The organism is Sphaerisporangium sp. NPDC005288 (assembly GCF_040607475.1).
Taxonomy (GTDB): Bacteria; Actinomycetota; Actinomycetes; order Streptosporangiales; family Streptosporangiaceae; genus Sphaerisporangium; species Sphaerisporangium rhizosphaerae.
In genome coordinates, this window is record NZ_JBEXGT010000004.1 from 172,242 (window position 1) to 229,526 (window position 57,285).

General features: G+C 71.0%; 49 protein-coding genes, 1 tRNA gene and 2 CRISPR repeat arrays (2 of these 52 running past the window's edge). Of the genes, 19 read left to right on the forward strand and 31 right to left on the reverse strand.

Annotation, left to right across the window (positions count from 1 at the left end):
* From ABZU32_RS05865 to ABZU32_RS05875, 3 genes are all read left to right on the forward strand, one after another.
* Window positions 1–443: the 3' end of a GNAT family N-acetyltransferase gene (locus tag ABZU32_RS05865; RefSeq protein ID WP_354917680.1), read on the forward strand. It extends 2,335 nt beyond the left edge of the window; 443 of the gene's 2,778 nt are visible here — the last part of the coding sequence; its start codon lies beyond the left edge, outside the window; it ends in the stop codon at window positions 441–443.
* A gap of 523 nt (window positions 444–966) precedes the next feature.
* Complete coding sequence (locus tag ABZU32_RS05870) at window positions 967–1,557, forward strand: DUF5998 family protein (RefSeq protein WP_354848421.1); 591 nt, start codon at window positions 967–969, stop codon at window positions 1,555–1,557.
* Window positions 1,558–1,880: 323 nt separating this feature from the next.
* Window positions 1,881–2,684 (forward strand): sulfurtransferase, encoded by an 804-nt coding sequence (locus ABZU32_RS05875; RefSeq protein ID WP_354917683.1) that lies wholly within the window; start codon window positions 1,881–1,883, stop codon window positions 2,682–2,684.
* 62 nt (window positions 2,685–2,746) lie between these two features.
* Here the strand turns inward: ABZU32_RS05875 and ABZU32_RS05880 are convergent, their stop codons facing one another.
* From ABZU32_RS05880 to ABZU32_RS05900, 5 genes are all read right to left on the reverse strand, one after another.
* On the reverse strand, window positions 2,747–5,032 hold the full coding sequence (locus tag ABZU32_RS05880; RefSeq protein WP_354917686.1) for a polysaccharide lyase 8 family protein: 2,286 nt from the start codon (window positions 5,030–5,032) through the stop codon (window positions 2,747–2,749).
* Window positions 5,033–5,240: 208 nt separating this feature from the next.
* Window positions 5,241–7,859, reverse strand: coding sequence for a CHAT domain-containing protein (locus ABZU32_RS05885; RefSeq protein WP_354917689.1), 2,619 nt, complete (start codon window positions 7,857–7,859; stop codon window positions 5,241–5,243).
* Window positions 7,856–8,548: a hypothetical protein gene (locus ABZU32_RS05890; RefSeq protein ID WP_354917692.1), complete on the reverse strand. Its 693-nt coding sequence runs from the start codon at window positions 8,546–8,548 to the stop codon at window positions 7,856–7,858. The genes ABZU32_RS05885 and ABZU32_RS05890 overlap by 4 nt, the downstream gene beginning before the upstream one ends.
* The gene (locus ABZU32_RS05895) at window positions 8,545–9,090 is read right to left on the reverse strand and encodes a sigma-70 family RNA polymerase sigma factor (protein WP_354917695.1); all 546 of its coding nucleotides are present in this window, start codon (window positions 9,088–9,090) and stop codon (window positions 8,545–8,547) included. Before ABZU32_RS05895 ends, ABZU32_RS05890 begins: the two co-directional genes overlap by 4 nt.
* A 43-nt stretch (window positions 9,091–9,133) precedes the next feature.
* Window positions 9,134–10,162: a S8/S53 family peptidase gene (locus tag ABZU32_RS05900; RefSeq protein WP_354917698.1), complete on the reverse strand. Its 1,029-nt coding sequence runs from the start codon at window positions 10,160–10,162 to the stop codon at window positions 9,134–9,136.
* A gap of 203 nt (window positions 10,163–10,365) precedes the next feature.
* On the opposite strand from ABZU32_RS05900, the gene ABZU32_RS05905 reads away from it, so the two are divergent.
* Window positions 10,366–10,860, forward strand: coding sequence for a DUF3145 domain-containing protein (locus ABZU32_RS05905; RefSeq protein WP_354917701.1), 495 nt, complete (start codon window positions 10,366–10,368; stop codon window positions 10,858–10,860).
* A gap of 188 nt (window positions 10,861–11,048) precedes the next feature.
* On the opposite strand, the gene ABZU32_RS05910 is transcribed toward ABZU32_RS05905, so the two are convergent.
* From ABZU32_RS05910 to ABZU32_RS05950, 9 genes are all read right to left on the reverse strand, one after another.
* Window positions 11,049–12,455 (reverse strand): carboxyl transferase domain-containing protein, encoded by a 1,407-nt coding sequence (locus ABZU32_RS05910; RefSeq protein ID WP_354918021.1) that lies wholly within the window; start codon window positions 12,453–12,455, stop codon window positions 11,049–11,051.
* A gap of 33 nt (window positions 12,456–12,488) precedes the next feature.
* Window positions 12,489–13,721, reverse strand: a complete 1,233-nt coding sequence (gene fabF / locus ABZU32_RS05915) for a beta-ketoacyl-ACP synthase II (RefSeq protein ID WP_354848445.1) — start codon at window positions 13,719–13,721, stop codon at window positions 12,489–12,491.
* A gap of 79 nt (window positions 13,722–13,800) precedes the next feature.
* Window positions 13,801–14,040: an acyl carrier protein gene (locus ABZU32_RS05920; protein WP_347632694.1), complete on the reverse strand. Its 240-nt coding sequence runs from the start codon at window positions 14,038–14,040 to the stop codon at window positions 13,801–13,803.
* A gap of 73 nt (window positions 14,041–14,113) precedes the next feature.
* Window positions 14,114–15,061, reverse strand: a complete 948-nt coding sequence (locus ABZU32_RS05925; protein WP_354848785.1) for a beta-ketoacyl-ACP synthase III — start codon at window positions 15,059–15,061, stop codon at window positions 14,114–14,116.
* 5 nt (window positions 15,062–15,066) lie between these two features.
* On the reverse strand, window positions 15,067–16,011 hold the full coding sequence (locus ABZU32_RS05930; protein WP_354917704.1) for an ACP S-malonyltransferase: 945 nt from the start codon (window positions 16,009–16,011) through the stop codon (window positions 15,067–15,069).
* A gap of 117 nt (window positions 16,012–16,128) precedes the next feature.
* A complete protein-coding gene (locus ABZU32_RS05935; RefSeq protein ID WP_354848788.1) occupies window positions 16,129–17,238 on the reverse strand; it encodes a helix-turn-helix domain-containing protein in 1,110 nt (369 codons plus the stop codon).
* Between the two features lie 128 nt (window positions 17,239–17,366).
* Window positions 17,367–17,816, reverse strand: coding sequence for a DUF350 domain-containing protein (locus tag ABZU32_RS05940; RefSeq protein ID WP_354848451.1), 450 nt, complete (start codon window positions 17,814–17,816; stop codon window positions 17,367–17,369).
* A gap of 86 nt (window positions 17,817–17,902) precedes the next feature.
* A complete protein-coding gene (locus ABZU32_RS05945; protein ID WP_354848454.1) occupies window positions 17,903–19,057 on the reverse strand; it encodes a glutathionylspermidine synthase family protein in 1,155 nt (384 codons plus the stop codon).
* Window position 19,058: 1 nt separating this feature from the next.
* Entirely contained in the window at window positions 19,059–19,508 is a 450-nt protein-coding gene (locus ABZU32_RS05950; protein WP_354917707.1) for a hypothetical protein, read from the reverse strand.
* Between the two features lie 167 nt (window positions 19,509–19,675).
* Here ABZU32_RS05950 and ABZU32_RS05955 point away from each other — a divergent pair, with 167 nt between their 5' ends.
* Window positions 19,676–20,707, forward strand: a complete 1,032-nt coding sequence (locus ABZU32_RS05955; protein WP_354917710.1) for a PHP domain-containing protein — start codon at window positions 19,676–19,678, stop codon at window positions 20,705–20,707.
* 147 nt (window positions 20,708–20,854) lie between these two features.
* Complete coding sequence (locus tag ABZU32_RS05960; protein WP_354917713.1) at window positions 20,855–21,529, forward strand: WYL domain-containing protein; 675 nt, start codon at window positions 20,855–20,857, stop codon at window positions 21,527–21,529.
* Between the two features lie 64 nt (window positions 21,530–21,593).
* Here the strand turns inward: ABZU32_RS05960 and aceE are convergent, their stop codons facing one another.
* Window positions 21,594–24,350, reverse strand: a complete 2,757-nt coding sequence (gene aceE / locus ABZU32_RS05965) for a pyruvate dehydrogenase (acetyl-transferring), homodimeric type (protein ID WP_354848466.1) — start codon at window positions 24,348–24,350, stop codon at window positions 21,594–21,596.
* 403 nt (window positions 24,351–24,753) lie between these two features.
* On the opposite strand from aceE, the gene ABZU32_RS05970 reads away from it, so the two are divergent.
* From ABZU32_RS05970 to ABZU32_RS05985, 4 genes are read left to right on the forward strand one after another with little or no spacing between them, the layout of a single operon-like run.
* Entirely contained in the window at window positions 24,754–25,272 is a 519-nt protein-coding gene (locus tag ABZU32_RS05970) for a hypothetical protein (RefSeq protein ID WP_354917716.1), read from the forward strand.
* Window positions 25,272–26,324 carry a peptidoglycan-binding domain-containing protein gene (locus ABZU32_RS05975; RefSeq protein WP_354917719.1) on the forward strand — a complete coding sequence of 351 codons (1,053 nt, stop codon included), beginning with the start codon at window positions 25,272–25,274 and terminating at the stop codon, window positions 26,322–26,324. The genes ABZU32_RS05970 and ABZU32_RS05975 overlap by 1 nt, the downstream gene beginning before the upstream one ends.
* On the forward strand, window positions 26,321–27,271 hold the full coding sequence (locus tag ABZU32_RS05980; RefSeq protein WP_354917722.1) for an ABC transporter ATP-binding protein: 951 nt from the start codon (window positions 26,321–26,323) through the stop codon (window positions 27,269–27,271). The genes ABZU32_RS05975 and ABZU32_RS05980 overlap by 4 nt, the downstream gene beginning before the upstream one ends.
* Window positions 27,268–28,485: an ABC transporter permease gene (locus ABZU32_RS05985; RefSeq protein WP_354917725.1), complete on the forward strand. Its 1,218-nt coding sequence runs from the start codon at window positions 27,268–27,270 to the stop codon at window positions 28,483–28,485. The genes ABZU32_RS05980 and ABZU32_RS05985 overlap by 4 nt, the downstream gene beginning before the upstream one ends.
* A 29-nt stretch (window positions 28,486–28,514) precedes the next feature.
* On the opposite strand, the gene ABZU32_RS05990 is transcribed toward ABZU32_RS05985, so the two are convergent.
* Both ABZU32_RS05990 and ABZU32_RS05995 read right to left on the reverse strand, forming a co-directional pair.
* Window positions 28,515–29,177 (reverse strand): response regulator transcription factor, encoded by a 663-nt coding sequence (locus tag ABZU32_RS05990; protein WP_354917728.1) that lies wholly within the window; start codon window positions 29,175–29,177, stop codon window positions 28,515–28,517.
* Complete coding sequence (locus tag ABZU32_RS05995) at window positions 29,174–30,859, reverse strand: ATP-binding protein (protein ID WP_354917730.1); 1,686 nt, start codon at window positions 30,857–30,859, stop codon at window positions 29,174–29,176. The genes ABZU32_RS05990 and ABZU32_RS05995 overlap by 4 nt, the downstream gene beginning before the upstream one ends.
* 122 nt (window positions 30,860–30,981) lie before the next feature.
* Between ABZU32_RS05995 and ABZU32_RS06000 the strand changes: the two genes are divergently transcribed.
* The 7 genes from ABZU32_RS06000 (at window position 30,982) to ABZU32_RS06030 (ending at window position 34,869) form a co-directional block, all read left to right on the forward strand.
* Window positions 30,982–31,176: a DUF1918 domain-containing protein gene (locus ABZU32_RS06000; RefSeq protein ID WP_354848487.1), complete on the forward strand. Its 195-nt coding sequence runs from the start codon at window positions 30,982–30,984 to the stop codon at window positions 31,174–31,176.
* 10 nt (window positions 31,177–31,186) lie between these two features.
* Window positions 31,187–31,594 (forward strand): secondary thiamine-phosphate synthase enzyme YjbQ, encoded by a 408-nt coding sequence (locus ABZU32_RS06005; RefSeq protein ID WP_354848490.1) that lies wholly within the window; start codon window positions 31,187–31,189, stop codon window positions 31,592–31,594.
* A gap of 135 nt (window positions 31,595–31,729) precedes the next feature.
* Entirely contained in the window at window positions 31,730–32,158 is a 429-nt protein-coding gene (locus ABZU32_RS06010; protein ID WP_354848493.1) for a DUF3052 domain-containing protein, read from the forward strand.
* Between the two features lie 287 nt (window positions 32,159–32,445).
* Window positions 32,446–32,904, forward strand: coding sequence for a peroxiredoxin (locus tag ABZU32_RS06015; protein WP_354848496.1), 459 nt, complete (start codon window positions 32,446–32,448; stop codon window positions 32,902–32,904).
* A gap of 114 nt (window positions 32,905–33,018) precedes the next feature.
* A complete protein-coding gene (locus ABZU32_RS06020) occupies window positions 33,019–33,294 on the forward strand; it encodes a hypothetical protein (protein ID WP_354848499.1) in 276 nt (91 codons plus the stop codon).
* A 389-nt stretch (window positions 33,295–33,683) separates the two neighbouring features.
* A complete protein-coding gene (locus tag ABZU32_RS06025; RefSeq protein WP_354917733.1) occupies window positions 33,684–34,757 on the forward strand; it encodes an ROK family protein in 1,074 nt (357 codons plus the stop codon).
* A 37-nt stretch (window positions 34,758–34,794) separates the two neighbouring features.
* Window positions 34,795–34,869, forward strand: a tRNA-Val gene (locus tag ABZU32_RS06030).
* A gap of 501 nt (window positions 34,870–35,370) precedes the next feature.
* Here the strand turns inward: ABZU32_RS06030 and ABZU32_RS06035 are convergent.
* The 14 genes from ABZU32_RS06035 to ABZU32_RS06100 form a co-directional block, all read right to left on the reverse strand.
* Window positions 35,371–36,537 (reverse strand): tyrosine-type recombinase/integrase, encoded by a 1,167-nt coding sequence (locus tag ABZU32_RS06035; protein WP_354917736.1) that lies wholly within the window; start codon window positions 36,535–36,537, stop codon window positions 35,371–35,373.
* On the reverse strand, window positions 36,534–36,890 hold the full coding sequence (locus ABZU32_RS06040) for a helix-turn-helix domain-containing protein (RefSeq protein WP_354917739.1): 357 nt from the start codon (window positions 36,888–36,890) through the stop codon (window positions 36,534–36,536). Before ABZU32_RS06040 ends, ABZU32_RS06035 begins: the two co-directional genes overlap by 4 nt.
* Window positions 36,862–37,635, reverse strand: a complete 774-nt coding sequence (locus ABZU32_RS06045; RefSeq protein WP_354917742.1) for a DUF2637 domain-containing protein — start codon at window positions 37,633–37,635, stop codon at window positions 36,862–36,864. The genes ABZU32_RS06040 and ABZU32_RS06045 overlap by 29 nt, the downstream gene beginning before the upstream one ends.
* A 205-nt stretch (window positions 37,636–37,840) precedes the next feature.
* Window positions 37,841–39,613 carry a ParB N-terminal domain-containing protein gene (locus tag ABZU32_RS06050; RefSeq protein WP_354917745.1) on the reverse strand — a complete coding sequence of 591 codons (1,773 nt, stop codon included), beginning with the start codon at window positions 39,611–39,613 and terminating at the stop codon, window positions 37,841–37,843.
* Window positions 39,614–39,871: 258 nt separating this feature from the next.
* Window positions 39,872–40,270, reverse strand: a complete 399-nt coding sequence (locus ABZU32_RS06055; RefSeq protein ID WP_354917748.1) for a hypothetical protein — start codon at window positions 40,268–40,270, stop codon at window positions 39,872–39,874.
* Window positions 40,271–41,792: 1,522 nt separating this feature from the next.
* A CRISPR array of direct repeats spans window positions 41,793–45,267; the repeat unit is 17 nt; unit sequence CCGCAATGAGGCCCGGC.
* Between the two features lie 48 nt (window positions 45,268–45,315).
* Window positions 45,316–45,718: direct repeats of the CRISPR family, unit length 17 nt; unit sequence CCGCAATGAGGCCCGGC.
* Between the two features lie 198 nt (window positions 45,719–45,916).
* Entirely contained in the window at window positions 45,917–46,861 is a 945-nt protein-coding gene (locus ABZU32_RS06060; protein ID WP_354917750.1) for a hypothetical protein, read from the reverse strand.
* Window positions 46,858–49,806 (reverse strand): type I-U CRISPR-associated helicase/endonuclease Cas3, encoded by a 2,949-nt coding sequence (gene cas3u / locus ABZU32_RS06065; protein ID WP_354917753.1) that lies wholly within the window; start codon window positions 49,804–49,806, stop codon window positions 46,858–46,860. The genes ABZU32_RS06060 and cas3u overlap by 4 nt, the downstream gene beginning before the upstream one ends.
* On the reverse strand, window positions 49,803–51,194 hold the full coding sequence (gene csb2, locus ABZU32_RS06070) for a type I-U CRISPR-associated protein Csb2 (protein ID WP_354917756.1): 1,392 nt from the start codon (window positions 51,192–51,194) through the stop codon (window positions 49,803–49,805). Before csb2 ends, cas3u begins: the two co-directional genes overlap by 4 nt.
* 4 nt (window positions 51,195–51,198) lie before the next feature.
* Window positions 51,199–52,368, reverse strand: coding sequence for a type I-U CRISPR-associated RAMP protein Csb1/Cas7u (cas7u, locus tag ABZU32_RS06075; protein WP_354917759.1), 1,170 nt, complete (start codon window positions 52,366–52,368; stop codon window positions 51,199–51,201).
* 655 nt (window positions 52,369–53,023) lie between these two features.
* A complete protein-coding gene (locus tag ABZU32_RS06080; protein WP_354917762.1) occupies window positions 53,024–53,458 on the reverse strand; it encodes a helix-turn-helix domain-containing protein in 435 nt (144 codons plus the stop codon).
* 102 nt (window positions 53,459–53,560) lie between these two features.
* Entirely contained in the window at window positions 53,561–54,250 is a 690-nt protein-coding gene (locus ABZU32_RS06085; RefSeq protein WP_354917765.1) for a C40 family peptidase, read from the reverse strand.
* Window positions 54,251–54,562: 312 nt separating this feature from the next.
* Window positions 54,563–55,060: a DUF6545 domain-containing protein gene (locus ABZU32_RS06090; RefSeq protein ID WP_354917768.1), complete on the reverse strand. Its 498-nt coding sequence runs from the start codon at window positions 55,058–55,060 to the stop codon at window positions 54,563–54,565.
* Window positions 55,061–55,118: 58 nt separating this feature from the next.
* Window positions 55,119–55,586 (reverse strand): hypothetical protein, encoded by a 468-nt coding sequence (locus tag ABZU32_RS06095; RefSeq protein WP_354917771.1) that lies wholly within the window; start codon window positions 55,584–55,586, stop codon window positions 55,119–55,121.
* A 213-nt stretch (window positions 55,587–55,799) separates the two neighbouring features.
* On the reverse strand, window positions 55,800–56,231 hold the full coding sequence (locus tag ABZU32_RS06100) for a helix-turn-helix domain-containing protein (protein ID WP_354917774.1): 432 nt from the start codon (window positions 56,229–56,231) through the stop codon (window positions 55,800–55,802).
* Window positions 56,232–56,493: 262 nt separating this feature from the next.
* Between ABZU32_RS06100 and ABZU32_RS06105 the strand changes: the two genes are divergently transcribed.
* Complete coding sequence (locus ABZU32_RS06105) at window positions 56,494–56,817, forward strand: hypothetical protein (protein ID WP_354917777.1); 324 nt, start codon at window positions 56,494–56,496, stop codon at window positions 56,815–56,817.
* Between the two features lie 18 nt (window positions 56,818–56,835).
* Window positions 56,836–57,285 carry the 5' portion of a hypothetical protein gene (locus ABZU32_RS06110; protein ID WP_354917780.1) on the forward strand. 300 nt of this gene lie beyond the right edge of the window, so 450 of the gene's 750 nt are visible here — the first part of the coding sequence; its start codon is at window positions 56,836–56,838; the stop codon falls past the right edge of the window.

The window sequence follows — 57,285 nt, forward strand, 5'->3', positions numbered from 1 at the left end:
CGCGGCTCGGACCGGGGGTGAGACTGTCGGTCCAGCGGATGGCGCCCCAGCCCGCCGTGGCGACCGTGGTCAGGGCCGTGGACGACGCCGACTTTGGCGCCGTCGTGTCCTTCGGGCTCGGCGACATCACGGCCCGGCTGCTCGGCGACGAGGCGTTCCGGCTGGCGCCGCTCACCGCCGAGGACGCCGCGGCGCTGGTGCGGTCGGTCCGCGCCGCGCCGCTGCTGTTCGGGCGCCACGGGTACCCGCCCGTGGCGGTCGGCGCGCTGGAGGACCTGCTGATCCGGGTGGGACGGCTGGCCGACGAGCTGCCGGGAGTGGTGCGGCTGGTGCTGGACCCGGTGCTGGTGGGGGAGTCGGGGGTCAGCGTGGTCGGCGCCCGCGCCCTGCTGCGGGGCGGCGTCGGCCCGCGCCCGGACCGGGGCCCGCGCCGTCTCCGATGAGCCGGACACCTCCGGCGAAGGGGGCCGGCTGGACGGCTCGCCGGCCCCGGCCGCCCCGCCCCGCATCGCCTGAGGAGTGATGGCCACCGCCCGTCGTCGCCCGAGGAAGCCCTCCATCGCCGAGGAAGCCCCCTTCGCCTGGGGAAGCCGCCGCCCGCCCGCCGTCGCTTGAGGGAGCCGACGCCGCCTGCCGTCCCTTGGGCAAGCCGTCGTCGCTCGCCGTCGCCGGGGCTCGCCCGCCCGACCGCCCGCCGTCGTCTGGAGGCGCGGCGCCGTCGGCCCTCGTCCGGGGGCGCGGTTCCGCCGGCCGTCGCGCTGTTCGTTTCACGACCGGACGCCGCGCGAGCCACGCTCGCCCTGAGCGTAGAAGGCCGCCCGTGGAAGTGACGGCGGACGTCTGCTGTGGTGGAAGCGGCGGATGGTCGCCGATCGCGGCGCGGCGCGGGCTCTCCCAGGCCGAAGGGCGCCCAAGGTGAGCGCCCATGAGGTGAAACACCGTGCCGAGACAGGGCAGGATGGACCCATGAGGGAAACCCGAGTCTCGGCCGCTGGTTTGCGCGAGGCTATCGAACGCAGCGGTTACTACCCCGATCTCGTGGCCGACGCGGCGGAATCCGCGCTGGGTAAGGAGCAGGTGACGGCGTTCGTCGTCCACCATGAGGCCACATTCGACCCTGCGATGGAGGTCCGCAGGCATGTCACCGTCGTGATCCTCTCACCCACGCGGCTCCTGGTGTGCCACACCGACGAGCACCCGCCCGCCGATGGCATGCCCACCTCTCACGCCTCCACCACCACCGAGGCGGTGCGCCTGAGCCGCGTCCAGTCGGTGGCGGTCACTCGGGTGGTCCCCGACCCCGCGGCGTACGTGCCGGGGGTGCCGCCGACCGAGGTGACGCTCACCATCGGCTGGGGCGCCATCTCCCACGTCGATCTCGAGCCGGCCACCTGCGGAGATGAGAACTGCGAGGCCGACCACGGGTACACCGGCGCCATCACCGCCGACGACCTCTCGCTTCGCGTGAGCGAGGCCGCCGACGGACCGGAGGCCGTCGGCAACGTGCTGGCCTTCGCCAAGGCCCTGTCCGAGGCGACCGCCCGCTCGGCGAGCTGACACCCTCCGGCGCCCGCGCGGCGCCGGCCGCGCACGGCGCCGCCCGCCCGGACCGCCGGGACCACCGAGGTCCCGGCCCGTCCCGGCGGGCGGACCACCGTGACGCCTCCGTAGGGGTGCCACAGACGACACGCCGATCACCTGGTGCGGCGGACGCCCGGCGTGGTTGACTCCGGGAACGCGGGCCGGTGACCTTCTCACCACCGGTGACGGCCGCGACCAGCAGGGGGCGGGCCGGAGACCGGCCACCACACGCACACGAGAAGGAGGCAAGGGGCTACCTCCCATGGCCGACACGGCAGGGCGTCCGCCCCGGAATTCCCATGAGCCCGTTGATCAGTCCTGGTGACCTTGGCGACGCGACGATCCTCGATGTGCGGTGGCGGCTGGTAGGCGCGCCCGGCATCGACTCCTACCGCGAGGGGCACCTCCCCGGCGCGGTCTTCTGCGACCTGGACCGCGACCTCGCCGCCCCGCCCGGCGCGGGCGGCCGCCACCCGCTGCCGGACGCCGGCGCCTTCCAGGAGGCCATGCGCCGCCTCGGGGTGTCGGCCTCGCGAAGGGTCGTGGTCTACGACGAGGCCGACTCCACGGCGGCGGCCCGCGCGTGGTGGACGCTCCGCTACTTCGGGCACCCCGACGTGCGCGTGCTCGACGGCGGTTACCGCAGGTGGGCCGAGGAAGGCCACCCGGTGACCAAGGAGGAGCCGGCCGTCGAGCCCGGCGACTTCACCGCCCGTCCGGGCGGGATGCCGATGCTGGACGCCGCGCAGGCGGGCGCGCTGGCCGGGGAGGGGGTGCTGCTCGACGCCCGGGGCGCCGAGCGGTACCGCGGCGAGGTCGAACCGATCGACCCGGTCGCCGGGCACATCCCCGGCGCCGTCAGCGCGCCCACGATGGAGAACGTGGACCCGTCGGGGCGGTTCCACCCCGCCGAGTTCCTCCGCGAGCGCTTCATCTCCTTCGGGGCCCTGCCCGAGGTGCCGGTGGGCGCGTACTGCGGCTCCGGCGTCACCGCCGCCCACGAGGTGCTGGCGATGGAGATCGCGGGCGTCCACGCCGCCCTGTACGTCGGCTCCTGGTCCAACTGGGTCGCCGACTCCTCCCGCCCGGTCGAGAAAGGCTGACCGCCCGGCCCGGCGCGTCCGTACGGCGGCCCGTCCGCCGTACGGGGGCGGCGCACCGGCGGCTAGCCGAGGCGCACGGTGATCGTGTGGGAGGCGCCTTCCCGGTCCGCGAGCCGGCCGAGGCCGAGGGTGAGCGCCGCGCCGGTCCGCGCGCCGGTCACCAGCGGGTGCCCGTGGAGGATTTCCGCCACCGGGCGGCGCCAGGTGACGGTGAGTTCCGTGAGGTCCCGGCGGGGGTCGGCCACGGTGACCGTGGCCGTGCCGTCGCCGGGCTCCCTGACCAGGACGGCGCACGGCGCGGAGGCGGACAGCCCGCCCGCGGCCCCGGCGTCCCAGAAGTTGACAGCGGTGATTCCGAGCGAGGGGACGTGGACGCCCTGCAGGCGCGGGGTGTTGGCGAGCACCTGTGCCCAGCCGGGGTCGGCGGCGCGGGCCCGCGTGGTCGCGAGGCTCGCGCCCGGCAGGAGCAGGTACACGTAGCCCGCCGAGACGGGGTCCACCCCGTGGTCGAGCCACAGTGTCACGTAATCCCGTCCGGCCGGTTCGGCACCCTCGCTTCGTCGTCGCTCTCGCGCCGTGCGCAGGGGCGCGCCGCCGGGCAGCACGTAACCACCATGCCCGGTCAGATGCGCCCAGGTGGCCTCCACCATGAGCGCCGCGCCGGTGCGGCGGTTGTCGACGATCGTCTCGACCGGGACGCCGTCGCGGGAGGTGATCCCCGCGCCCAGGCACACCACGGCGTCGTCCAGGAACACCCAGGACTTGAACGCCTCCATCGTGCTCTCCAGGCCGTTCAGATGCTGGCCGACCGTGGCGTACACGCCGTCGGTCGCGCCGCCCACCCAGCGCCCCGGCGGGCAGGTGTCGCCCCATCCCTCGCCGGCGCCGTCGGCCAGCCGCCGGGTCGAGACGGTCGTGCCGGGCAGCCGATAGGGGTCCACGGTCGGCCAGAAGGAGTCGGAGTACTGGTCGCCATGACCCTCGGCCCACCAGTAGAGCATCCCCGAGCCGGTGTGCCAGCCCCGCGGGTTCTCGCCGTTGCCGTGCTCGTAGTGGCCGATGCGCGAGGAGGCCATGCTCAGCCCCGCGCACCAGCCGGGCCTGCGGTGCACCGCGCGGGCGCTCATCGCCATCAGCCGGTGCCCGACCGGCTCCGCGGCCGCCGGGACGGCGTCGTCGGCGAGGACCGCGGACAGGCGGGCGTGGAAGCCGAGGTCGACCGCCTCGGCCGTGCCGAGCATGGGCACGCAGGTGTCCCGCAGCGCCCACCCCTTCACCATGGCACGCCAGCGCGCCCGTTCGGCGGCGGAGGCGGACTCACCGAGCAGCAGGGTCGCGGCGGCGATCTCGTGCCCCCTGCCGTGGTCGCCGTACGGCCTCCTGGCGACGCCGCGTCCGCGCACCATGTCCATGCAGAAGCCGTCGTGCACCACCGGTGCGAACGAGTTCTCGACGCTGTCGAAGATCACCTGCGCGTTCGGGTCGTCGATCTCCCAGGGAGATCCACGCAGCACGGCGAACAGCGTCGCCAGGCCGGACAGCAGCGATGCCCCGTACGCGCCCTGGTAGGGGACGTAGGTGTGCTGGATGAAGGAGCCGTCCCGGTAGAACCCGTCACCGTCGCGGACGTAGGGGAAGACGGGGGACAGGGCCGAGACCGCCAGGGCCGCCTTGCGCGGGTCGGACCTCAGCATGGCGCGCAGCAGCATGACCACGCACAGGTCCACGCGGTTGGCCCCGGTGCTGGTGCCGCTGTAGGAGGCCAGACGGCGCTCGGGGACGAAGTGATCGACCGCGTCCCTCAGTGCCCTGCTCTGCGCGTCGGTGAGGTGGGGGCCGATCAGGACGGCCGCGTCCAGCAGTCGCTTCGGGACGCCGATCTGCCAGTGCCACCAGTTGCCCACCTCCTCGGCGTCCGCCGCGTACACGCGCCGCCGGTAGTGGTCGATGCCCGCCGCCACCGCGGCGGCCAGGCCGGGGTCGCCGGTCAGCCCGGTCCCCGGCAGGGCGTAGGCGCGGGCCATGGCACGCAGCCGCTCCAGGGTGGAGACGAACGACGGGAACGGCCGGTCCGGCCACACCCACGCGTCGGCGGGCGCCATGGCATCCCGGTGCCGTGCGGCCCTCGCCCCGAGGGCGGCCAGCCGGGCGCGGTACGGCTCGGCCGCGGGATCGAACCCCGTCCCGGCCGTCACCTCGCGCCACCGTCGCCGCAACCGGGCGAAATGACCGGCGAACAGAGCGGTGAGGGCGCCTTCCCCCACCGGCCCCGCCGACCCCGGGACCACGAGCCCGGCCGCGACCATCCCGCCGAGCCGAAGAAACGACCGCCTGCTCCGCCCGCCCACGCATGGATTATGACCTGATCTTTCGACCTTTACGGCCCTTCCCGGCTCGATGCCCGGCACGTGGCCCCTGTCCGGCGAGAGCCGGCGACCGTCGTCTCGACGGGCCGGGCAGGGGAGGGACGCGGCGTCCTGGAGGAAGAACGGCTTCTCGGCGGCCGTGTGGCCACAAGGGGCGGCGCCCCGGTGTCGTGCGTGTAGAGAGTGCCCCTCATCGGTCGTGCGACCGGAGGGGGTGGCCGAGGGAGCCGAAGCAGGCGAACCCGTGCACGCCGGTGCGCTCCGACGCGATGGCCAGCGCCTCGGCCGGAGCGTGCCCGCGCACCAGCAGTTCGTGCAGCAGCGTCATCAGGGTCAGCGCCTCCTCGTCGCGCACGGGGACCAGTCCGGCGATCACGCAGGCCGAGCCCTGGTCGAGGAAGGCGCCGGCCAGCCCCAGGGCGGTCCCGTCGACCGGCGCGTGGGCCATGCCCGCGTCACAGGCCGACAGCACCACCAGCCACGGCGTCCGGCGCAGTCCCAGCAGGTCGTACGCCATCAGCGCTCCGTCGTCCAGGGCGATGCGCGACAGCAGCGGGCTGCGCGCCGAGAAGAACCCGTGGGCGGCGATGTGCACGACCTCGGCCCGGCCCAGCGCGGCGAGCACGCCGGCCGTGGTGGCGGCGACGCGCACCGCCGTGGCGGCCGGGTCACCGGGCGGCCGGCGGGTCGTCGCGGTGCGGGCGGCCTCCTGGTAGGCGCGGACGACCCTCGCCGCCTCGGTGCCCGCGTGCTCCAGCCCCGGCCCGGCCACGGCCGCCACCAGCGGCGCGCCCACCACAACAGGGCCGGCGACACCGTCGGACGGTGGTACCGGCGCGGGGGACGGCCGGACGACGGAGGGCGGGGCAGGGTGGCGGGAGGTGGCCGTGAGCCAGGCGCCGGCGCTGGCGGCGACGCACAGGGCCCGGCCGTGCAACCGCGGCAGCGTCGCCCATGGGAGCGTGTGAAGCGCTCCGGTCGGCACGATCACCAGTGGGCGATCGGCGATGTCGGCGGCCAGCGGGTCCACGAGCCGTGCCGCGAGGGCCCCGGCCTCCACCGCCACCCCGGGCGTGCCGGAGCCGGTGTCGCGCAGACCGGCTCGCCGCAGGCCGTACCGCAGCCGGATCGTCGCCTCGGCGGCCTCGGTGTAGGAGCCGAGCGACCGCAGCACGCGATGTTCGGCGGTGACGACCACGGCGGCGAGCAGGTCGTCGTGGCGCACCAGTTGCACCAGCGCGGCGCCGCCCAGCGCGGCGCGCAGGTGATCGATCGGCATGGCCTCCCCGGCGTGCCCCCGGGCTACCGCGCGGCAGTGCTCGGCCCAGCCGAGGACGGTGTCCGGCCGCCCGTCACGCAGGGCCAGCGACAGGCCGAACCCGGCGAGCCGCTCGCCCGCCCGTACCGCGTGCGCCCGCACTCCGGGGTCGTTCAGCCGCTCGCTGCCCGCGGCGGCCTCCCGAAGGCCCTCGCGCAGCGCGGAGAACGCGGCCGGCGGATCGCCCCGGAGACTGTGCCGGAGCGCCACCGCATGATGGCGCACGACCCGATGCGCCCTCCCCGCCGCCGGCGCCCCGTTGATGACGAACTCCAGATCGCCCTCCACCACATCCGACACCGAACCTCCGGCGTCGGTGGGCCCGGCCGTGGTGAGCTCCGCGGCGGTGAGGCGGAGGGCGGCGGCGGGGGCGGGCCATCCGTGGGCGGCGAGCCGGGCGGCCAGGGAGCGGGCCTCCTCCGCCAGCCGTGGCGACGGCCGCTCGACGGCGATGCGCGAGCGCAGGATCACTTCCTCGGCCAGCGGGACCCAGGCGTCGCGGCCTTGGCCGTCCAGCTCGCGGGCCGCCGCTTCGGCGGCCGCCCGCGCCTGGTAGGGGTCGCCGACGAGGAGTTCGACCTGCGCCAGCAGCAACCGTGACTCGGCCAGCGCGACCAGGGCTCCGGTGGCGGCGAGGTCGGGGACGGCCTGCCTGAGCAGCGCGCGGGCCTCCCCGGGGAGATAGGCGGCCAGCAGCGCGCCCGCGAAGTCGGCGCGCATGGCGGCGAGCCGTTCGGGATATCCCGTCAGCGCGCGCTCGGCGGCCTCGTACCCGGTGAAGGCGGCCTGGACGTCCCCGCGCCGGGCGGCGACGAACGGCACGTTGGCCTCGGCGAGGGTGGCGATGTGATCGAGCCCGGCGTCCCGGGCGAGGGCCGCACAGGCGGACAGGTCGCGTGACGCCGCGTCGTAGTCTTCGAGGAAGGTGTGCGCGAGGCCCCGGTTGAGCAGCGCGCCCGCCAGGAAGCGGGGGTCGCCGGCTCCGGTGAGCCGTTCGACGGCCCGGTCGCAGTGCGCCACCGCCTCCCCGGGCCGGCCGAGGCGCACCAGGGCCACCGACCGCTGGACGCCGAGCCGCGCGGCGTCCAGGCCGCCGAGGCCGCCCTCGGCGAGGTCGGCGACGCGGAGGGCGCCGACGGGGTCGCCGAGTTCCGTGCGGACCGCGACCAGCGACATCCGCGCCTGGGCCGCGCGTCCGGGCAGGTCGCGGGCCACGCGGACCGCCTGGTCCAGATGGTCGGCGGCGGGCCGGAGGTCTCCCAGCTCGCGCGCGGCCAGGCCGAGCGCCCGGTGGGCGATCGACTCGGCCTCCCGGCAGCCCCGCGCCCTCGCCATGTCGAGAACGGCCAGCGCGTCCCGGCGCGCCCGTTCGGGGTCGGCCCCCGAACCCTCGACCGCCCGCTCGGCCGCCGCGACCAGGTGGCGGTGCTCGGGCGGCTCGGTCGAAGGGCGGCTGAGGGGGGCGGTCGTCGTCAGGGGGTCGGGGGTCATGGGCGGACGCACTGCCAGCGGGTGGCCACGGGTGGGGCGCCGGTGCGGTGGTACACGACGCTCACCCATCCGTGGGGCAGTCCTGTGGTGGCGAACTCCCCGGTCTCGGTGGGCAGGCGCATCTTGCTGACGTGGGGTGTCCTGATCTCGACGCGGCCCCCCTCGCCCGGGGCGGGGAGCACCTGGCCGGCCAGGTCGAGATGGGAGTCGCAGACCGTGATCTCGACGTCGATGGTGATCTCCTCGGCGGCGAAGCGCAGCAGGCGCGGCTCTCCCTCGGACGCGTGCCCGTCGGAACGCACCCCGGCCGGCGGCCTGGCCCGCGCGAACGGCGGCCGGGCGCCGGAGACGGGCGGCCGGGTGCCGGACGGCGGCGGCCGGGTGCCGGAGAAGGGCCCCGCGCCGAGCGGGCGGCCGAACCGGGGCGCGGACCTCCCCTCGCCGGGTGATCCTGGTGGACGGCCGTCGAGCAGGCGATGGACCTCAACCGGGGAGACGTCCCGGTGCGGCGGCGAGACCTCGGCCTCGGGCCCGGGTGGCGAGTCGTGGAGTGGGACCAGGTCGGCGATGACGGCGTCGGGCAGGCGCAGGGCGTGGACGGCCTGAGCGTCGGTGATGACATGGGCCGGGACGGGATCGGCGCCGGCCGCCAGACGAAGGGCGGCCAGCAGGTGGTCGTCGTCGGTCATCGCTGGTCCTCCACGAGTGATCTCAGGCGCTTGAGGCAGCGGATGCGGGTGGGGCCGATGCTGCCGATGGGCATGCCCAGCCGCCGGGACAGCTGGGCGTAGCTGGCGTCGGGCGCCAGGACGATCAACCGCACCAGGGCGCCGCACGGCCGGGGCAGGGTGTCGACGGCCGCCCAGAGCCGCCGTCCCTGGTCGTCGCTGAGCAACGCCGCGACCGGATCGCCGCCGCAGGAGTCCGGCGGGTCGGCGCCGCTGGGGGGCGGCAGGTCGGTGGGCAGGCCGGAGGGCCGGGCGCCCGCCCGCGCGCGCCCGATGCGCATGGCCTCGTGCCGGGTGGTGGTGATCAGCCAGCCGCCGACGCGCTCGGGGTCGCGGATGGTGTGCCCGCTCTCGAGCAGGCGCAGCCAGGCGGCCTGGACGGCGTCGCCCGCGTCGGCGGGGTCGAGCCCGGTGGCCCGGGCCACGGCCCACATGCGGTGCCCGAAGCGGGAGACCAGGTCGCGCCAGGCCGTCTCGTCGAGGAGGTCGAGGTCGTATGGCATGGGAACACTTCACGTGATGGGGGAATCGCACTCGGTGATCAGACTAGCGAGGACCGGCGACGTGGACCCCGAGATCGGGAAATCGGGTGCCGGTCGCGTGCAGGACCTGGTGTGCCGCCTCGCCGGGCGGCACGCGGCGTGCGGCGGCGGCGATGGCCCCGCCCACGACGGCGGCCGCGAACGACGTGCCACTCCACATGGCATAGCCGTCGAATGGGTGAAAGTCCACGAAACTGCTGGTCAAGGCCTCGCCACGCGCGCACGCGTCCACCCAGGGGCCGTAGGCGGAGAAGCGGGCCCGGGTGACCTCGGCCGAGTCGAGGGCGCCCACGGCGATCACTCCGGGCAGCGCGGCGGGCCAGAAGGGCCGCGCGGAGGCGGTGTTGCCCGCGCAGGCGACGACCACGGTGCCGGTGAGCGCGGCCAGGGCGCGTTCCACCAGAGGCGACGCCCGGTCGTCGTAGGTGTGGCAGCCGAAGGACAGCACCAGCACGTCGACGGGCGCCTCGCGCAGGGCGCCGAGGGCGCGCAACACGCCGGCCTCGTCGCCCACGCCGTGGCTGTCCAGAGCCCGCACGACGCGCAGCCGGATGCCCGGCGCCTGGCGCAGCAGCAGCCCCGCGATGAACGTGCCGTGCCCCGCCTGGCCGTCGAGAAGGCCGTCGCCGTCGGCGTCGAGGACCTCGCCCGGCTGGCCGGGGAACCAGTCGGCGCCGGCGAACCAGGGGTGCGGGGCGAGGCCGGTGTCCAGCACCGCGGCCGTCACCCCGGACGGCTCGCCGCCGCCCAGGGCGAGGGCGGGCGCGGGCCGCGGGGCGCCGGAGGGGCCGCCGAAGAACAGCGGCTGCCCCACGACGACATGGTTGGGCGAGGCGTCCTGCCCCCTTGCGCGCAACGAGGCGGCGATCTCGCACGGGTCAGCCCCGTGCGACAGGCGCAACAGGAACAGTCCGTCGGTGTGGTGCGCCGACTGGGCCCACCGCCCGGCGGCGTCGGGGGAGCGGGCGAGAAGCTCGCCCGGGCGGATGAAGGCGCGGCGGCCGGGGAGGTGTTCGACGGCCTGCACGTTCACGGGGGGACTCCTTATAGGGAGCGCATAGGGACGGCAATCACAGGATGCATCTTTCCCTATGCGGAGAGTTGCCAAGCGTGATTAGGTATGACCCGGCTCTGGTGCCCCGCCACGACGGACGGTAGTCTCTCCCTCAGTCACTTGTGATCATCCCAGTATGAGGACGTTGGGGAAGGCGCACCTCGTACGAAACGGGAGGTCCGGTGTCTGCTCGTGGCGTGCTGTACGTCCACTCGGCTCAGCCCGCGCTGTGCCCGCACATCGAATGGGCGGTCGCGGGTGTCCTTGGCATACCCGTCGACCTGTCGTGGACCCCGCAGCCAGCCCAGCCTGGCACTGTGCGCACACAGGCCGAGTGGGAAGGTCGTCCCGGCACGGCCGCGGCGATCACGTCGTCCCTCATGGGCTGGCAGCGCATCCGTTTTGAGATCACCGAGGATGCCTCGCCGGGCGTGGACGGCTCGCGGCATGCCTACACGCCGACGCTCGGCGCCTTCACGGCGATGATCGGCGTGTCCGGCGACATCATGGTGCCCGAGGACAGGCTGCGCAACGTGATGCTGATGGCGGCGCAGGGCCGGGTGGTCCTTGAGGAGGAGCTCGACAAGCTGCTCGGCAAACAGTGGGACGAGGAGCTCGAGCCGTTCCGGTACGCCGGCGACGGCGCCCCGGTCCGGTGGCTGCACGCGGCGGTGTGACGCGGCGGTGCCGTCCGGAGTCCCGCTGACATGGCGGGCGGCGGCGAACAGCAGGTTCGGCTGCCGCTCGGCCGGCGGGAGGCCGGCGGTGTGACGCGGCGATGTGAGAGGGTTCCGCAACCGGAACGCCGGTGCGGAACCTTCTTCGTGAGGCCCGGAGAGCCTCGGACAGCAGGAGCCGTTCCCGGCTACAGCGGGATGTTGCCGTGGGCGCCGCGTGCGGGGGTGGCCTGGGCGAGGACCCTGGCGATGGCGCCGCGGGTCTCGGCGGGCTTGATGACCTCGTCCACCACGCCGATCTGGATGGCCCGGTCGAGGCCGCCGGCGATCTTCTCGTGCTCCTCGGCGAGCCGCGCCTCCACGGCGGAGCGCTCCTCCTCGGGGGCGGCGGCGATCTCGCGCCGCTTGAGCACGCGCACGGCGGCCAGGGCCCCCATGACGGCGACCTCGGCGGTCGGCCAGGCGAACACCCTGGTGGCGCCCAGCGCCCGGGAGTTCATCGCGACGTACGCCCCGCCGTAGGCCTTGCGGGTGACCAGCGTGACCCGGGGCACCGACGCCTCGGCGAAGGCGTGCAGGAGCTTGGCGCCGCGCCGGACGACGCCGTCGTGCTCCTGGCCGACGCCGGGAAGGTAGCCGGGAACGTCCACCAGGACGACCAGCGGCACCCCGAAGGCATCGCACATGCGCACGAACCGGGCGGCCTTCTCGGCCGAGGCGGAGTCGAGGCAGCCGGCCAGCCGCATCGGGTTGTTGGCGATGACGCCGACCGTGCGGCCGCCGAGGCGCCCCAGCGTGGTGACGATGTTGGGCGCCCACTTGGGGTGCAGCTCCACCCCGGGCTCGTCCAGCAGGCCGGTGACCAGGGGGTGCACGGAGTACGCGCGGCGCGCCCGGTCGGGCAGCAGGCCGGAGAAGTCGACGTCCTGCACCGACTCGGGGCGCAGGCGGCCCTGGTGGCCGAGCAGCACGGCCAGGCGGCGTGCGTGCAGCAGGGCCTCGCCGTCGGTCTTGGTGACGACGTGGACGACGCCGCTGCGCCTGCTGTGCGGCTCGGGGCCGCCCAGGGCGGCCATGTCGATCTGCTCGCCGGTGACGCTGCGCACGACGTCGGGGCCGGTGACGAAGATGCGGCCCTGGTCGGACAGGATCACCAGGTCGGTGAGGGCCGGCCCGTAGGCGGCGCCGCCGGCGGCCGGGCCGAGCACCACGGAGATCTGCGGGACCAGTCCCGAGGCGCGGGTCATCGCGGCGAAGACCCGGCCGACGGCGTGCAGGGACTCGACGCCCTCGGCGAGCCGGGCGCCGCCGGAGTGCCACAGGCCGACGACCGGGACCCGCTCGCGGACCGCGACGTCGTAGGCGTGCACGATGTGCTCGCAACCGGCGGTGCCCATGGCACCGCCCTGGATCCGCGCGTCGCTCGCGAAGGCCACCACCGGCACGCCCTCCACGCGCCCCATGGCGGCCAGCGCGCCGCTGCGGTCGTCGTCGGGGGAGAGCGGCTGGACCGTGCCCTGGTCGAACAGGGCGGTCAGACGCGCATGCGGATCGCGAGGGTCGGCAGGCTGCTGTTCGTGAGCCTGGGCCGTCACCCCGTCGTCGAGCACGGTCACGGGCTCTCCCACTCAGGCGCTGGTGAAGGCCACGGCGACGTTGTGCCCGCCGAAGCCGAACGAGTTGTTGATCGCGGCGATCTGGCCTTCGGGGAGCTTGCGCGGCTCGCCGCGCACGATATCGACCTCGACTCCTTCGTCGAGGTCGTCGATGTTGATGGTGGGCGGGACCACGCGGTCGTACAGGGCCTTGATGGTGAAGACCGACTCGATGCCGCCGGCGCCGCCGAGCAGGTGTCCGGTGGAGGACTTGGTGGCCGTCACGAACGGGTGGTCACCGATGATCTCCTGGATGGCGACCGCCTCCACGACGTCGCCCGCGGGGGTGGAGGTGGCGTGCGCGTTGACGTGCAGGATGTCGCGTCCGGTGAGCCCGGCGTCCTCCAGCACCTTGCGGGCCGCGCTGCGGATGCCGGCGCCCGTCGGCTCGGGCTGGGCGATGTGGTGGGCGTCGGAGGAGTAGCCGACGCCGGCGGCCTCGGCGTAGATGCGCGCGCCGCGGGCCAGGGCGTGCTCCTCGGACTCAAGGACGATGATGCCCGCCCCCTCGCCCAGGACGAACCCGTCGCGGCCGGCGTCCCAGGGACGGGAGGCGTGCGAGGGGTCGTCGTTGCGCGTGGACATGGCGCGCATGGCGGCGAAGGAGGCGATGTTCAGCGGGTGGATGGCGGCCTCGGTACCGCCGGCCACGACGACGTCCGCCCGTCCCGTCCTGATCATCTCCATGGCGTAGCCGACGGACTCGGCGCCGGTGGCGCAGGCGCTCACGGTCGCGTGGACGCCGGCGGTGGCGCCGAGCTCGATGCTGATCCATCCGGCCGAGCCGTTGGGCATGAGCATGGGGACGGTGAAGGGCGACAGCCGCTGCCAGCCCTTCTCCTTGTAGGTGTCGTAGGCGGCCAGGATCGTGGTGATGCCGCCGATGCCGCTGCCGACGACGACGCCGAGCCGGTCGGGCGCGACCTTCGGCGTCCCGGCGTCCCGCCAGGCCTCGCGGGCCGCGATGAGCGCGAACTGCTCGGCACGGTCCAGGCGGCGGGCCTCGGGGCGGGGCAGCACCTCACCCGGTTCGACGGCGACCTTGGCGGCGAACTTCACCGGCAGGGTGTCGACCCAGTCCTCGGTGAGGGGCCGCACGCCGGACTGCCCGGCGAGGAGCGCCGACCAGGACGAGGCGACGTCTCCGCCGAGGGGCGTTGTCACGCCGAGCCCGGTGACAACGACACGTACTCGATCTCTGCTCACGTGGGGCGCTCCTTGTGGTTCGAGGTGAAGCGTGGGGGGCTCAGACGCCCGGTCGTGCGGCCGGACGCCTGAGGTGGATCTAGTTCTGGATGAAGTTGATGACGTCCTTGACGGTCTTGAGGTGCTTGAGCTGGTCGTCGGGGATCTCGACGCCGAACTCGTCCTGCGCGGCGACGGCGATCTCGACCATGGAGAGCGAGTCGATGTCGAGGTCGTCCACGAAGTTCTTCTCGGGGGTGACCTCGGTCGCCGGGATGCCCGTGATCTCGTTGATGATCTTGCCGAGGCCCGCGAGGATCTCCTGCTCGGTCAGTGCCATGTCGCGATTTCTCCTTGGATTCGGGTGCTTCTCTTGGTGTGTACGGCGCGCCGTGCGGGCCTTCCGTACAAGCTCAGGGGATCTCTATCACTTGGCCGGCGTAGGTCAGGCCCGCGCCGAAGCCGAGCAGCAGCGCCAGGCCGCCCGACTGGACCTCGCCGCGCTCGATCATGCGGCTCAGGGCCAGCGGGATCGAGGCCGCCGAGGTGTTGCCCGCCAGGACGATGTCCTTGGCGATGACCGCCTTGTCCGCGCCGATCTTGCGGGCGATGGCCTCGATGATGCGCAGGTTCGCCTGGTGGGGGACGAAGGCCGCCAGCTCGGAGGGGTCCACGCCGGCACGCTCACACGCCTGCCTGGCGACCGGGTGAAGCGCGGTGGTGGCCCAGCGGAACACCGTCTGGCCTTCCTGGTGGAGGAAGGAGTCGCGGTCCCTGACGATGATCGCGTCGGACTTGTCGCCGGCGCTGCCCCAGACCACCGGCCCGATGCCCGGGGTCTCGGAGGGCCCGACCACGGCCGCGCCGGCGCCGTCCGCGAAGATCACGCAGGTGGCGCGGTCGGTCCAGTCGACCCACTGGGAGAGCTTCTCGGTGCCGACGACCAGCACGTTGGTGGCAGAGCCCGCGCGGACGGCGTCGCCCGCGGCGGCCAGGGCGTAGCAGAAGCCGGCGCAGGCGGCGTTGACGTCGAAGGCGCCGGGGGAGTCGATGCCCAGGCGGTGGGCGACGCGGGCGGCGGCGTTGGGGATCTGCGCCTCGAGGGTGCAGGTGGCGACGACGACCAGGTCGATCTCGTCGGCCGACAGCCCGCTGGCGGCCAGCGCCTTGCCGCCGGCCTGCACGGCGATGTCGATGTCGGTCTCTTCGGGGCCGGCGACCCGGCGTTCCTTGATGCCGACGCGGCTCTGGATCCACTCGTCGTTGGTGTCGATGGTCTTCGCCAGGTCATCGTTGGTGACGACGCCGGCCGGCTGGTATCCGCCGAAGGCGAGCACCCTGGCGCCCGGGGCGCCTCGCATGATCCTCACTGGCCGGTCTCCTTGCTGATAAGGGCGCGTGCGGCCTCGAGGTCGCCGGGGGTCTTGAGCGCGACCGTCGCGACGCCGGGCAGCGCGCGCTTGGCCAGGCCGGTGAGCGTGCCGCCGGGCAGCAGCTCGATGACGGCGGTGACGCCGAGCCCTGCCATGGTGGCCATGCACAGGTCCCACCTGACCGGGCGGGCCACCTGGTCGACCAGCCGCCGGACGAACTCGCCGCCGCCGGCGACGGCCTGGCCGTCGGCGTTGGACAGCAGGGTCGCGCGCGGGTCGCCGGGGGTGACGCCGGCCGCCTCCGACCGCAGGTGCTCGACGGCGGGCGCCATGTGGCGGGTGTGGAACGCTCCGGCCACCGACAGCGCGCGAAGCCGCGCCCGCGCCGGAGGCTCGGCCGCGAAGGCGGCGAGCTGCTCGGTGGTGCCGGCCGCGACGATCTGCCCGGCCCCGTTGATGTTGGCCGGGGTGAGGCCGTGCCGCTCGATGGCCGCCAGGACCTCCTCCTCCGCGCCGCCGAGCACGGCCGTCATGCCCGTCTCGGTGACGGCGGCGGCCTTGGCCATCGCCTGGCCGCGCTGCGCGACCAGGCGCAGGGCCTCCTCCGGGGTGAGGACGCCGGCCAGGGCCGCGGCGGTGAACTCGCCGACGCTGTGCCCGGCGAGCACGTCCGCGGCGGGCGCCGTCCCTGCGGCGCCGTCACCCTCCGTGGCCGGCAGCACCTCGGCGACGGCGAGGCCGGCGGCCACGAGCAGGGGCTGGGCGACGGAGGTGTCGCGGATCTCCTCCGCTCCCGCCGTGGTGCCGTAGGAGATCAGGTCGAGGCCGACGACGTCCGACCACGCCGACAACCGGTCGCGCAGACCGGGGATCTCGAGCCACGGGGAAAGGAAGCCGGGAGTCTGGGCGCCTTGCCCGGGAGCGACGATGACGAGCACAAAATCCACCATGCCCTGTAGGAGTTCACCACACTGCTAATGATCCGTACGAACTTTGTCGGTGGGTCTTTGTAGGAATCCTCTATCAGAGGTTTCCGGACCGTTACCGAACCCTGGTTAGGTCGCGGTTGCCCGCGAAAGCCTGCCGAGGATCAGGCCGACCTGCAGAGTGAAGGCCGACCGGCCCTCGGTGGGCTGGTAGCCCGTCAGTTCTGTGATCTTTTTCAGACGGTAACGCACGGTGTTCGGGTGGACGAACAACAGACGGGCCGTGGCTTCCAAAGATGTGCCCTGCTCCAGGTAGGTCGCCAGTGTGTCGAGCAGCGGAGTGCCCTCCAGGGGCTTGTACACGTTCTCGATGAGCTGCTCGCGGGCGTCGGTGTCGCCGTCGATGGCCCGCTCGGCGAGCAGATCCTCGGCGAGCACCGGGCGGGGGGCGTCCGGCCAGCCCTGCGCCGCCCGCAGGCCGGCGACGGCCGCGCGCGCGGAGCTCGCCGCCGCGTGCAGGTCGGGCACCTCGGGACCGATGACGATGGGCCCCGGGCCGAAGCGCGGCACCACGTGCCGGGCGGCGTCCTTGATGCTGTCGGCCCCGCCCACGATGACGATCAGGCGGTCGCCCTGCACCCCGGCCAGCAGGTCGTGGCCGAGCCTGCGGCCCTTGTCGCGCATGCCGTCGATGACCGTCTGGGGGTCGGCGTCGGGGGCGTAGCCGGCGAGCACGACGACGGGGGAGGAGGTCCAGCCGAGCGCCGCCGCCCACGAGTGCAGCCCTTCGTCCACCTCGCCGCGGACCAGCGCGTCCACGATGAGTGCTTCCAGGCGGGCGTCCCACGCGCCGCGCACCTCGGCCTCGCGGGCGTAGACGTGGGCGGCGGCGAAGGCGACGTCGCGGGTGTAGCGCAGCATGGCCTGGCGCAGCAGCTCCTCGCCGCCGGGCGCCGCGAGCTCCTGAACCTCGGCCTCGACCACCTCCACGACGATGCGCACCAGGTCGACCGTCTGCTGCAGCGAGACCGACCGCTTCAGCTCGCGCGGAGCGGTGCCGAAGATCTCGATGCTCGGCGTCGGCCTGCCCTCGTCGGCGTGCTGGAACCACTCGACGAAGGCGGCGATGCCCGCCTGCGCGACCAGCCCGACCCATGAGCGGTCCTCGGCCGACAGGGCGCGATACCACGGCAGCCTCTCGTCCATGTGGGTCATCGCGGCGGTGCCGAGACTTCCCATCGCCCGCTCCAGCCGTCGTGCGGTGTCCTCGCGTACCCGGTCATTCACATCCCTAGGGTGCCAGGTCAGCGTGAGTGCGACAGCCGGAGGTGCGGTATGTCACCGCCGGTGCCGCGCGCGGTGAGAGGTCAGATCACCGCGACGGCGGTGATGAGCCCGATCGCCACGTGGGTCACGGCGAGCAGGACGGCGCCCGGCTGCAGCCCCGGCTCGCGCACCAGGTCGCGCACCGAGATGCCGGCCACCCGGTCGAACAGCAGCATGCCCAGGGCCTGCACGACGATGCCGGTGACGCCGAACACCAGGGTGGCCAGCAGCCCTTCCTGCAGGGCGCCGCCGGAGGACCAGATGGACGCCGCGACGATGAGGCCGACGGCGGACAGCCCCGACGAGGTGAGCAGCGCCGCGTTGGGGTTGCGGTCCTGCTGGATCACCTTGCTGAGCCGGCCGGGGGTGGCCAGGTCGATCACGTAGAAGCCGGCGATCATCAGCAGGACGCCCAGGACCGCGTACGCGAGGATCGCGAGGGCTCCTCGGCCGAGCGCCTCCCCGAGGGGACCGGCGAGCGCGATGGTCATGTCTTGTGCTCCTTGGGCTGTGTCAGGCGGGGGTGGGGACGCCGCGCGGGCCGCCCTCGGGGGCGGCCCGCGCGGCGGTCACGGGGTCAGAGGGCGATGCGGTGCGGGACGAACGAGGAGGTGTCATCGGTGATCAGGCCCGAGGTCTCCCGGATGCCGAGCCCGGCGGCCTCGTCCCCGACGACCCAGGCGCCCAGCACCGGGCGCCAGCCGTCGAAGTCGGGCAGCGCGCGGAACTCCTGGTAGACGTAGCCCTCGGCGCCGTAGTCGCCCTCGGTGCTGTGGGCGCCGTCCGGGGTGACGACGCGCATGCTCGCGCCCTCGCGGCCGAGCAGGGGCTTGGCGATGTGGGCGGGCAGGTCGCGCGGGCCGTCCAGGTAGGCGGGGAGCAGGTTCGGGTGGCCGGGGTGCAGCTCCCACAGCAGGGCCAGCAGCGCCTTGTTGGACAGCAGCATCTTCCACAGCGGCTCGATCCAGGTCATCGAGACCTGCCCGCGCACGGCCCTCGGCCCGAACGGGTCGGCGACCGCCCACTCCCACGGGTAGAGCTTGCACAGCGTGCGGATCACCCGGTGCTCCATGTCGACGAAGCGCAGCGCCCGGGAGTCCCAGCCGATGTCCTCCATGGCGATGGCGACCGTCGCCCGGCCGGCCTGCTCGGCGGTCTCCTGCAGGTAGCCGAGCGTCATGGCCTCCTCGCCGGTCTCGTCCATGTTGGTCCAGGCGAAGTGCGCGGGGCCGGTCTGCAGCGGCAGCTCGCGCCACCGGTCGACCAGGCGTTCGTGAATGGAGTTCCACTGGTCGTCGGCGGGGTGGACGTCCTTGAGCCAGAACCACTGGACCAGCGAGCTCTCGACGAGGCTCGTCGGGGTGTCGGCGTTGTACTCCAGCAGCTTGGCCGGCCCCCGCCCGTCGTAGCGCAGGTCGAAGCGGCCGTACACGTGCGGGTCGCGGCGCCGCCAGGACGCCTCGATCTCCGGGGCCACCCACTCGGGGATCGCGAAGTCGCGGTAGCGGCCGGCGGCGACCACGTGCTCGACGGCCGCCAGGCACATGGCGTGCAGCTCCTCGACCTGGCTCTCCAGGGAGAGGACCTCCTCCATGGTGAAGGCGTAGTGCACGCCCTCGTCCCAGTAGGGCCGGTCGAGGCCCGATGGGTGCGCCGAGCGGTGGTAGGCCAGGCCCTGCGCCTCGATGGTCTTCTCCCAGCCGTCCCGCCGCGCGGACCTCTGCCTGCGCACCTCAGCTTCCCCCGACGCCGCGGCCGCCGAAGCCGCCGCGCTGGAGCACGGCGCCCGACCTGCTGCTGACGTGGGCGTTCGGCGGCCTGACGGTCGTGCCGCGCAGCACCCGGCCGGCCTGCCTGACGCCCCCGTAGTACCAGCCGAAGGCGCCGCGCGACCCGTAGTAGCCGGCGTGGTGGTCGTCGCAGTGGTCGTCGTCCACGACCTGGTAGGACCCGTCGGCCGTGCGGCTGCGCAGGTCCACGCAGTCGGCGGTGACCTTCTCGGCGAAGGTGCCCTGGGCGGCGCAGAAGCCGACCACCAGGGTGGAGAGCAGTCCCATCGTGCCCAGCGTGATCGCGGTGGAGGACAGCTTCCTGCCGCCGGGCGGCGGCGTCGCCGCGGACCTCACCGCGTCTTTCGCCAGCGGATGTGGCGGTCGTACGGGCTTGGGGCGGGGTGTCGCCATCGGGGTCCGTCTCTCGAAAAAGTGTGCAAAGCCTACGTTTGCCCGGTTAACGCGGCAAGCGTGGCAGAAGTTTCTGATGCCTGATGAACAGCGTTATTTCAGTGCTTATCGGACCACAGGCCGTGCGACGCGGGAACGCTGGGTAGATTCGCAGCTGTGGAGCAGCAGTGGAACCGGTAGAAGCGCTGAAGCGCATCGCCTTCCTCCTGGAACGGGCCGGCGAGCCGACCTACCGGGTGCGGGCCTTCCGCGGCGCCGCCTCCGCCATCGGCGACCTCCCGCGCGACGAGCTCGCGCGGCTCGCCCGCTCCGGCGGGCTGCAGGAGCTCAAAGGCGTCGGCAAGGTCACCGCCCTGGCGATCACCGAAGCCCTGGACGGGCACGTCCCCACCTATCTGCGCCGCCTGGAGGACACCGCCGGCCTCGACCTGGACGAGGCGACGGCCGCCCTGCGCGCCGCCCTCAAGGGCGACCTGCACAGCCACTCCGACTGGTCCGACGGCGGCTCGCCCGTCCAGGAGATGGCCGAGGCCGCCCGCGGGCTCGGCCACGACTACCTCGCCCTCACCGACCACTCGCCGCGGCTCACCGTCGCCCGTGGCCTGTCCCCCGAGCGGCTGCGCGAGCAGCTCGACCTGGTCGCCGGGCTCAACGACAAGCTCGCGCCATTCCGCGTCCTGACCGGCATCGAGGTCGACATCCTGCCCGACGGCTCGCTCGACCAGGAGCCCGAGCTGCTCGACCGGCTCGACGTGGTGGTCGCCAGCGTCCACTCCAAGCTGCGCATGGACGCCGGCGACATGACCCGCAGGATGGTCACCGCCGTCGCGAACCCCCGCGTCGACGTCCTCGGCCACTGCACCGGCCGCATCGTGCGCGGCGACGGCCGCCGCGGCGGCCTGCGGCCGGAGTCGGCGTTCGACGCCGAGATCGTCTTCGAGGCGTGCCGCAGGTTCGGCGTCGCCGTCGAGATCAACTCCCGGCCCGACCGGCTCGACCCGCCCAAGCGGCTGCTGCGGCTGGCCTACGAGATGGGCTGCCTGTTCTCCGTCGACTCCGACGCCCACGCGCCCGGGCAGCTCGAATGGCAGCACTTCGGCTGCGAGCGGGCCGCCCGGTGCGGCGTCGAGCCCGCCCGCGTCGTCAACACCTGGACCCTCGACGCCCTGCTCGACTGGACCGCCGGCGCCTCCCGCTGAAACGGCGGGGCGCTCCAGCGCTCCTGCCGAGCTTCTCCATGGTGGCCAGGGTCGCGGCCGGCATGGAGACGGCCGCACGCGGCCGGACCGCCCGGCCCGCCGGGCGCGTGCGGCGCGAATGTCGGTGCCCCGGCGTAGGTTCGGGATGTGAACCGTACCGATCGGCTCTACGCCCTCATCGAGGAGCTGCGCGCGATCTCCCCCCGGTGCCGGTCCGCACGGGAGCTGAGCGAGCGATTACAGGTGGGCGCCCGCACCGTCGAGCGCGACATCGAGGCGCTGCGCGCCGCCGGCGTGCCCGTCCGCGCCGAGGACGACGGGTACGCCCTCGACGAGCCCGCCGCGCCCTCGCCCCTCGACCTCACCTCCGACGAGGCGGTGGCCGTCGCCGTCGCCCTCAGCAGGGCGGGAAGGCTTCCCCTGGCGGGCGGCGCCCGCAGCGCCCTGCGCAAGCTGATCGCCGCGACGCCGCCGCCTGGCGCGCCCGCGGCGCGGCCTGCCGCGACCCCCGGCGGGCGGGCCGCGGTCGCCCGGGTCATCGACGAGGCGCTGCTGCACCGGCGGGTGCTGCGCATCACCTACGACGCCAAGTCGGGCGAGACGACCGAGCGCGATGTCGAGCCCGGGGTGTTCATCGGCGGGCGCGGCGGCTTCTGGTACCTGGTGGCGTGGTGCCGTCTCAGGCAGGACGTCCGGGTGTTCCGGCTCGACCGCATCGCGAGCGCCGCGCTCACCGAGGAGGAGGCGCTGCCCCGCCCGTCCCTGGAGGAGTACGCTCCGCGCATCCCCGACCTGATCGCCCAGGACCAGACCCCCGGTTGAGCACCACCGCGGCGGGCCCTCGCGCGAAGTCGCGCGAGGGCCCGCCGGAGACGCCGCGGAAGGGTCAGACCCCCATGGACTGCGTCTCGTTGCTCTCAGGGGTCGCCTGGGCGACGACCTCGGTGACGCCGTTCTTCAGGTGGTAGCGCGCGATGGCCTCGCGCAGCACCTCCTGCTTGACCTCGCCCCGCCTGGCGAGCTCGGTGAGCACCGCCAGCGTGATCGACGCGGCGTCCACGTGGAAGTGGCGGCGCAGCGCCGAGCGGGTGTCCGACAGGCCGAAGCCGTCGGTGCCCAGCGAGGTCCAGTCGCCGGGGACCCAGCGGGAGATCTGGTCGGGGACCGCGCGCATGTAGTCGCTGACCCCGACGAAGGGGCCACGTGCCGTCGAGAGCACCTGGGTGACGTAGGGCACCCGCTGCTCGGCCTCGGGGTTGAGCAGGTTGTGCTCGTCGCACGCGAGCGCCTCGCGGCGCAGCTCCGACCACGACGGCGCCGACCACACCGCGGCCGCCACCCCCCACTCTTCGGCCAGCAGGCGCTGGGCCTCCAGCGCCCAGCGGCCGGCCACGCCGGAGGCCAGGATGTTCGCCCGCGGGCCCTCGATGTCGGGGGCCGCGGCGAAGCGGTACAGGCCCTTGAGCACGCCCTCGGCGTCCAGGCCCTCGGGCTCGGCCGGCTGCGGGTAGGGCTCGTTGTAGACGGTGAGGTAGTAGAAGACGTCCTCGGGCTGCTCGCCGTACATGCGCCGCAGGCCGTCCTGGACGATGTGGGCGATCTCGAACGCCCACGCCGGGTCGTAGGACACGGCGGCGGGGTTGGTGGAGGCGATCAGCGGCGAGTGGCCGTCCTCGTGCTGGAGGCCCTCGCCGTTGAGGGTGGTGCGCCCGGCCGTCGCGCCGAGCAGGAAACCACGGCTCATCTGGTCGCCCATCGCCCACATCTGGTCGGCGGTGCGCTGGAACCCGAACATCGAGTAGAAGATGTAGATCGGGATCATGTGCTCGCCGTGGGTGGAGTACGCGGAGCCGGCGGCGATGGCCGACCCCATGGACCCCGACTCGCTGATGCCCTCGTGCAGGATCTGACCCTCGGTCGACTCCTTGTAGGACAGCAGCAGGTTGCGGTCGACCGCGTCGTAGGTCTGCCCGTGCGGCGAGTAGATCTTGGCGGTCGGGAACATCGCGTCGAGACCGAAGGTGCGGGCCTCGTCCGGGATGATCGGGACGAAGCGCGAGCCGATCTCCTTGTCGCGCATGAGGTCCTTGAGCAGGCGGACGAAGGCCATCGTCGTGGCGACGTTCTGCTTGCCCGAGCCCTTCTTCAGGTCGGCGTAGACCTTGTCGCCGGGGAGCTTCATCGGCTTGGCCCGCATGACGCGCTTGGGCAGGTAGCCGCCCAGCGCCGCGCGCCGCTCGCGCATGTACGCGATCTCCTCGTCGTTCTCGCCCGGGTGGTAGTACGGGGGCAGCTCGCCCTCGAGGTCCTTGTCGGGGATGGGGAGGTAGAGGCGGTCGCGGAACTCCTTGAGCTCGGCCTTGGTCATCTTCTTCATCTGGTGCGTGGCGTTGCGCGCCTCGAAGTCCTTGCCCAGGGTCCATCCCTTGATGGTCTGGGCGAGGATGACCGTGGGCTGCCCGACGTGCTCGCGGGCGGCCTTGAACGCCGCGTACACCTTGCGGTAGTCGTGGCCGCCGCGCGACAGCTTGCGGATGTCGTCGTCGGACAGGTGCTCGACCATCTTGCGCAGGCGCGGGTCGTCGCCGAAGAAGTTCTCGCGGATGTACTCGCCGGACTCGACCGAGTAGGTCTGGAACTGGCCGTCAGGGGTGGTGTTCATCTTGTTGACGAGCACGCCGTCGACGTCGGCGGCCAGGAGCTGGTCCCACTCGCGGCCCCATACGACCTTGATGACGTTCCAGCCCGCGCCGCGGAAGTACGACTCGAGCTCCTGGATGACCTTGCCGTTGCCGCGCACCGGCCCGTCGAGCCGCTGCAGGTTGCAGTTGATGACGAAGGTGAGGTTGTCGAGCTCCTCGCGGGAGGCGAGGCCGATGGCGCCGAGCGACTCGGGCTCGTCCATCTCGCCGTCGCCGAGGAAGCACCAGACGTGGCTGCGGCTGGTGTCCTTGATCTTCCGGTTGAGCAGGTAGCGGTTGAACCGCGCCTGGTAGATCGCCCCGATCGCCCCGAGGCCCATGGAGACCGTGGGGAACTCCCAGAAGTCGGGCATGAGGCGGGGGTGCGGGTACGACGGCAGGCCCTGGAAGCCCTGGGACAGCTCCTGGCGGAAGGCGTCGAGCTGCGACTGGTTCAGGCGGCCCTCGAGGAAGGCGCGGGCGTAGATGCCCGGGGCGGCGTGGCCCTGGATGAACACCTGGTCGCCCGACTCGCCGTGGTCCTTGCCGCGGAAGAAGTGGTTGAACCCCACCTCGTACAACGACGCGGCCGAGGCGTAGGTGGCGATGTGGCCGCCGACGTTGGTGCGGGCGTTGGCCCGGGTCACCATGACCGCGGCGTTCCACCGGATGTAGGCCCTGATGCGCCGTTCGACGTACTCGTCGCCCGGGAACCAGGGTTCGCGCTCCGGCGGGATGGTGTTGATGTAGTCGGTGCTCCGCAGCCCTGGCACCCCGACCTGGTGTTCTCGGGCCCGCTCGAGCAGGCGCAGCATCAGGTAACGGGCTCGGGTGCGACCCTCGGTCTTGACGACGTTGTCAAGCGACTCGAGCCACTCCTGGGTCTCGCTTGGGTCGACATCAGGCAGCTGGCTGGGTAGGCCGTCGCTGATGATCGAGAAACGCTGGCGTCCGGAAGCCACTGGGTCTCGCCTTCCGAGGATGGACGGGTAAGCCTCTTCTTCGTGGTCTAGGTCGTCTTCCATCCTGGCTGCTTACTCCGGAAAGTGCATCTCTACCGTCCGGTAACCAAGATGTCCCTGCTGGCAGGGCGACATATATGGCCTAGACCATCGATCGCAGGACGATGTTCGCGGGACGTAACAAATCATAACGATCCGGGGGTCGGTCCAGGTCACCCCTGGGGGACCCCTGTAGGCCCCCGTTCCTCCCTGCCTCCCCCTCCGGAGGGAGTTCCAACCCCGCTCGCGCGCGATGTGCGGCACGGCCCCCGCCGCGAGCCTTGGAAGCGCCACCTCGCCGGCCGCCGCGCGCCCGAGCCGGGCCGCGGCGCCGGCCCCGACCTCCGACAAGGCCAGGGATCCCATGATCAGACGAACCACCGCGTTGCTCGCCGTCGCCGCCGCGCTCGCCGGATGCAGCTCGGGGCAGGGAACGCCGGCCGCCACCTCGGCCCCCACGGCGACCCCCGGGCGACTCGCCGTCTACCGGGAGCTCACCCAGTGCATCCGGACCCACGGCATGCCCGGCTTCCCCGACGTGGTGCCCGACCCGCGCACCGGCAAGATCACCCTGCCGCCCGGCACCCGCGAACCCACCGCCGCCGTCATGCGGGCATGCCGGTCCATCGCCGACCGCCTCCCGCCCGAGGGCAGGTCCCGGCCGCCGGTGACGGCCGCCGACGTGGCCAAGCTCCGCCGGTTCGCCGCGTGCATGCGCTCCAACGGGCTGCGCGACTGGCCCGACCCCGACGCCGACGGCGACTTCCCGCTGTCCAGACGCCTGCTGGGCCTGGGCAAGAAGGGCATGAAGCGCCAGCTCGAGGCCTGCAAAGAGCACTTTCCCGCGAACGGGCTCTCGATCAAGAACCCGGAGGGCTCCTGATGGCCGGCGCGCTGCGGGCGTCGCTCGCCGGGGCCGTGGCGCTGGCCCTGGCGGGCGGCGGCTGGGTCCTGCTGCGCGACACGCCGGCGGCCCCCGCCGCCGCGCCCGTCGCCACCGGCACCGTCCCGGTGACCGTGGGCGACGTCGCCGCGCGGGAACTGGCGAACGGCACGCTCACCTACGCGGCCGCCTACTCGGTCAACGGCGCCGGAGGCGTCCTCACCCGGCTGCCCAAGCTCGGGGCGAGGATCACCCGCGGCCACGCCGTCTACGAGGCCGACGGCGGCAGGGCCATCCTCATGTACGGCCCCCGCCCCGCCTGGCGGGCATTCGCGCTGGGGATGACCTCAGGGGCGGACGTCGAGCAGCTCGAACGCAACCTGCGGGCGCTCGGCTACACCGGCTTCACCGTGGACCGCACCTATGGCCTGTCCACCTACTACAACGTCCGCAGGTGGCAGCACGACGCGCACCTGCCGGTCACCGGCGCCGTGCCGCTGGGACAGGTGGTGTTCCTGCCGAGGCCCCTGCGCGTCACCGGCCACGACGCCCAGGTCGGCGACGCGGCCGGTGGCCGCGTCCTGCACGGCACCAGCGCGGTGCCCATCGTGTCGGTCCAGCTCGACCCGAGCATGGCGCCGAGGGTCGGCAAGGGGGACAGGGTCACCGTCATCCTCCCCGACGGCCGCAGACGCGGCGGCCAGGTCGCCACGATCAGCACGGTCGCCGTCACCCCGGACCAGCCTCAACAGGACGGCGACCCCGCGCAGTCGTACGTGCCGATCACCATCACGCTCTCGGGCAGGCCGGTGCGGGCCCTGGACCAGGCCGTCGTGCAGGTCGAGATCACCGTGGAGCGGCACAAGGACGTCCTCACCGTGCCGATCCTCGCCCTGCTCGCCCAGCCCGGCGGCAGGTTCGCGGTCGTGACCGTCCAGGGGAGCCGCCGCACGACCGTCCCGGTCGAGACCGGGCTGTTCGACGAGACCGAGGGGACCGTCGAGGTGACCGGCGTCCCCGAGGGCGCCCAGGTGGAGGTGCCGAGAGAATGACGCCCGCACGCACGCCGCGCCCCCCGGCCGGGGCGGCGCCACCTGAGGGCGGGCCGTCCGCGGACCGGGCCCGCCCGGCCGGCGACCCGGGAAACGGGGACGGCGCCTGGACCGGGCCGGTGCTGGAACTGACCGGCGTCCGCAAGGTCTATCCCGGCGAGCCCCCCGTCGAGTCGGTGCGCGGCGTCACGCTGAGCGTGGCCGCGGGAGAGATGGTCGCCCTGCTCGGCCCGTCCGGGTCGGGCAAGTCGACGCTGCTCCACCTCATGGCCGCGCTCGACCGCCCCACCTCCGGGACCGTACGGCTGGCCGGCCACGCCGTGGAGTCCTGCGGGGACCGGCGGCTCGCCGGGCTGCGCGCCCACCACGTCGGCGTGGTCTTCCAGCGGTTCTTCCTGCTGGAGAGCCTGAGCGCGCTGGAGAACGTCGCCACCGGGCTGCTGTACCGGGGCGTGCCCGCCGCCGAGCGCCGCCGCCTGGCCGCCGACGCGCTCACCAGGGTCGGGCTCGGGCACCGCGTCCGGCACCGCTCGGCCAAGCTGTCCGGCGGCGAGCGCCAGAGGGTCGCCATCGCCCGCGCGCTGGTCGGCCGGCCGTCCATCGTCTTCGCCGACGAACCCACCGGCAACCTCGACTCGGCGAACGGCAGGGAGATCGTCTCCCTCCTGCGCGAGCTCAACGAACAGGGAACCACTTTGATGATCGTCACGCACGACGCCGGGATCGCCGCCGCCTGCCCCCGGCGGATCGACCTGCGCGACGGCCGGGTCGTCGGCGAGCACCACGACGACGCCCCACCGCACGGGGCGGGCGGGCCGTACGGGGCCGGTGGACTCGACGGGGACGCCCCGCCTCGCGGGGACGTCGTGCCGGGTCGAGACGCCGTGCCCGGCGGGGACGTCGCACCACGCGGGGACCGCGGGCCGCACGGGGACGGCGTCCGATGAGGGGCCCCCGCCCGCTGGCCGGCGCCCCCGCCGGCCGGTTGCGCGCCGTGGACCTGCTCGCGGTCGGGACGCTCGGGCTGCGCGCCCGCAAGACCCGCGCCCTGCTCTCCGCGCTCGGCATCGCCATCGGCATCGCCGCCATCGTCGCGGTCCTCGGCGTCACCCGCTCCAGCCAGGCGGCGCTCCTGGAACAGATCGACCGGCTCGGGACCAACCTGCTGACCGTGGCCAACGGCCGTGACCTGGGCGGCGCCGAGGCCCTGCTGCCGGTCGGCGCCACCCGTATGCTCCGCCGCGTGGACGGCGTCACCGGCGTCGCGCCCACGACGCAGCTCACGGACAAGAACGTCTACCGCAACGACCACGTGCCGGAGGGCATGACGGGCGGCCTGGCCGTGCGGGCCTGCGACACCACACTGCTGGCCACCCTCGACGGACGGGTCCGGCAGGGCCGCTTCCTGGACGCCGCCACCGCGGGCTACCCCGTCGTCGTGCTCGGCCACCAGGCGGCCCAGACCCTCGGGATCAGCCGCGTCGACGCCTCGACGCGCGTCTGGATCGGCGGCCACTGGTACACCGTCTCCGGCATCCTGGACCCCCTCGTCCTGGCCCCGGAGATCGACCGGTCCGCGCTGGTCGGCTTCCCGGTGGCCGCGCGGCTGCTGGGCTACGACGGCCACCCCAGCCGGCTGTACGTCCGCGCGCGGCAGGAACGCGTGGAGGCCGTGGCCGGCCTGCTCGCGCCGACCACCAACCCCGTCCACGCCGAGCAGGTCCAGGTGGTCCGTCCCTCGGACGCGCTCACCACGCGCGTGGCCGTCGCCGCGTCCTCCGCCACGCTGTTCCTCGGGCTCGGCGCCATCGCGCTGCTGGTCGGCGGCATCGGCATCGGCAACATCATGGTCATCTCGGTGCTGGAGCGCCGCGGGGAGATCGGCCTGCGCCGGGCCCTCGGGGCCACCCGCCGGCACGTGGCCGGGCAGTTCCTGACCGAGTCGCTGGTCCTCGCGGCCATCGGCGGCGCCGGGGGAGTGGCGATCGGCTGCCTGTTCACCCTCGTCCTGGCCCGCACCCGGGGCTGGACGGTGCTGGTGCCGCCGGAGGGGCTGTGGGGCGGCTTCGGGGTCGCCGTGATCGTGGGCGCCCTGGCCGGCCTCTACCCGGCCCTGCGCGCCGCCCGCCTGCCCCCCACCGAGGCCCTGCGCACCACCTGACGGGGTCGTCTCACCTCTGGACGGGGGCGCTACTCCTTCGGGGTCTCCGGCTCCAGCGCCTCCTCCAGGGGGACCAGGCCGTGTTGCAACCCGAAGATCGCCGCCTGGGTGCGGTCGGCGACGCCCAGCTTGGCCAGGACGCTGGACACGTGCGTCTTCACCGTCTCCTTGCCCAGTGAGAGCGCCCGCGCGATCTCGCTGTTGGAGCGGCCCCGCGCGAGCGCGGTCAGCACCTCGCGCTCGCGCGGGGTCAGGAAGTCCAGCGGGGTGCGCCGTTCCCCGCCGCGCACCTGGCGCACCAGCAGCGCGGCGACGCCCGGCGCGAGGACGCTGCCCCCGTGCGCGGCCGCCCGCACCGCCTCGACCACCCGGTCCACCGCGGTGGTCTTCGGCAGGTAGGACAGCGCGCCGAGCCGGACGGCCGCCACGACCCGCTCGTCCTCCTGGAAGGAGGTCAGGACGATCACCGCCGGCCGGTCCGGTCCGAGGCGCCGCAGCACGTCCAGGCCGTCCATGCCGGGCATCACCATGTCGAGCAGCACGACCGACGGCCGCACCGCGCGCACGGCGGCCAGGGCCTCGGCCCCGTCGCCGCACTCGCCGACGACCTCGATGCCCTCCTCCTGGTCCAGGACGAACCGCAGTCCCTGGCGCACGACCTCGTGGTCGTCGACGATCAGCACCCGGATCACGGCGCCTCCGCCGCCGGCGGCGCACACGGGACGGGCGGCGCGGACGGGGCCGGCGGGAACGGGGCCGGCGGGAACGGCGGCACGCCGAACGCGGGCACGGGCGGCCCGACGGGGCGGACGGGCAGGGACGCGCGGACCACCGTGCCGGCGTCCGGCCCGCTGGTGACCGAGAACCGGCCGCCGAGCTCCTCCACTCTCTCGCGCATGAGCCTGAGCCCCATCCCGTGGCTGAGCGAGGGGCGCGAGGGGTCGAATCCGCGGCCGTCGTCGCTGACGACGATCTCGGTCTCGCCGCCGGCGCGCCGCAGCCGCACCTCGATGGCGGTCGGCGCCCCGTGCCTGATCGCGTTGCCGACGGCCTCCTGCGTGAGGCGCAGCACCGCGTGCTCGGCGGCCGGGGAGAGCGGCACCGGTTCGAGCGACGCGCGCATCGTGATCCCGAGACGTGTCTGGTAGGCGTTGCACAGTTCCCGCAGCGCGGGGACCAGGCCCGCGTCCTCCAGCGCCACCGGGCGCAGCTCCAGCAGCAGGGCCTGCATCTCGCGCATCGTCCGGGCGGCCGTCCGCTCCATCGTCTCGGCCTCGCGCCGCAGCTCCTGCGGGGCGGCCCTGCGCATGCCCGCCGCCAGCAGGCTCAGGGAGAACAGGTCCTGGGAGATGGAGTCGTGCAGTTCGCGGGCGATGCGCGTCCGCTCGGCCTGGCGCGCGTCGGCCCGCGCCGAGCGCCGTTCGGCCTCCACGGCCGCTCCGAGCCGCTCGGTCATCCGGTTGAACCCCGCCTCCAGCTGCCCGACCTCGTCGGCGCCGCGGACGCCCACCCTGTGGCCGAAGTCCCCCCTCGCCACCGCCGTCGTCACCTCGGCCAGCCGGGTGATGCGGCCGATCAGCCGGCGGGTGCTCAGCATGCCGAACACCACGCCCACCGGCACGACCAGCGCCAGGACCAGCGCGCCTGGCGCGAGCAGCGGCACGGTCGCCTTGGCCGAGGCGGTCGCCTCAACGAGGTCGGGCGGCGCCTGCACATAGACGTATCCGACCGTCTGCGGCGCATTGCCCTTCCCGGACGGCTCCCAGGGGCCGGTCTCGTCTTCGGCGACCACGGAGTCGCCGTCCGCGAACAGCTTCAGGGTCCCGCCGGCCGACGGGCCGAAAACCGGGCTGATCCACCACGCCGCGGCCCCGGCCGCCGTGTCGCTCTTCCCTCCGAGGCCCTGGCCGCCGGTGGGCAGCCGCACCGGCAGCCGCCCGCGTACCGGGTAGGAGGCCGTCGCCGTGCTGGTGATGATCACGCCCTGGGCGTCGAGCAGGACCTCGACCGGGACGCGGTCCGCCTTCCCCGTCACCCTGCGGAGCGGCACGCTCTGCTCGGCGTCCCGTGCCGAGCCGCCGAACCCGGTGAGGCCGTAGGACGACTTCACCGCCCTGGCCAGCAGGTGGGGCAGGTCGTCGCCGGGGGACACCGTGGCCAGCTTGGCGGCCGTCGCGCTCAGGATCTTCGCGTCCTTGCCGGCCTGGTCCTGCAGGCGTGCCACCAGGTCCGACCCGCTCGCGGAGGAGATCACGAGCCCGAGGAGGACGGCCTCCACGATGAGCACGGCCGCGGTGGTGACCAGGACATAGGAGGCCGCCGTGCGCGCCCGGAGCCCCAGCCGCCCCGTCCGCCGGAGCCAGAAGCGCCACATCCTCGCAGAGTAACGTTTCGGTCTTTATTTCCCCTCCCTCCGCCGGGGGAGGGTCTCTCCCTCTTTTCGCCGGGAACGAGCCGTATGAGTCTGGAAGCGGCCGTGAGGAAGGAGGGATCTTCGTGTACGCGACCATTGGGGACCGGCTCCTCGTCCACGGGAACGCTGTGGGAGAGAGGGACAGGCCGGGCTTGATCATCGAGGTGCGAGGGCCGGACGGATGCCCGCCGTACGTCGTGCGTTTCGACGACGGACACACCGGGTTGGTGTTTCCCGGGCCGGATGCGGTTGTCGTCCCAGTTCAGCGGGGATCATAAGATCCGTCAGGTGAGATCTCAGACGTTCGAGGTGAGGACCGGGAACAAGGAACGGGTGCACGACATCACCCGGCAGTGCGAGGAGTTCGCGCGCTCGTGCGGGGGAGACGGTCTGCTGAACGTCTTCGTCCCGCACGCGACGGCGGGGGTGGCGGTGCTGGAGCTCGGCTCCGGCAGCGACGACGATCTGCTGAACCTGCTGGACGATCTGCTTCCGGCCGACGACCGATGGCGCCACGCCCACGGCTCGCGCGGTCATGGCAGGTCACACGTGATGCCGGCGCTCATCCCGCCGTACGCGACCGTCCCGGTCCTGGGCGGGCGGCTGGAGCTGGGAACATGGCAGTCGATCGCCATCGTCGACCTCAACGTCGACAACCCGGAACGGCGTGTACGTTTGTCGTTTTTGTCGGACTAGCAGATAACGGTGCGGGTCACCGGTCGTGGCGACCGTTGACGACGATGGGTCACAGCGTGTGGACTGTGCCGAAGCGGCCTCACAGGGGCCGGGTAAACCGCGTAACGCGGGGCCATTCAAGCAGGAGGGATAAACGTGAGCGCGACCGCGGGTCAGGCGCAGGGCGAGCGCGGCCTGGCCGAGCGACTCGGTCTGAAGCCGGGTCAGGTGGTGCAGGAGATCGGCTGGGACGAGGACTCCGATGAGGAGCTTCGCCAGTCGATCGAGGAGCTGACCGGCAACGAACTGGTCGACGAAGACTCCGAAGAGGTCATCGACGTCGTGCTGCTGTGGTGGCGCGACGGGGACGGCGACCTGTTCGACGCTTTGAGTGATGCGATGGCCGGGCTGGCCGACGGCGGCCAGATCTGGCTGCTGACCCCGAAGGTCGGACGAGACGGTCACGTCGAGCCGAGCGACATCGGGGAGGACGCCGCCACGGCGGGTCTTTCGCAGACCAGCAGCGTGAGCGCGGCCCGCGACTGGTCGGGCACGCGACTGGTCACTCCCAAGGGCCGCCGATAGCCCACCGGCCGTCGCCAGGGTCTCCGGCCGTCTCCATGACGTCCGGGACGTCGTCGTAGTGGCCGGGTGCCGGGCTCCGATCACCGGGGGGTGTCCGGAGCGGCCGGCCGTTCCCACGCGACCGGTCCCGTCGGGTCCGTCACGACGCCGCCGCAGCTCAGCGACTCCGCTTTCCCCTGCCGTACGGCGCACACCGGCCGTACGGCAGGCCCGATGCGCTCGCCGTGCTCGACGCGCGTTCATCTTCTATGCACCTCCTAGGCGTTTTCGGTGGGGAAAGGACCGGCATGGCGGTCGACGTGGGAGACAAGGCGCCGGACTTCGAGCTGAAGGACCAGCACGGCACCCCGGTACGGCTGGGCGACCTTCGCGGTCACCGGGTGCTGCTCGTGTTCTACCCGCTGGCCTTCAGCGGCATCTGCCACGGCGAGCTGTGCGCGATCCGCGACGAACTCGTGACCTCCGTGCCCGATGATGTACGGGTGCTGACCGTGTCGGTCGACTCCCTGTTCAGCCAGCGGGCGTGGGCCGACAAGGAGGGCTTCACCTTCCCGATGCTGTCGGACTTCTGGCCGCACGGCGAGGTTGCGCAGGCGTACGGTGTCTTCGATGAGCAGGGGGGGCGCGCCCTTCGCGGCACCTTCCTCATCGACGGCGAGGGCGTGGTCCGGTGGAAGGAAGTCAACCCGGTGCCCTCGGCGCGCGACATCTCCGGGTACCGCAAGGTGCTCGACGAATTCTCATGAACCGCGCCGGGCGGCGGCCCGGCGAAGACGGAGGCGGTGGCGACGATGCCCTGCTATCGGTGCGGCGTCCGGCAGACGGACCCGGTCCGGGGCGCGAGCCCTTGGCGCCGCGGCGTGCGGCGTGAACGGCAGGTGCTCATCTGCCCGTCCTGCCAGCGCGAGCACGACCTCGATCTCGACCTCGACCGCTGCGGGTCCTGCGGCTCCACCAAGCTGATCTGCAGGCTCGGCGAGGTCGAGTGCCGCTCCTGCGGCGCCGTACGGCTCGCCGACGGCGAGGACGCCGATCCGGACGACCGCCCGTCCCTGGTGCGCGCCGGCGCCCCCGGCCTGTCCGAAGAGGTGGAAGCAGCCCTCAACCGAGTCCTCGGCCGCCGCCCCTCCCCCTGACCCCGCCGGCGCACGCGCTACGGACACACCAGTCGCAGCACGTACGGATCGGCTGCAGTACAGAGGAATCGGTCACGGTACGGACGGATCAGCCACGGTACGGGCGGACCAGTCACGGCATAGGCAAACCCGTCGCCGTACGGGTGGACCGGCCATGATACGGGCGGACCGGTTTGCCTTACGGGTGGACCGGTGACGGTACGGGCGGACCAACCGCCGCACCACCTCCCGTGGTTTTGACTCATGCACCCATTTGGGCAAAACTGCGCGTGAATGCGCATTTCTCTGGGCCGTCCGGCGGCCCGCCCGGCCGCGGAAGTGGGGAAGAACCCGGTGCTCGAGTCCAGCCACCAGCCCGTCCACCGGAGCGTCGGCGTGGGAGCGGCGGCATGAGTCCCAAGGCCTACGTCGTCGCCCTCGATGTCGGCGGCACCTCCATGAAAGGCGGGCTCGTCACCTCCGGCGGCGAGGTACTGCTCACCGACCGCCGCCCCACCCCCCGCGACGAAGGCCCCCTGCGCGTCATCGAGGCCATCCGCGCCTTCATCGACCATCTCGCCGAATCGGGCCGAGCCCTCCTCACCTCCACCGATCCCTCCCACCCGCACCCCGCCGGAACGCCGTCCCCCTATGGCGCGCCGTCCATCCATGGTGCGCCGTCCGGGATCGGGCTCGCCGTGCCCGGGCTGGTCAACACCGACACCGCCCTCTACTCGGCCAACATCGGCTGGAGAGACGTGCCGGCCACCGACTTCACCTCACTCGACGTCCCCATCCGGCTCGGACACGACGTCCGCACCGCAGGTCTGGCGGAGCGAATCCTGGGCGCCGGCCGATCGGAGCCGGACTTCCTGTTCCTTCCGATCGGCACTGGTATCGCCGGCGCGTCCATCGTGCACGGCGAGCCGTACGGCGGGTCCGGAGGGTGGGGAGGCGAGATCGGCCACATCCCCGTATTCCCCGACGGCGAGCGCTGCGCCTGCGGCCAGATCGGCTGCCTGGAGACCTACGCCTCCGCCGCCTCGGTGGCCCGCCGCTACTCCGAACGCCTCAGCCGCGCGGCCTCCGTGCGTCCTTCGACGCCGCCGCCCACCGGAGCCGGTCCGGCCGCCGAGGACGTCGTGGCGCTTGCCATGCGTGGCGACCCCCACGCCTCCGCCGTCTGGGACGAGGCCCTGGAGGCGCTTTCCATCGCCCTGGCCTCCTACACCCTGCTCCTGGACCCCTCCTCGATCGTCATCGGCGGGGGACTGGCCGAGGCGGGCGCGGCGCTCTTCGACCCGCTGGGCGAGCGCCTGCAGTCCAGGCTGGCCTTCCGCCCCGCTCCTCCGCTGCGCCACGCGGCACTGGGCGTCAACACCGGGATGCTCGGCGCCGCCCTCCTCGGCTGGCAGGCGGCCGGCGTCCCCGACGCAGGATCCACCTGGGCGCTCAATGTGCTCAGGTCCCCTTCCGTACCGTAAGGTGTAGCCCACCCGCCCTTCACGACCAAGGGCACCCGGGCGCTTAGCTCAGCGGTAGAGCACTCGCCTTACAAGCGAGGGGTCACTGGTTCGAACCCAGTAGCGCCCACCAGCCAAAACACCCCGTCTCTGATTCAGGAAACGGGGCGTGGGTGACTAACTGGGTGACTAAGGATTTCGGGCATCGGGAAGATGCCGACCCTGGCCGCCGTGTCCTCCTGGATGACCGGGCTGGACTGGTGTGCCCAGACACTCTCGATGACGGCGTTGGCGCAGTGCGGTCAGCAGAAGGTCTCCGGCCGGGTTCCGGGACGGGTCCGTCGACGCGGATGAGCGTGTCAGGTGGGCTCCGGGTGCTGTCGCCGGACATGCCATTCACATGATCGGGGTCAGTCAGGCCCGCGTCGTGGTCAGCGTGCCATTAGCGTGCCATTAGCCATGCGGTGAGACGGTCGGGTGCCCTACCCGAGTTGTGCTCGCCCGCAGCTCATGGCCGTGCCGCGGGACGCGGGCTCCTCACCAGGCGAGGATGGCTGCCTTCCATCGAAGGGCTACTTGCGACAACGCCCCGTTCCTGATCTCAGGAACGGGGCGTGGAAGACAGGCTGAGAGGCTACGGGTTTTCGGGCATCGGGAAGATCCCGTCCATCGCCCGTGCGCCCTCCTGGATGACGGGGCTGATCTGGTGGCGGTAGACGGTCTCGGTGACGACGGTGTTGGAGTGTCCGACCAGCCGGGAGATGTCCTCGATGGGGATGTCATGGTCCGACAGCAGGGACACGAAGCTGTGCCGTAGCTCTCTGGGTGCCCAGTCCTTCCCGTTGAGTCCGGCATCGTCGAGCACCTTCCGGAAGTCGCGCCGCATGTTGTGGGCAGAGACGGGGGAGCCGCTGCTGGTCGAGAAGATCAGTTCGCGGGTGCCGTCTTGGGCTTGGTGCAGGGTCTTCAGTGCCTCCACGCAGCGTTTGGGCAAGGCGAGGCTGCGGCGGGATCTTGGTGTCTTGGTGTCGCCCTTCTTGCGTACCGAGCGCCAGACGTAGATGGCGAAGTCGGTGTGGTCCCAGCCGGCCTCGCCGACCGGCAGCCACGCCTGGGCCTGCTGGTCGTAGGTGACGACGTGACTCCAGGCGATCGCCCGTACTTCTTCGGTGCGCGCTCCGGACAGCAGGGAGACCACGATGTAGGCACGGATGCGTGGCGGCGCGGCGTCGGCCGCTTTCAGGACGGCTTCGGCCTGGGTGAGGATCAGGGCCTTGGAGGGCCGGCCTGCTCGTCCTTCGGGTATCTCGCACAGTTCCACGACGTTGCGCTTGACCTTGTCGCGGCGCATGGCGTTGTTCACCGAGCGATTGAGGATGTTGTGGATCAGCTTGAGCGATCGGGTGGAAAGTTCGCCGGCCTTGCCCTGCAACCATCGGTCGACGTCTTCCACGGACAGCTCGCGGAGCTTGCGGGCGCCCAGGTGAGGGATCACATGGTTGCGGGCGTAGATCTGGTACATCTTGATCGTCGATGTGTCTCGTCCGTGGAGGCCGTTCTCCAGCCAGTAAGTCACCGCGTCTTTCACGGTGTAGTTCGGTGGAAGGGTGGGCTGGCCGTCCTCATGGTCCCTGATGATCTCCTTCAGCTTGTTCTTGGCTTCGGTCTTGGTCTTGCCGGTGGCCTTCTTCACGATGCGTTTCCCGGCGGCGGTGTAGCCGAGGGTCATGGTCGCGATCCAGCGTTGCCGTGCCTCGTCCCAGCGCAGGCCGCCGTCTCCTCGGCTGCGTCGCGTGGTCATGAGTTCTGCGCCTCTTCTTCCAGGAGCGCGATGTAGTCGGTGATGGCCGAGGAGGGGATGAGCCGGGTGCGGCCCTGGGTGACTGAGCGGAGGCGCCCGGCCCTGATCAGTTCGTAGATCACGCTGCGGCTCAGGCTGAGCATCCGCATGGCATCGGAGACGCGATACAGCCGCGGGGTGTCCAGTGTCAGACCACTCGTCGGGCGATGGCTGCGTGGCGGGGGTGGAAGGGGGGTTGTGATTGTGGCGGTGCGATGGATGCGGTGGTCGGTCAAGCTGGCTGCCTCCGGCGTGCTGAGGTGGATGAATTGTCGATAAATATACTCATATATATGTCGCATGTTGAGTGGCATGCCCGTTTTGCGTGGTGATGCTGGTGGGCTGGGCCAGGGCGGCGTGGATCCGTGTCGCCTTGGGATGGCCGATCCGCAGGTCGCGTTTGATACGGCGGATGGAAGGGATCTCGCCGTCGCTGAGCTCGTCGGTGTAGAGCGTGATCGCCGCGCGGACGTCCGGATCGAGGATCGGTGGCGGGGCGGCTGGAGCGGCGTCGTCGGGTGGGTGTGTAGGAGCAGGTTGTTCCGTTGTTCGGGAGGCGGGCACATGGTCGGTCGTCCGCTGCGTGGAGGTGGGGCGGCCGTCACGTAGGAGGCGGATCAGTAGCTCGAAAGAGCCGACCGCGACCAGGGCCGGCCAGCCGGCGACGATGGCACCGACGATGCCATGTCCGAGACCGTTGGCGACGTTGGCGCCGACGGTGGCGCACACGCCGATGACCAGCAGGCCCCAGGCGTGCCAGGGGGCGCGGCGTCTCTTGCGGGTGTAGTGCAGGATCACCAGTGAGCAGGTGGCCACCAGCCCGTCGATGGTGAGCGGCAGGGCCTGAGCGGTGGCGCCGATCTCCCCGTAACGGGTGACGAGCCGGTAGGCGTGTCCGTAGCTGATCACAGCCGCGATACCGGTTACCACGAGAACCGAGAACGCCGCTCCCCACCGGATCAGGCGGTCTCCGGTGCTCTCGGTGGCGATGCCGCGGCGTGGGAGCACCGGTTCTGCGATGGGGACGGCTTCTGTGGGCTGTGCGGGGTCGTTGGTCAAGCAGGCGCTCCATGGGTTCGGGACAGGGGGAGAAGCTCCCGGCGGGCCGAAAGCGGTTGACGGCGTGTTCGGGATCGGGACGGGGAATGGTTCCGAGGGCCTCTGGGCCGGAGGACGGCCCGGAGGCGGGTTACGGGGAGAGCCGAGCGGCAGAGGACGACCCGGGGTGTGGTGCTGCCGCCCTTTGCCGGCAAGCCGTGCGGAGTTATGCGACTTTCGCCTGCAGGTCATCGGTGTCGGCCTCGTCGGACCGGACCTCGGCCATCGCGATGTGCGAATCCGTGGCAGCGTCCAGTTCGGCAGCGGTGTCCGGCGCCGACGACCGGTCCGAGGAGCGGGCGTTGACGTCGGCTGCACCGGGTGCCGGTTCGGACATGTCGAGAGACGGGTCGTCGTGCTCGTCGTGGGATTCCGGTGCGGTGGACACCACCTCGGATCTGGTTTCCTCGGTGGTGGTCTCGTCGGAGAGATCTTCGGCGGGGTTGTCGCCGCGGTAGGGCACGCCGTCGGCGACGGCCTTCTCGATCGGGCTGGGCTCGTAGCCGTGTGAGGCGCCGATCTCGGTGATGAATCGCAGCCAGGCACCGGCGTCGGTTCGGGTGCAGGGGGAGTACTTCTCCTCGCGCCAGGTGTTGCGCCGTTCGCCGTCTCCGGCGATCTCACGCTCGTAGGCGGTCGCGATCGGGGCCAGGGCGATCATCCACAGGCCCTGCTGGCTGCTCTTGGCGACGTTCAGGGAAGTAGGGCTGCCGAAGGTCTCGAATAGCTGCGTATGGCGGGCTCCGGCCAGGCCGCGGCACAACGGTTCCGGCATGGTGATCAGCTGCTCGGTCACGAAGCGGGCGATGGTGGCCGCGACGTTCTTGGGTGGGGTCTTGTGTGACAGGAACTCGCGCAACCACTGCTGGCGCACTGTGGCGGCGGCGGCCCACGCCTTGTTTCCCTCGACCACGACTCTGCGCTCGACGGCCGGCTTCACCGCCTGCGCGGTTGGCGAGGGTTCCGCCGGGGGCGGCGGGCTGGTGGTGCCGGTCTCGACGAACACGTGGCCGTAGGCGACAGGGTCCAGGCAGTAGTGATTGGGGGAGGCTCCAGTCCATGGGGCAAGCCATGCGCCCCGGCCCGGACAGGTGGCGTGCGCGTCGGCGTCCATCTCCTGGTCGCCGTTCATGAGCCGGCGCAGCGGCATGGCGCCGTCGGGCAGGTCGGCTGTGATCGTGATCCCGGACTGCTCCAGCTCCGCGATCACCTTGGCGCGGCGGACCTTGGCCTCCCGTTCGTCCAGCAGGCGTTGCACGGTGTACTTGAGCGGGCCGTACCACCTGCGGTGGATGGCCTCCAGCGCTTCGGGGTCGTCCTCGAACGGCTTGAGCAGCGCGAGTTCCTCCAGCGTCCACTCGTAGTCCATCCCCGCGGCGAGCTGCTTGGCCGCGCCGCCCAGACCGCCGGCCCGTACGCCGGCCTTGACCTCGCGGGAGGAAAGGCCGGTCACCCTGCGGATCTGGGTCTGGGTCATCCCGGCCTGCGCCGCCGAGAACAGCGCTTGCGCCTCCTCGTGCACCGACAGGCTGGTGCGGAACCTGCTGGTGATGAGCATGTGCAGGTACTGCAGGCCCTCGTCGTCGGCGGTGTCGGTGGAGAAGAAGTACGGCACGGCCGGCAGGCCGACCTTCAGCGCGGCGTCCAGGCGGACGTTGCCGTCCACTACCCGGTACCCGCCGTCGGGCTCGACGGTGATCTCCAGCGGGGTGATGATCCCCGCTGCGGCGACCGACCGGCAGAACTCTTCGCTGGCCTGCCGATCCTGGCGAACGTTGCCCGGATGGGCCACCAGCAGTTCGACCGGGATCATCGGCCGTTCGGTATAGATGGTTTCCCCACCTCGCGGGCCCTCGCCCTCAGAGGTGGGTGCGGCCGGGATATCGACGTCGGCGACCGGGACATCCGCGATGTCGGGACTGACGGCCACTTCGTTCATGCGTCCTCCACAGACTCTTCGAGCCGGGCCGACCAGCCGATCGCGGCGGCTGGGGGACACGAGGTCCGGTCCCTGCCCGGCCCGCCATCAGGGCGACGCACGCGGCCGGGAACGCAACCCGGCGGTCCCGGCACGGCCAAGATGTTGTCCGACGAAGGAGGAGAAGATCTCTGACCGAGCCGGGACGAGCGCAGCGAGAGCCGGTTGCGGGCACGGCAAGGGCGTCGCAGCCTCACAAGCCGGGCAGGGGACCCGGGCTCACCGGCGCATGCTCTGGCTGGCGGGATCGGAAGTCACATCGCCGGGGAAGTCCGATGGCGGCGGGTTCCCCTGCTTCGCGCTGAGGTTCCGGTCATCGTGCGAGACGATCAGCGGCTGCCGATGAATCACGGCGAAGACGGGAGTCGAGGGACCGACGTAGGCGCCGGTGACGTTGTAGGCGATGTACTCCTCGGCCTCCTCCTGATCCATGCCCCAACTCATCAGGACCCGGACACACAGGGACAGGTCGTACAGGGCGACGACCCGATGAGAGTTGCCAAACCAGCCCTCCGCCATGCCGATCAGCGCGTCCTCCAGCCCGTCGGCCAGCAGCGCCTCACCGTCGCTGCGCTCGACCAACTCCTCTCGGATGGCCTCGAAGGGCAGGTCAGTCATGCGCCCCTCCTCCTTTGCGCCGTTGCCGAGATCGATGCACCGGACGACCGGCGCACCCTTCTGGAGCCAGTGCCAACGGCAACCCGCTACTGATGTCGAAGGGCTGCCCGGTCATCACCGCGGCTTGGAGCTGGTTCCGCAGCTCTCGCGCCGCCGCGAGGGAGTGAAACAGGCGGACCCGCCGATGGCCGGCCACGGACCAGCACACCCGGTGCACTGGTCCGCGCCGACCCTCATGACGGCTGATCCAGCCGCAGATCCAGATCTTGTACGTGACCCCCTGCTGGCGGCCACGAGAGTGAAACGTCGAACGGTCGATGGGGGATGCATTCATGCTGATAACAGATCTCTCGTCCGGAGGGGCTTCGCCCCAGACCGAAGCCATGCGCCGACTGCTCCATCAGGACATCCTTGACAGGGCACCGGACCACCGTCTGCCCGACGTATGACTCCGCACGTATACCGACATCGCTTACCTGCTTGCACTTTATACTCACGTATATCTCATGGTCAACGGTAGGTCGTTGACCATGGCGAGCGAATCGGTCTCATGCGCATGACGATCAGCCTCAGCGTTAATATCGACGACGGACCAGGCGAGATGCGAAGCGTGTGACGAGGAGGTTCGTCCTAGCGCTGGTGATCTAGGCGCCGCAATGGGGCCCGTCTGCACGGCGGGTGGAACCGCAGCCAGCGGCGAGCCAGAACGGCCACATGAAGGGGCCGCAATGAGGCCCGGCCACTGAGGCGGGGTGAAATCGCGGGGCAAGATGCTCATCGAGTCCAAGGGCGAGATGCCGCAATGAGGCCTGGCGTCTGAGGCCGGGTGAAACCCAGGCCAGCACGGGGTCCATGAGGGCGTACATCTGGCCGCAATGAGGCCGGCTACTGAGGCCGGGTGCAACTGGAACCAGAGCAGCTTGGGGCCGAGGGTGTTGACGATGCCGCAATGAGGCCCGGCCACTGAGGTCGGGTGAAACGCGACGCCTTTGAGGCGGCCCTGGGGGACGACCCGAAGCCGCAATGAGGCCCGGCTACTGAGGCCGGGTGAAACGATCGAGATGAGGTCGATGGTTCGTCCGTCCTCGAGGCCGCAATGAGGCCCGGCCACTGAGGCGGGGTGAAACTCGACGCCCTGGTGCTGCTCGTTCATCGCCGCGATGCCGCAATGAGGCCCGGCCACTGAGGCCGGGTGAAACTGGACCTTCGGCAGGTTCGCCTGGGCATAGGCGACACCGCAATGGGGCCTGGCCACTGAGGCCGGGTGAAACCATGGCAGCGCCGATCTCGTGCGGCTCCAGCATCCGGCCGCAATGAGGCCTGGCCACTGAGGCCTGGTGCCCGCGACGGCGAGCTCATCGACGAGCGCGTGGCCAAGCCGCAATGAGGCCCGGCCGCTGAGGCCGGGTGAAACGAGGTCGTTATGCTGCCGAACCGCGTAAGGTGTGTCACCGCAATGGGGCCGGCCAGTGGGGCCGGGGTGAAACATCCGACCGATAGTGTCGGTGCCGTCCCAGTCGAAGCCGCAATGAGGCCCAACTGGTATAGCCGGGTGAGACGTCGGTGGTGCCGCGGAAGACGCGGTAGCCCTTCAGGCCGCAATGAGGCCCGGCCGCTGGGGCCGGGTGAGAGAGGCGCTCCAGATCGTATTAATGGACCAGGGCACGCCGCCGCAATGAGGCCCAGCCTCAGCGGCCGGGTGAGAGGAGGCCGTCGAGGGCCGCGTTCTTGTCGAGGTCGTTGCCGCAATGAGGCCCGGCCTCAGCGGCCGGGTGAAAGCCGACAGCTACGGCGTCAGCCGCAACACCGCAGCGCCGCAATGAGGCCCGGCCTCAGCGGCCGGGTGAGAGTGGTCGGGGGCGAGTGCGCAGGAGGCCGCAATGAGGCCCGGCCTCAGCGGCCAGGTACAAGCTTCAGCCAATGACGCGCAGCGTGAGCGCCGAGCTGGCCGCAATGAGGCCCGGCCATGGAGGCCGGGTGAAACACGCCCATTGGATCGGTATGTTGGAGACGCCCACACCTCCGTAATGAGGCCCGGCCTCACCGGCCGGGTGAGAGGGCCAATGATCCTTCGCCGCCCTGGCCGTCGTCCCAGCCGCAATGAGGCCCGCCTCAGTGGCCGGGTGAGAGGCATCAGCGCGTCCACTGCCGTCTCCGGCAGGTGGCCGCAATGAGGCCAGGCCTCAGCGGCCGGGTGAGAGCGTCGGACCATGACTTCCAGGCGGCGCCGTCGTAGCCGCAATGAGGCCCAGCCGTTGAGGCCGGGTGAAGGTCGCTGGTCCGTTACGGCTGGTTCCAGGCGATCAACCCGCAATGAGGCCCAGCCGTTGAGGCGGGGTGAAGGCGGCCTGATCGACGACACCAACTGAAGGATCCCGATCCAGCAATGAGGCCCAGCCTCAGCGGCCGGGTGAAAGGCTGCCACGAGGCAGGGCACGCTCGAGCCGGCGGATGGCCGTAATGAGGCCCGGCCTCAGCGGCCGGGTGAAAGCGCGCCCGGCATCAGCGACAGCGCCGGCGGCCAGGGGCCGCAATGAGGCCCGGCCAGTAGGGCCGGGTGAAAGACCAACGCCAACGGCCTGGAGCGTGTTTACTTCCGCCCGCAATGAGGCCCGGCCTCAGCGGCCGGGTGAGAGTCGACGGGCTCGTGCTCGACATCGCCCGCGCCGTGCCGCAATGGGGCCCGGCCGCCGAGGCCAGGTAAAACGGCGTCCCTGGTCGAGCCGGGGGTGATCACGTCGTCGCCGCAATGAGGCCCGGCCTCAGCGGTCAGGTGAGAGGACTCGGCTGAGGTCCACCAGCGAAACCAGCCGCCGTAGCCGCAATGAGGCCCGGTCGCTGAGGCCGGGTGAAACCCTGCCCGCGTGGCAGGCGATCAGTGGCGCGACCGAGCCGCAATAAGGCCCGGCCACTGAGGCCAGGTGAAACCGCGGCTCGTCCTCGAACTGCTCGTCGGTCACCGGGAGGCCGCAATGAGGCCCGGCCGCTGAGGCTGGGTGAAACCGGTGAACGTCCCGTCCTGGACCGGCAGGTCTGCGCCGCCGCAATGAGGCCCGGCCGCTGAGGCTGGGTGAAACCGGCCACTGAGGTCGGGTGAAACGGGTCAGCCGCACCGAGCCGATCGTCACGTCCTTCCCGCAATGAGGCCCGGCCACTGCGGCCGGGTGAAACGGTGAAGCCGCTGGTGTCGGACCGGGTGAGGCACCAGTCCCCGCAATGAGGCCCGGCCGCTGAGGCCGGGTGAAACCCGCGGGCCGCCAGTGCTGCGAAGCCTGGGAGCGGAAGCCGCAATGAGGCCCGGCCGCTGAGACCGGATGAAACCGGCGAGCTGGCGAGTCCAGGCCGGCCGGTAGTTGTCGCCGCAATGAGGCCCGGCTGGTAGAGCCGGGTGAAACGTCCGCCCGCCGTCGGTACCAACCAGTTCTGGTCGCCGCAACGAGGCCCGGCTGCTGAGGCCGGGTGAAACCGCCGGGCTGGCGTCGCGGGTGTGGGGTCGACGGTGCCGCGATGAGGCCCGGCCGGTACAGCTGGGTGGAACCAGATCGCGTGGCGAGGTGACCTCGGCATCTAGCTCGCCGCAATGAGGCCCGGTTGTTGAGGCCGGGTGAAAGCTCACCCAGATCGGCCAGGATCGCGCGGAGCTGCCGGCCACAATGAGGTTCGGCCACTGAGGCCGGATGGCCGGTAGCACCGGGTGAAACTAGACGGCGCTGTCACCGTTGATGACCTGGTCGGCGAAGCCGCAATGAGGCCCGGCCTCAGCGGCCGGGTGAGAGGTCGGCCCGTGGCTCTGTGGACCCCTCAGAGGGGGGCCGCAATGAGGCCCAGCCGCTGAGCGCCGGGTGGGACCGCCAACCGCCAGGCCAGCACGATCGGGATGAGCGCGCCGCAATGAGGCCCGGCCGGTAGGGCCGGGTGAAACTCCGGACCCCACGGTTGGGCGCCCGTGACGGGGCCGCCGCAATGAGGCCCAGCCAGTAAGGCTGGGTGACACCGACGAGGACGGTGGGGTCCACAGCGCGTTCCAGGAGCCGCAATGAGGCCCGGCCGTTGAGGCCGGGTGAAGGCCCACAGCGACAGGCACAACCCGAGCGCTGCCTGGCCGCAATGGGGCCCAGCCGTTGAGGCCGGGTGAAAGCGGCGGGTTCTACGGCGACATCGAGGAGCTGTAGGAGCCGCAATGAGGTCCGGCCTCAGCGGCCGAGTGAGAGCGTTACGTTTCGGTCCGCCGGACGCTGATGATGCTGCAGCCGCAATGAGGCCCAGCTGTTAGAGCCGGGTGAAACATGGACCCATCGAAGTCGTGGGCGAAGTCCATGACGCCGCAATGAGGCCGGCCGAAAGGCCGGGTAAACATCCGCGGTAACACGATCGTGTGTGGCGGGAACACGCCGCAATGAGGCCCGGCCGTGGAGGCCGGGCAAAACGTCGGCCGTAACCTGGGCCGTCGCCCAGATCCTGCGCCCGCAATGCGGTCCGGCCTCAGCGGCCGGGTGAAACGGGCTGCGAGTTCGTGGTGACCTACCCGAACGACTGGCCGCAATGAGGCCCGGCCTCAGCGGCCGGGTGAGAGGAGCGTGGACTTCTTGTCGACCGGCGCGGAGGGGTAGCAGCCGCAATGAGGCCGGCCACTGAGGCCGGGTGAAACCAGCACCATCTTGTTGTCCTCGGCCAGCACCCGCCAGCCGCAATGAGGCCCGGCCACTGAGGCTGGGTGAAACGCCGTCACGCCGGAGAGCGACTCGCAGGACGTCGAGACGCCGCAATGAGGCCCGGCCACTAAGGCCGGGTGAAACTCCGGCAAGTCTGTGTCGGTGGCGATTCCTTCCTCCCCGCAATGAGGCCGGGCCACTGAGGCCGGGTGAAACCTGCTGGCTTACGGCAACCAGGGCGACGCTCAGCATCCCCCGCAATGAGGCCCGGCCACTGAGGCCGGGTGAAACCAGGTCGTCCCACCCGGTGAGGTCGTTCTGCGGGATCCCGCAATGAGGCCCGGCGGCCGGGTGAAACTGCCGTTGACGCAAGCCCTGATCGCCTTCAGGTCCCCGCAATGAGGCCCGGCCTCAGCGGTCAGGTGAGAGGACTCGGCTGAGGTCCACCAGCGAAACCAGCCGCCGTAGCCGCAATGAGGCCCGGTCGCTGAGGCCGGGTGAAACTCCGGGCTCCGGCGATCTGGATACCGTCGGGGACCCAACCGCAATGAGGCCCGGCCACGGAAGCCGGGCGAAACCCGAGCAGGTCCGTACCGTCGCCCAGCAGCTCACCCCGCCGCAATGAGGCCCGGCTTCAGCGGCCGGGTGAAAGCTGGTGCACCTCCGACAACAAGACCGGGCAGGGCATGCCGCAATGAGGCCCGGCCTCAGCGGCCGGGTGAAAGGTGCGCACCGAAAGGGAGATGACCGTTCCCTTGGGGCCGCAATGAGGCCCGGCCTCAGCGGCCGGGTGAAAGGGGGGCGTGAGCTGGAGGTATCGCTCAACGTAATCGGCTGCGGCAGGGTCTGGTGCCCGTTATGGGCGTGATACAGACCGTTTGCGGTTGGGAACGTTCCGGGGCAGGCGTGTGCACTGGTGGTTCCGAAGCGCGTCTGGCCGGCTACATCACGCTGTGCTGTTGTCAAAGAACGGTGACGCTGACGTGGTCCAGGTCTAGCGCACGTGGATGGGGACCGGGGAGAGAACCCCGTCGAAGTTGCGTCCGGCGATGCGTTGTCGGTGGGCGCCATAGACGCTGAAGACCCCGAGGGGTGCCCATTCGGACCGGGAGACGGTGGTGGGGTGGTCGTCGATGGGTTTGAGGGTGGGGTGTTCCAGGAGGCAGCGGACGGCGTCGGTGTCGAGGGCCGGTTTCCAGAGGGGCCAGGTCATGATGTGGTCGTCTGCCACTCGGTGCCACAGGGTGCTGCGGAGTTTCTGGCCGTCTCCGGTGAGGCGGAATAGCGGGAGTGCCATGGTGGCCAGCCATGTGGCTCCGGGGACGCCGGTTTCCCTTCCGGCTCGTCCTTGGGGGTCGTCGGCGGTGCTGCGCAAGACCCGGTGGTCGAGGTACTCGCCGGTGAAGCCTTCGATGCGGCGCCACCGGGTGAGGGCCTCGTGCAGGTGCTCGGGGTTGTCCCGTACGGCCTTGAGGGGCATTTCGAAGAAGGTGCGTATTTTCTGCTGGCCGGAGGGGGCGATGAAGGGCGACAGAGCGCCGCGGCCTTGCGCGTCGATGGCCAGGTCGGTGGTGAGGCTGGGCAGCCAGCGGTCGGCCGCGAGAGGGTGGGTGTGGCGGATGTCCGCGGCTCGTTGCCGGTACTCCTGCCGGGGCCACCGCAGGGGGTCTTTTCCAATCCCGGAGGCAGGGGGAAAGCCTGGTCCGATGCCCGGCAGCACGGCCGTTTCCTCGATCGAGCGCACGACCTCGGCCAGAGCCTCGGCGATGTCTCGGGTTGTCTGGAGAGGGCTGTGCAGGTGAGCGCAGGCGGTGGTGTCGGAGAACGATAACCGTGCCGGGATGCCGCTTTCCTCGGTCAAGACGCGCAGGACACCGAGGGCGGCGAGGAATCCCAGGGGTTCGCGGCCGTCCAGTGCGGGGAGTTCAACAGTGTTCATGCATCGGCCTCCTCGCGGGCTGAGCACCAGATGTCGGCCAGGCGGACGATGGCTTCCAACCGGGCAAGTCCCCACCTGCCGTACCGGCTGGTCAATGTGGTGAGTCGCTGGGGGGCAGACCAGTCGATGGAGCGGGCACTGTCCACCTCGATCTTCTGCCCGTGCCGCTGGATGCTGGTGACGGGTGCGGGGTCAGTGACGGGTTTCAGCAGCGGCCGGTTGTAGCCGTGGTGGGCGGCGATCAGGTGCACGACAAGATCCCGGTTGATGGCCGTGGTGTTGTCGAGGAGGGCGTTGGCGATCTGGGCGGACAGGGCCTCGTGGCGCATACCGGCGGGATAGCCGGCACGTTGCTGAGCGGCTCTGAACAGTTGGCGATCGAGCGGGTTCATTCCGGACTTGGCCAGGATTCGCGGGGGGTCTTCGGCCTCGGCTGCTGCGGCAGCCCACCGGTCGCCCCCGTGCAGCATGGCTTGGAAGCGTTCATCGCGTTTGCCCTCGTCGTGCCAGAGCGCGGCAAGGCCGACGGCTTGCACCAGGGGGGCGGGTAGCCGAAGGTTACGCGCGAACTCCTCGGCTCGTTTCTGCACTGTCCGTTGGTGGTCGTCCAGTCGCATCGGCGTGCGTGCAGTGGAGGAGCTTTGGGCGCTGTCATCCTCGCCGTAGCTGGTGATGTCACTGGTCAACACGACGGTGCCCGAGGCCAGGTGCTCGTCGACCTTCGGCTTCTTGGCCAGGGCAAGACGGCGAAGGACGGCAAGGTGGGGCGGCACATCATCACCGTCGTGGTCGAGGCCGGTGCCGAGCACTTCGATGATGTCCGGCCGGGTGCGCAGGATTTGCTCGATCTGGCGGCAGTAGGCGCCGGCATTCAGTTGCTCGGCTTGACGGTCCCGCTCGACGCTTTGGACCAGCTCTTTCAGGGCGCTGGCGAGCGACGGGTCATGGGCGGTGATGGCCGTGGTCAGCGTTGGTCCAAGCCGTACCGAGGCCCGCCGCTTGCCGTTGCCGCCGCACAGGTCACCGATGTCGCGTACGGCGTGCCGGTAGGTGGGGTTCCACCCGAATGCGTCGCAGCCCCCGTAGGAGGCGGGGACGACGATCCGGTCTCCGGGCCTGATCGCATCCCCGCCGATGACCTCGATGGATTCCCGGGAACTGTAGCGGGCGACCGGCCGCGGCGCCCCTTCCCCTGGTGAGGCAGCGGTTCGTGGGGGTTCGTCCGGGGAGGGTTCGCCTTCCACGTCGGCGAAGCGTGTGGTGATCTGCTGGCCGGACAGCCACTGTCGTACGGCTAGCAGTGGCACCTCGATGCTCTCCTCGGCCATCAGCGGTAGGACCTCAAGGGCGTGGCGCCACGCCTGCTCATCCCCGGCCAGTTCCCGCCACGCGAGGGACACGTTCGGGACCTCCCGCTGCAGACCGTGCAGGAACGGCGCAGGAGATGGGTCGTTCGGGCTCGGAATGGGGGAGGTGCGCGTCCACGCGTTCAAATGTGCCGGTGATAGGTACGGGGTGTACGGCTCGGTCCCCTGCAGCTGCTTCCAGGTTTTCCGGTCCTGCTCGAACACGGCCGCAGTCAGGCGACGCAGTGCCGCTGGGGAGACATCGAGTCCCTCTTCCGGCAGCGAGGGGGGATGTGTTCCCGGGCGGAAGGCGGCGGGGGTTTGCAGTGTGCTCAGCCATTGCCAGGTGGCCTGGCGCGCCTCGCCGTACACGCCCTCGCTGTCCAGCGCAGAGTGCACGATGACCGCCGGCGCGGCCGGAGCCGAGCCCAGGCGGTTGAGGCGGCCGAACCGCTGAATGAGCGGCGGCAGTGACGCCGACTCCGTAACCAACGCGGTGAAATCTATATTGGCACCTACTTCGACGGTCTGCGTGGCGACCACGAAGACGGGCTCTTCCGGATCGCACGGGCGGTCGGCCTTTATCCGGTCGTACCACTCCAGCAGCAGGTAGTCCCGGTCTACCGGTCGGATGCGGCCGGTGAGCAGCATGCAGCGGCCAGGGTAGGTGCCGTGCAAGTGCTCGAAAACGGCCCGGGCGCGTGCCACGGTGTTGCTGATGACGCCGATTACTGGGTTGGTGTGCGACAGGTGGTCGGCCCACTGGGCGAGCGCGGCTACGACCTGCTGGTCGTTGTTCTTCTTGGTGACCCCGGTCACCTCGACCAGGTGGGCGGTCTTGCTGGCGCGTAGCCGCTTGCCCGCGACCGGGTGGTCCTGGTCGGCGTTACTGATGCGATGAACGCGGGGGCCCTGCGCGGTGGGACTGGCCGTCATGGTTACGACCACGGGCTTGACCTCTGGTGGGGTGGTGTCCTGGGCCATAGCGTCCGACAGGGTGGTGAGGAAGGGGCGGGACAGATGGGCTTCGTCCACGATGATCAGGCTGTCGGTGCCGACCAGGGCGGCGTCGATCGGCCGTAGCTGATCGCCCACGCCGTAGCCCCGGAAGAGGAACCTGCTGCCGATCTGGTCGACGGTGCCGACCACGATGGCCTGCCGGTCCGGTCGTTCCAGCCATCGCCATGACCAGGTGACCCCGCCCCGCATCCGGGTGACCTCCAGCGGTTCCTCGTCGTGCTCCACCAGCAGAGCTGCGGCGACCTTGCCCGCGACGCTGTCGGCGCTCGCGTCGGCCAGGACGTCCCGGATGCGGGATGCATGCCGGTAGGCCTCGTCCACGATGAGACGCCGATCGACCACGAAGAAGCACCGCCTGGGCACGCTGTCCCGGTTAAGGGCTGCCGCGAAGATGGCGATGTCAAGCACCGAGGTCTTGCCCAGGCCGGTGGGGACATCGATGAGCTCGGGCCATTCACCAGCGAGGACGTGATCGAGTAGGTCTTCTTGCCAGGGGAACGGTTCTCGGGGGTCGCTGCCCGGGGTGGCGTGGACGTGGGCGTAGAAGGCGGCGAAGTCCCGCCGATGCAGGCCGGTCATGGCTGCTCCCGCTCCGGGGCGAACAGCCCCAATCCCATATAGCGCAGCGACCCGGCGATGACCGGCCCGATCACTGGACGCGCGAACCTCACCCGCACATGCGTCATCGGCCGCTTGGGCCGCCCCTCCGGCAGCGTCTCCTGGCGAGGCCGCCACACCGCACCCCCGGTCAAGGGGGCAGCCGACACCTCGAGATCAACCGGTTCGGGGTATCCGACTCGGGCCAAGGACTTGGCCACCAAGTCCTCCACACTGCGGCGGGCACGCAGCATGCCGTCGGTGACCATCGGCGTCGCCGTCACCCACGAGCGCGCCCCCTCAGCGGGGCCCCGCCACGTCTCGACGCGCAGGGTGCGACGGCGCGGATCGGCCCCATAGCGAAGGGAGATCTCCGGCATCGGCCGCGGCGTAAGACGGGTGAGCGGGTCGGCCCCGATCAACGCACGGACCAGCTGCTTCCACTCCTCAGCAGGCATATCACGCGGGACCGCCAACGCGACGCCGAGTAGATGCCCGTCGGCGTGCTCGTGCCCCACATCCGGCAGCGCCAGGAAGGCGACATGCGGACGGTCATCGGCCCCATGGCCGCTCACCTGCGCAGGGATGTCAGCGCCGATCCGCTTCAGCACCGCCTTCCGCAACGTGGACGTCAGCCTCAGCACCTGGTCCCCGCCGATCCGAGCGGTCGGTTTGCCGAACCCCCAAATCATCAGGTCGTCCCACGGAGACCGAACCGGCTCCACCGGCAGAGAGACCTGTTCGACCACTTGGGTGTAGGGGATGGCCCGGGCAACCTCCCAGGACCGCCCGCCCAGGTCATAGACCTCACGCAGCGCGTCCACGTACCCCGGATAGGGCACCCGCAGGTCCACGGTGTTCGTCGCCCCGATACGGCTCGGCGCCCACCGAGACCACGCAGGCTGCTCCGCCGGCAGCATCGCAATCGTGGTCACCTCGGCCTGACTTGTGGAGCGCCCTACGTACGGGATGCGGCGGGCCATGCGCTCCAGCCGGGTTGAAAGGTCGCCAGTCGCCTCGGCCTCGGGCCAGACGACGGCGAAATTCTCCCCCGCTGGGGTGGCCGATGCGCGGCTGCGCGCCTGGTTAGTACGGCCCGGCCAAAACTGGCTGCCGCCGCCGAGCTCGGTCTGGTTGGTCACCACGAAGCTGTCCGTGCGGCTCACACTGACACAGCCGTCTGCCCACACGTAGGGAGCACCGGAACGCTCCAACCAGCGCAGAGCATCCCAGTCCTCGACGCTTTGCGCGGAGGCCACCAGAGCGCAGAACATCCGCGCCGGATGCGGCGGCCATTCGGCGATGCTCGGCCGGATGGTGCCTGCGTCGTAGCGGCCGTGGCGCAGCCGCACCTGAACCGTGACAGGCATCGGCTCAGTCCTCGGTGGAGGCCGCGTGCGCGACGGTGTTCTCGATCGCCTTTTGCAGAGACGGGATCGGCGTCACCTGGACGACGTCGGTGGCCATCTCCACGCCCAGCTTGGCCGCCGACTCCCTTAACTCGTGGAAGGCGTCCACGGCGGCGGAAACCGACGTGTCCAGGGGCTCCAGGGCGCCGCCTGGCAGCTCCAGCCCGACGTCCTCGCTTACCTTGGCCAGGTCACAGCCCGAGCGCAGCCATACCGAGGGGCGCGCGAACGCGAGCCGGTCCCCAGCCAGGGCCAGGGCGACCAAGGCCGCACGAGCGGTCGTGGCGGCCTCGGGCGAGGCGTCGCCGAAGCGCAGCCGCTCGATCCCGGCCAACGAGATGCTCGCCACGCGGCGAATCTCTTCGACCGTCACGCCCCCTGGGACGGGATTGGGGGCGATGTTGCCGTGGCCGATCTCGCTGAGCTTCTGGCCGGTCTTCTTCGCTCCCTCCGCCACGTACTGCCAGTCGTTTTCCGCCTTGTCTTTGCTGTCCACAGCGCCGGTGAGGTTGACCGGGTCCAGCCGGCCCCCGCGCCGGGCGCCGAACACAGGCCCGACGCCGAACATGATCGCCGTGTACAGTCGCGCGAACTTCGGCCAGCGGCCCTGGCGGTGGGAGTCCCACGCGCCGAAGATCAACGACGTCGGTTCGCGCTCGAACAGCGGTCGGGCATCGGCGGCGCTGACAGCTCGCAGCCGCTGCCCGACTTGGCTCCTGTCGAACCGAATTCCGTCGATCAACGAGTCCCGCCAGTACGCGTCGGCGTAGCGGTGAGGGGCGTCGAACGAGGTGATACGAATGTCGCCGTGAGAAGTCGGTGCCCGTAGCTCCAGCATGGGCAGCTCGATACGCCCCCGGTCCCGGGCGTCCCGCAGCGCCTCCTCCACCCGGTTGGCCTGCGACTGCTCCTGATCGATGGTGACGGTCCTGACCGCCTTACCGTCGACAAGACGGTCGGCCGACAGGTACTTCTTGGTCAGATCCCGCTCCCGCTCGTCGATCGGGAACGTCGGCGGCATCACCGAATTGCCCGCGCCACCTACAGGCTGATAGAGCGCGCGCACCACGACAGCGGTGTGCGTCCTGTCCTCGCCGAGCGCCGCCATCAGCTGCGCCGCCAGACTCCTGCTCATTCCGAGTGCCTCCTACGCCTCCGAGCTTTCCGATCACCTACAGGCATGAAGAATGGCAATCGGGACTGACATTTCGGCGCCCCGCTTGTCCAAGAAGGCCGCAGCGGTAGCTGCGGAAACAATGTTGGGATGGGGGGCTCATACGGGCCGGGTACAGCCGCAATGGGGCCGCGGCTTGTAACCGCGGAGGAAACCTCGCCTACAGTGGTCGGTGGGGGACGCCCAGCGCCCCCCACCGACCAGGCTCCGGCTGTTATAGCCAGCCGGAGCCTGGTCTTCTACGGCGGCGATGAGTCGTTCGTGCAGTTCGCCTCGCCAGGACCAGAGTGATGCGCCTGTGTTTGGTCGTCACCGTGATCCTCACTCTCCTCACCTCCTTCCCTATCGCTTGACTCGTCGCTCCAGACCGTACCGAAGCCGACACGCCCTGTCTCGATGTTTGGCGATACATACGGGCGGAGTACAGAAGTTGTCCGCAGAACGAGGGTGAGGCGGCCGAGGGCTGTCACACGGTGATCGGCCACGGTCCAAGCCCCAAAGTGAGATTTCTCCGCTTTAACTGGACATGCGCCCAATGTGCCATTCGAACGCTCTTGGGGGGTTGTACTCCGGCACGGCGATCTTCCTCTGATTACAGGGGGTAATCAGCTGAAATTTACTGTTCTACAGCGGGGAGTCCTTCGAGGGTTCGGGCGCGGTCGATCATGTCTTGGATGGTTTTCAGGGTCTCGTCGGAGAGGCCGGCGGCGCGGAGGGCGACTTCTTTGACCGCGTCGTCCCTGAGCGCCAGGTCCACTTTTGTGGTGGGGGCGGTGGGATTTCCGGTGTCTTCGTCGTCGAAGAAGTACAGGACCGAGACGCCGAAGAAGGCTGCGAGGGCGGCGAGGTGGCGTTTGGTGGGGTTGTCCTTGATGCCCTTGCGCAACTGCCATACGTAGGCCTGTGAGATGACCTTCTCGCCGGCGGCGGCGTTGATCGCGTCGGCGACCTCGACGTTGGTGTAGGGCTTGCCGCCCTTGGGATGGACCGTCTGGAACAGGTGCTCCAGGCGACGCGCCAGAGGGCCGGGATCTGAAGGCGTAGCGCTCATCGGTGGTCCCACTCCCTCGGGTGTGGTCGGTGACGCGGCGCCGGGTGCGCTCGTCGTAGACCGTAGTATTGATCAACGAGGATACGTATACGTGGGTATATCTTAGCCGGTGATGCGAGCTCCTGCGATGAAGGTCTGGTACCGGTAGGTGCCTGGTGCCATGGAGTCGAAGCGGAGCTTCGCGCCGGTGAACGGCGCGTTGAAGAAGCGCTGGTCGCCGGCGTAGATACCCACGTGTGACGGTGCGGTGCGGGTTCCTGAGCTGCCCGGCCAGAAGACCAGGTCGCCGACCTGGAGTTGGTCGTAGGGCACGTGCCGCCATCGGCGGTCGTGGAACTGCGTGGCGGCGGTCCGAGGAAGGAGCACCTTGCCGTTGGTCGCCTGGTAGACTGCCCAGACGGTCAGGCCGGAGCAGTCGAAGCCCGGCTCGCCGCTGCCGTTGGAGTTCGTCCCCACCGTCGGGCCGTTCTGGTCGCCACCGCCGTACTGGTAGGCCACCCCGATCCACTTCTGCGCCTGGGCCAGGACGACTCTGCCGGTATCCCCAGGTGGGATCGGTGGGGGACAGGTGGGCGTCGCCGCGGTGAGCGGGGCCTGCGGGTGAGGGCCGTCGGACCTTCCGCCATCCGGCGCCTGTGTAAGCGACCGGGCGGTGTCCTGGCATGCAGGCTCGACCCCGGCCAGCGGCGAGTCGGTCATCGGGCCTGAGGCCGAGCCGAGTGCGATTCCCAGGACCAGCGTAAGCGGTGCGCTGACGAACACGACGGCGGTGATGATGACCCTGCCACTCACGGGCGGATCCGGGCATGCGGAACAGGGGGGCTGGCGGGCATGCGGAGGTCCCTCGCGCCTTCCGGGAGTCGAGCCAGGCGAGCTGGCTCTGTTTGCCATGGCAAACAGACGGAGGAACGGTACCGATGTCTCCGAAGTGGCGTCAACCATGGCGAACAACAAACATCTGACTGCGAGAGTTATGTTTGCCGGCGCGACGGTGCGGTCGGCCGCACGGCTCAAGCCTGGTGGCGTTAGCTGCTCAGACTGCTCTCTAGGGTCGCGATCATGGGTAAACCGGGAAGCGGTCGCCTGCGTGTGCTTCCGGGGCGCTCATCGCCGCCGTTTCGCCATCCGTTCGTCGAGTTCGTGCAGGACGATGTCGGTTGTCCGGGACCGGCGTGCGTGTTCGATGAGGCGAAGCCAGCGGACCTCGCTTCGCAGGTCGCTGCCCCCGTGGGCGGGTCTGGCGCTCGGAGTCTCGAACGCTATGCCGCGCTGTTTGGCCGTGACTGCGGCGGTGAGCCAGACGGCCTCGATGGCCGCGTCGAGCCGTTCTCCTGCGAGGCCCCGGTCGGTCAGGGTGTCGCGGATCCACTGGTAGTCCTCGTCGGTGACATAGCCGCGCAGCGCCAGCCGGGCGTCGTGTATCTCGATGGTGCGGCGCAGTAGGCGGACGCGGAGATCCCCCAACCAGGCCAGATCGGTGAGCCGGCTCGGCGGGGTGAAGAGGATGACCTGGGGGACGGCGCTGGTGAGGTGTCGCCACAGTGGGCGCAGGGCGTTGAGGCTCCGGTAGTCCCGTTGGGCGGCCAGGATGACGCGGATCAACGGGATGGAGTCTTCGGCGAGGCACACCGCGAGTCGGTCGAGGGCCGGTGCGCCACAGTCAGCCGGCCCGGCGAGAACGGGAGCGGGTGGTGGCGCGCTCCAAGATCAATGTGGAGAACAGCTCGGCCTGAAGCTCTTGGGCGGAGGGGGTGGTAAAGCCGGTGTGCCGGCTCAACCAGTGGCGGACCTTCGCCGGATCGACATCGGGGAGCATCTCGGCAAGGTCGGCCACGTCAGAGGGATGGCCGAGCAGCATGTGCGAGACCTCGTGCAGGATGATCGCCACCTGGTGCAGACGGCTGGTGTTCTGCTCGTAGTAGATGTGATCGGCGTGGTCGAAGCCGACCCACAGGCCGTAGGGGCAGGAGTCCGCGGTGGGGGTCATCGGGGCCGCGGTCAGGACCAGGGGGCGGCCGCGCGTCAGGGACACCGACTCGCAGAACGCCGTGATCTCGAAAGGGTGTGGAACGGTCAGCTCGCGCAGGCGTTCCTCGCACAGGACCCGAAAGCTCTTGCGCACGTTCACCCCGAACTCCCCCCGGCTCGGTGGAGAGGGTGGCCGACAGGATTGGACTCCATGGCACGATTGCGGGCAATCCACTCTCTCCGAGTAATGGGAGAGTAAAGGAGATCGCGGGCGGTTCGCACCTGGTCAACGCTTGATCGCTGCGAAAGCGCCGTGCTGGCCGGGAGTTTTGAGTTAGGTAGATCTTTACGAGTGGGAGTTGCCGATCCCGGATCACGGAGTCGGATCGTCGTCCGGCAGTCCCTCGATCTTCCGGGCCTGTTCGACCATGCTCAGTAGGGCCTGGAGTGTCTCGGGGGAGAGCCCGGAGGCCCGCAGGGCCAGTTTGCGCACGCCGTTGTCGCGAACCGCGTTGATGACCGCGAGCTGGTTGTCGGTGCGCTCGGCCACCTCGTCGTCGGTGAAGTAGGTCACGTCGACGCCGAAGAAGCGCGCGATGGCCGCCAGCCGCTCATGGCTGGGATTGGTCTTCTCGCCTGTGCGCAACTGGGACAGGTAGGCGGCGGAGATGACGGGCCTGCCAGCCTCGTCGTTGATCTCTTTGGCCACTTCGCGCAGCGTGTAGGGTTTGCGCCCCTTCGGGTGGACCGTGCGGAACAGATGGTCGAGGCGCTGGGCGAGCATGCCGGGTTCGCTGTCGGTCATGTCGCCGTAGCCCTCCGTCAGCTCACGATCGCAAGATCGGTCTCCGATCCATCATGCAATGTTTGCTGCAGCGGGGCAAACCGTCCACCTGCTCCTACTGGACGTTTGCCATGGTTGACAGGCGCTCGTCAAGCAGCTTATAACCGTTCCAGGTTGTTTGCTGAGCAAGCATGGCAGGTCAGATTCCTCTTCCGTTGCGATCGAGCCGCCCCCGTACGCGTACCGACGGGCGAGCGGGCCCTGTCCCCCCAAGGAGCCCGATATGTCCTTCTTGTTGTCTCTGCATGATGCCGTCCATACCGCTGTCCAGACTTCGGCGGCGGACATCGACAATCCCGCACCCCAGGACCCGACCGCCGGCAGCAACGGCGTCACGCTTCTGCTGGCCTACGCCAAATGGGGAGCCCTCATCGCCTGCGCGGTCGCCGCCGTGGTCTCCGGTGGACTGATGGCCATCGGCGCCCTGTCCAACAGGCCTGACCATGCCGACAAGGGCAAGCGCGCCCTGGTGTGGAGCCTGGGAGGTGTGGTCGTCACAGCGATCGCGATCCCTATGGTCAACACGGTCTTCGGTGCCGCTTCCTAGTGTGATGCGACAGAGCCCATGAGCAACACCTTCCTGCGACGTCGCCGTCCCGTCTTCTTCTACGTGCGGGTGATCGTGCTCGGCTTGGTCACATTCGTGGCCGTCGGTCTGGTTGTACAAACGGCTCTGACGCCGAGCGACCCTCCGGATCACCGGGTCCCCGCGGCCGGAGCGGGCCCCGGCTCGGTTGCCGGTATCGACCAGAGCGGCAAGCTGGTCGACTTCGGCGAGCATGCGTCGCCCTTGCGACTCCTGACGGGAAAGCGCATGGTGCACGACGTCTCGGTGGGCTATCCGCACACGATGCTGGGTGCGATCTCCGCCGCAGTGCAGTACTGGGGGCAGATGGCCGCCACCCTCGACACGGCGCGCGCGGCGCGGATCGCCACCGTCATCGCCGATCCGGAATGGAAAACCGCTGTTGCCGAGCTGTCTCAGGGCCCGATCAACACGCGCAAGCGCCTCGGA

Bases quoted from the DNA above. Each gene is read 5' to 3' on its own strand.
- ABZU32_RS05870 (WP_354848421.1), top strand. From the start codon at position 967: ATGAGGGAAACCCGAGTCTCGGCCGCTGGTTTGCGCGAGGCTATCGAA.
- ABZU32_RS05875 (WP_354917683.1), top strand. From the start codon at position 1,881: ATGAGCCCGTTGATCAGTCCTGGTGACCTTGGCGACGCGACGATCCTC.
- ABZU32_RS05885 (WP_354917689.1), bottom strand. From the start codon at position 7,859: ATGACCCCCGACCCCCTGACGACGACCGCCCCCCTCAGCCGCCCTTCG.
- ABZU32_RS05890 (WP_354917692.1), bottom strand. From the start codon at position 8,548: ATGACCGACGACGACCACCTGCTGGCCGCCCTTCGTCTGGCGGCCGGC.
- ABZU32_RS05895 (WP_354917695.1), bottom strand. From the start codon at position 9,090: ATGCCATACGACCTCGACCTCCTCGACGAGACGGCCTGGCGCGACCTG.
- ABZU32_RS05920 (WP_347632694.1), bottom strand. From the start codon at position 14,040: ATGGCACTGACCGAGCAGGAGATCCTCGCGGGCCTCGGCAAGATCATC.
- ABZU32_RS05925 (WP_354848785.1), bottom strand. From the start codon at position 15,061: ATGCGAGGCGCCCCGGGCGCCAGGGTGCTCGCCTTCGGCGGATACCAG.
- ABZU32_RS05935 (WP_354848788.1), bottom strand. From the start codon at position 17,238: ATGGGAAGTCTCGGCACCGCCGCGATGACCCACATGGACGAGAGGCTG.
- ABZU32_RS05940 (WP_354848451.1), bottom strand. From the start codon at position 17,816: ATGACCATCGCGCTCGCCGGTCCCCTCGGGGAGGCGCTCGGCCGAGGA.
- ABZU32_RS05950 (WP_354917707.1), bottom strand. From the start codon at position 19,508: ATGGCGACACCCCGCCCCAAGCCCGTACGACCGCCACATCCGCTGGCG.
- ABZU32_RS05970 (WP_354917716.1), top strand. From the start codon at position 24,754: ATGATCAGACGAACCACCGCGTTGCTCGCCGTCGCCGCCGCGCTCGCC.
- ABZU32_RS05975 (WP_354917719.1), top strand. From the start codon at position 25,272: ATGGCCGGCGCGCTGCGGGCGTCGCTCGCCGGGGCCGTGGCGCTGGCC.
- ABZU32_RS05980 (WP_354917722.1), top strand. From the start codon at position 26,321: ATGACGCCCGCACGCACGCCGCGCCCCCCGGCCGGGGCGGCGCCACCT.
- ABZU32_RS05985 (WP_354917725.1), top strand. From the start codon at position 27,268: ATGAGGGGCCCCCGCCCGCTGGCCGGCGCCCCCGCCGGCCGGTTGCGC.
- ABZU32_RS05995 (WP_354917730.1), bottom strand. From the start codon at position 30,859: ATGTGGCGCTTCTGGCTCCGGCGGACGGGGCGGCTGGGGCTCCGGGCG.
- ABZU32_RS06015 (WP_354848496.1), top strand. From the start codon at position 32,446: ATGGCGGTCGACGTGGGAGACAAGGCGCCGGACTTCGAGCTGAAGGAC.
- ABZU32_RS06025 (WP_354917733.1), top strand. From the start codon at position 33,684: ATGAGTCCCAAGGCCTACGTCGTCGCCCTCGATGTCGGCGGCACCTCC.
- ABZU32_RS06035 (WP_354917736.1), bottom strand. From the start codon at position 36,537: ATGACCACGCGACGCAGCCGAGGAGACGGCGGCCTGCGCTGGGACGAG.
- ABZU32_RS06040 (WP_354917739.1), bottom strand. From the start codon at position 36,890: ATGCCACTCAACATGCGACATATATATGAGTATATTTATCGACAATTC.
- ABZU32_RS06050 (WP_354917745.1), bottom strand. From the start codon at position 39,613: ATGAACGAAGTGGCCGTCAGTCCCGACATCGCGGATGTCCCGGTCGCC.
- ABZU32_RS06055 (WP_354917748.1), bottom strand. From the start codon at position 40,270: ATGACTGACCTGCCCTTCGAGGCCATCCGAGAGGAGTTGGTCGAGCGC.
- ABZU32_RS06060 (WP_354917750.1), bottom strand. From the start codon at position 46,861: ATGAACACTGTTGAACTCCCCGCACTGGACGGCCGCGAACCCCTGGGA.
- cas3u (WP_354917753.1), bottom strand. From the start codon at position 49,806: ATGACCGGCCTGCATCGGCGGGACTTCGCCGCCTTCTACGCCCACGTC.
- csb2 (WP_354917756.1), bottom strand. From the start codon at position 51,194: ATGCCTGTCACGGTTCAGGTGCGGCTGCGCCACGGCCGCTACGACGCA.
- cas7u (WP_354917759.1), bottom strand. From the start codon at position 52,368: ATGAGCAGGAGTCTGGCGGCGCAGCTGATGGCGGCGCTCGGCGAGGAC.
- ABZU32_RS06080 (WP_354917762.1), bottom strand. From the start codon at position 53,458: ATGAGCGCTACGCCTTCAGATCCCGGCCCTCTGGCGCGTCGCCTGGAG.
- ABZU32_RS06100 (WP_354917774.1), bottom strand. From the start codon at position 56,231: ATGACCGACAGCGAACCCGGCATGCTCGCCCAGCGCCTCGACCATCTG.
- ABZU32_RS06105 (WP_354917777.1), top strand. From the start codon at position 56,494: ATGTCCTTCTTGTTGTCTCTGCATGATGCCGTCCATACCGCTGTCCAG.